This window comes from Methylomonas sp. Kb3 (assembly GCF_002834115.1).
GTDB lineage: Bacteria > Pseudomonadota > Gammaproteobacteria > Methylococcales > Methylomonadaceae > Methylomonas > Methylomonas defluvii.
In genome coordinates this window covers 56,429-114,099 of the sequence record NZ_PIZT01000069.1, presented here as the reverse complement: position 1 = coordinate 114,099, position 57,671 = coordinate 56,429, and the positions used below count along the sequence as shown (strand labels likewise).

Genomic DNA, 57,671 nt, shown 5'->3' with positions numbered 1-57,671 from the left:
ACGGCCAACCGTTGAATGTATGGATCGCTCAACAACAGGCTGTGAATCTGAGCGATTTTTTTACATTGGCCTGCTCCTTGGCCGACACCCTGCAATCGGTGCACGATGCCGGCATTACCCATGGCGGCATCAAACCGCACAATATTCTGGTGCAATCCGGCAGCTTGAGTCTGCGCCTGACCGACTTCATCACGCCGCTGGACATCCGCGATGTCAGTCACTTTATCTACGATCCGGAATTTGTCCGCAACACCCTAGCCTATACCTCGCCGGAGCAAACCGGGCGCATCAACTACCGGGTCGATTTCTCCACCGATTTGTATTCACTGGGTATCGTGTTTTACGAACTGCTGACGGGCCGACTGCCATTTTTTTCAGACGATCCGCTGGAACTGATTCACTCGCATCTAGCTGAGGAAGCCATCAAAATCCACGACAGCAGTCCGGGCATCCCCAACACCCTGAGCGAAATCATCGCCAAACTGATTTTGAAGCAACCGGAAAAACGCTATCAAAGTGCTTCCGGTTTGTTGGCCGATTTGCTGCGCTGCCAAAAAGAACACGAAACCACCGGCAGCGTATCGAATTTTGGCATAGGCCAACACGACCGCAGCCGCCGGGTGGTTTTCATTTCGAAAATGGTCGGCCGCCAAAGCGAAGCCGAGCTCATTCGCCAGGATTACAGCGAGGTGACCCAAGGCCGGTTTCGTTCGGTGCTTATTTCCGGCCTATCCGGCATCGGCAAAACCCGGCTGATTCAGGAACTCCAAAAACCACTGGTGAAAAATCGCGGTTATTTCAGCTCCGGCAAGTTCGATCAATACCAAAAAAATATTCCCTACAGCTCGCTGATTCAGGCCTTGCGCAATCTGATACGCACCTTTCTGACCGAAAGCGACGCCCAAGTGCATGATTGGTCCGCAAAAATTCTCGACGCGCTGGACAATGCCGGCGGAGCGATCATTGATGTGGTGCCGGAGCTGGAATTCATCATCGGCCCGCAAGCCGAAGTACAGCCCTTGCCGCCGGTGGAAGCGCGTAACCGTTTCAACAATTTGTTCGGCCGCTTCCTGGCTTGCCTGGCCAGCGAGGACAACCCCTTGGTGTTATTCATCGACGACCTGCAATGGTGCGACAGCGCCACCTTCGATTTTTTGCAAAACCTGTTCGCCAATCACCGCGAACACCCCTATCTATTTTTGCTGGGCGCGTATCGGCATAACGAGGTCGATAGTGGTCATCCTTTGACCAAATTGATCCGTAGCGTGCGAGAAAACGCCGGCCCACTGGCCGAGATCCATTTGACCGAACTCAGCGACGCCGATTGCCACGAAATGGTTGCTTACATTCTGGATTCGTCGCTGAACGCCACCGCCAATTTGGCCGACTTTATTGCCCACCTGACCGAAGGCAACCCCTTATTTGTCAGTGAAAGCCTGGCCTGGTTGTACAACGAAGGTTTACTCAGCATCGACGCCAATCAACACTGGCAATGGGATATGAACCGCATCCGCGACACACAAATGCCGGCCAGCGTGGTGGAACTGTTCAGCGCCAAAGTGCGTAAATTGCCCAGCCGGACTTTGGATATTCTTTATCATTGCGCCTGTATGGGTAATCGCTTTACAGCGGAGGATGTCGGGCTGGTGCTGGACAAGCCCATTGAGCGACTGTTCGAGGACTTAAAACCGGTATTAAGCATGGGCCTGATACTGGAAAATAAAGCCGACCTGCAATTTGTCCATGACCGGGTACAGGAAGCGGTATTGCAGCAAGTTGCCGCCGCGGCGCGCCCCGGCATCCATTGGCGGATCGGCAATCGCTTGCTGTCGGCGGTGCCACCGGGTGCCGAGTTGGTCAGCCTGGACAATTTATTCACCATCGCCGCTCATCTCAATCAAGGTTGCCCGAATGATCTGGACGAAGAAACCGCCTACTGGCTGGTGAATATCAACTTTAATGCCGGCAATAAAGCCCTGGATGCGCTCGCCGGCGATGCCGCCAACGAATTTTTCCTGAAGGCCCACCATTATTTGCCGCCCGATTGTTGGGAAACGGCTTACGCGCTGACGTTTCGGATTTATCAGCGCTTAGCAAAAACCGATTTGATGTGCGGCCGCTACGACAGCTCGGAAGCCTTGCTGAATCGGCTGATCGAGCATGCGGTCAGCGATCTGGACAAAGCCGAAGCGCTGGCAGATCAAACCACGTCGCTGTCTTCGTTCGGCAACTTCAAACAAGCCATCGCCACTGCCAATCGCGGCTTGACGTATTTCAACAAGTCCATTCCCGACGATCCCGAGCAAGCCCGACAACGCACGGAAAATCTGATGCTGATCATCGAACAGCAAGACGATGTCTGGCAAAAAATCCTGAACATGCCGTTTACCGAGCAGCGGCAAAGCAAAATCGAACTGGCTTTTTATAGCGAGTTGATTCCGGATTTGTACATGTGCGGTCTGGTGCCGCAGCTGTATTTATCCGCCGCCCAATCCACCCTGCACTGCCTGGAAGGCGGCATGGACGAATCGGTGATTTATTCGTTTTCCATCATGGGCCTCAATCTGGGCGAACAGGGCAAATTCGCGCAGGCGTTTCTCTATCAGGATTTGGCACACGATTTGTGCGCCAAATATCCCAATACCTTTGGCGCCACCCGCGGCATGAACGGCATCGTCTGGTGCAATATGCACTCGCGCAGCCACCCGGCCGATATTGTCGATTACGCGCACAAGGCCATTCAGTCCGGCAAGAACTGCGGCGATCTCTACAACGCCGGCCTGTCCTACGGCCCGCTGATGTGGAATCTATTGGCCCAGGGTAAAAACCTGCGCTGGGTCGAGGAAGCCGCCGATGAATGTCTGCAATTTTCCCGCAAAAACCAGTTGTCGTTTTCAATAGGTCTGGCCCAGGCGGTGCTGGCCGGCTGGGTATTACCGATGAAGCCCGATTACCGTCCGGTCGATATGCAAACCACGCTGGCGGAATGGCAGGCCAATAACTATGTGGCCGCTACCGGCAGTTACTTCGCATTACTGGGTTTTGCCCAATATTACCTGGGCGACTATGGTGCGGCGGCAGTATCGCTGAAAGCCGTGGAAAACTATTTGCACGGCTTAACCGACAATGTTTTGAAACGTCTTTGGTACGCCTTTCGGATCTTGAACTTGCTGCGCTCGGAAATGGATGCGGCGCGAATCGATGCCGAAATTGCGCCATTGCTTGCGCAACTGGAAGTGTGGGGGCAACTTGGTCCCTTGCTGAAACCCTACCTGATGTTTGTCCATGCCGAGCTTGCCAGACAGCAGGGCCAATACCGCGAAGCGCGCAATCTGTACATGGATGCCATTGCCTTGTCACTGGCGCAGAACTATGGCCTGCTGACCGGCCATATTTACGAAACGCTGGCTGATCTGTTGCTGAAGCAACACTTGGGCGACGCGGAACTGTATTTCGGCGAAGCGCGCCGCCATTACCGCTTATGCCGTGCCGATGCGAAAAGCAACCAGCTGCAGGAACGTCATCAATACGTCAGTCCGGAGACCGGCGCCAGAATAGCCAAACCTCAGCCCGCTCCCACCACCTTACCTAGTCTGGACATCAGCTATCTGATGAAATCGGCGCTGGCGTTATCGGCAGAAATCGATCTGACCCAATTGATGCAAAAAATCATGGCCGTGGTGTTGGAAAGCTCCGCAGCCCAGCACGGTTATCTGTTGATCAAACAACAAGACGAATTATTGGTGGCCGCCGAGCAGCACGTCGGCAAAAAACGCACGATACACAAACACTATTACAGCTTGAACAAGGTGCGCGGCATCTGCCACGCCATCGTCAATTACGTGCAACGTACCCACGAAAAAGTCGTGCTGAGCGACGCCTGCAGCGAAGGCGAGTTTCAAAATGCGCCCGAGGTTGTGGCGTTTGGCTTACGCTCGGTATTGTGTTTGCCGGTGATCAAGCAAAGCGAATTAATCGGCTTGCTTTACCTGGAAAACCGGCTATCCGAAGGCGTATTCACCCCGGAAAAAATCAGCATGACCGAGCTGTTGACCGCCCAAGCGGCCATTTCGTTGGAAAACGCCCGCTTGCTGGAACAAACCCGCCAAGCTTACAAACAATTACAAGAAAACCAGGATCATATGCTGCAAATGGAAAAGCTGTCGGCACTGGGCACGCTGGTCGGCGGCGTGGCCCATGAGATCAACAATCCGCTGATGGGCGTGATGAACTTCGTCGAATTTGTCTCGGACCGCACGGAAGATGCCAAATCCAAGCAAATACTGGCGCAAGCCTTACAGCAAATTCAACGCATCAAAAACATTGTGTCGAATATGCTGGTGTTCATGCATCAAAAGACCACGCCAACCGGCAGTTGCTCGCTAGAGGAAGTTTTAGGCCAAACCTTGTTGTTGCTGGAAGGCGAATTGCGCAAAACCGCTATCCAAGTCCGTACCGAGATACCGGAAAACTTGCCCAAACTCGCCTGCACGGCGGAAAGCATGCAACAGATTCTGATCAATCTATTGATCAACGCCCGCGATGCGCTAAGCGGTATTGCCCAACCCGAAATAGAAATCAGCGTCCGTTGTGCGGAAAAAATGCTAGAGTTGAATATAAAAGACAATGGTCCCGGCATCCCCGACGAAGTACAAGGCCGCATGTTCGACCCTTTCTTTACCACCAAACCGCCCGGCCAAGGCACCGGACTGGGTTTATCCGTCACCCGCCGCTTGATTCAAGATGCCGATGGCTCGATAGCCGTGGAAAGCCGCATTGGCGAAGGTTGCCGCATCCGGTTAAAATTTCCCCACATTTAGTATTTGTTAACGAATAGAGACACAGGCGATGGTAAACAACATTCTGGTGATTGACGACGACCCGGCGGTACGCGGCGCCTTCAAGCTGATTCTGGAAGAAGAAGGCTATCGTGTGCGCGAAGCCGAGAACGGTCTACAAGGTATCGCCATGGTGGAAGCCGATCGTCCCGACTTGATATTTCTGGACTTACGCATGCCCGGCATTGACGGCGTGGAGACCTTACGCCGCCTGAAGGCATTGGACACCAGCTTGAATGTCTATATCGTCACGGCCTTTGCCGCCGAATTTATGGACCAACTGAAAGACGCCCATGAAGAAGGCTTGCAATTCGAGCTGGCCAGCAAACCCTTGTCGGCGTCGCAAATCCGCAATATCGCCCAAGTGGTGCATATCGCCAAAGTTCACGAAGAACGCCGGGCCAACCACCATAAGCTGGTTTTGACCTTATACGTGGTGTCGCTGAATCCGGAAACCCGCAGGCTGGTGGAGCAAATCAGCGCGGTGCTGGCCGGCATATACGAGCCGGGCCATTGGGTATTCGACGTGGTCGAAGTATTGGGCATGCCGGAAAAGGCGCTGGAAAAAGAAATCTTTGCTACGCCGATGCTGGTGCGCGACCTGCCGGAACCGGTGTTGAAACTGCTGGGCGATCTTTCACGAATGTCGTCGGTGATGGCGGCCATCACTACCCAAAATGTTGGTACAGGTGTGCAGACAGTGATTGTTTGATGCCCGGTCGTAACCCCTAAATGCCACAAACACTCAAACAACTCAATCTGATCCTGGACACCATTACCGACGGCGTAATGGTGGTCGACCCGCAAGGCGTCGTTATTTATGCCAATCAAGCCGCAGAACAATTGCTGGAACGCGGCAGTCTGATCGGCCATTCCCTGGCAATTCCGATTTCCGCCGACAAAATTCAATTTCAAGACATCAACCTGATTCGCCCCAGCGGCATAGCCTGGGCGGAACTGCGCTCCACGCCGCTGGAATGGGAAGGCGCGCCGGCCTATGTCATCGGGCTGCGCGACATCACGGCCCGTAAGCAAGCGGAAATCGCGTTGCAGGAAAGCGAGCTACTTTTTCATACGCTATCGAAGATTGCCCCGGTCGGCATTTTTCGCACCAACGAAAAAGGTGAGTGCGATTACGTCAACCATCGCTGGTGCGAAATCACCGGCTTGCATTTTATTGATTCGCACGGTGACGGCTGGATAGCCGGTTTGCTTGCCGAAGACCGCGATGCGGTGATTGCCGAATGGCAGCGTTGCGTATCCGCCTTGCAGCCCTTCAATATGCAATACCGTTTTCAACTGGCGGACGGCAGTGTGCGCTGGGTGGTGGGGCGCGCCGAACCGGAACTGGACGAAACGGGCGGATTGTGCGGTTACGTCGGCACCATTACCGATATTTCCGACATCAAAGCCAACGAAGAGCGCTTGGGACAAGCCGCCGCCGTATTCGAAAGCACCCGAGAGGGAGTGATGATTACCGACGCCCAACGCCGAATTACGATGGTCAACAAGGCCTTTAGCAACATCACCGGTTACGATAATCGGGATGTGATCGGTCATAGCCCCAGCATCTTAAGTTCCGGCCGCCACAACGCCGATTTTTACCGGGAAATGTGGGCCAATATTGCCACTACGGATCATTGGCAAGGCGAAATCTGGAATCGCCGCAAGTCCGGCGAGGTGTATCCGGAATTGTTGAGCATCAGCACCGTGCGCGACGGCAAAGGCGAGATCAGCCACTACGTGGGTGTGTTTGCCGACATTTCCAAGCTGAAGGCTTCGGAAATGGAACTGGAATTCCTGGCCCACCACGACCCGCTGACCAAATTGCCCAACCGCATGCTGTTCCTGTCGCGCCTGCAACACAACATCGAAAAAGCCCGCCGTCAGGCCAACAACATGGCAGTGTTGATGCTGGACTTGGACCGCTTCAAGGACGTTAACGATAGCTTCGGCCATTTGGCCGGCGACGATTTGCTGCAAATGGTCGCCGAACGCCTGACTACCCGGCTGCGTACCAGCGACACCATTTGCCGACTGGGCGGCGACGAATTCGTGGTGTTGCTGGAAGAAGTCAGCCAACCTGAAACCGTCGCTCATGTCGCCACGCAAATCATCAATGCCTTGAACCAAACTTGGCAACTACCCAGCGGTCATGAGGTACGCATCGGCGTCAGCGTCGGCATCGCCATGTTTCCCGAACACGGCGCTTCGCCGGACGAGTTGATCCAACAAGCCGATACGGCCTTGTATCAAGCCAAAAATGAGGGCAGGAACCGCTTCAAATATTTCTCGGAAGATTTGACCCGCGCCGCGCGGGAACGTATCGATATAGAAATCCGCCTGCGGCAAGCTATCGAGCAAGGCGAATTGCGGGTGTTTTTCCAACCGCAAATTTGCATCGAGAATGGCGCGATTATCGGCGCCGAAGCCTTGGTCCGCTGGCAGACTGCCAGCGGCGAACTGATACCGCCGCTACGCTTCATCCCGATTGCCGAGGAAACCGGTCTGATTACCAGTATCGGCAATTGGGTGTTGAGAGAAACCTGTCACCACGGCCAGCGCTGGCGGCAAGCCGGTTTTCCAGCCTTGCGTCTGGCGGTTAACCTATCGCCGCAACAGTTTTTGCATAGTGATATTAGCGACGTGGTCGCCAGGATTTTGGCAGAGACCGGTTTTCCGGCCGAGTGCCTGGAACTCGAACTCACTGAAAGCGCGTTGATGAAACGGGAAAAAGAAGCCATCGAAATTTTACACAAGCTGCACGGGTTGGGCGTGCATCTGGCGATTGATGATTTCGGCACCGGTTATTCGTCGCTGGCTTATTTGAAACTCTTTCCGCTGGATGTCTTAAAGATCGATAAAAGTTTTATTGAAGACATCCCCAAACACACTGACGATATGGAAATCACCGCGACGATTATCGCCATGGCGAAGACGCTACGCATGCGCGTGGTAGCGGAAGGCGTGGAAACCGCCGAGCAACTGGCTTTTCTGAAAAGCCGGCAATGCGATCTTTACCAAGGTTATCTGGTCAGCAAACCGCTACCGATAGCGGAATTCGAAAAGTTTCTGACCGACTACGCTCTTAACAAAAATCTTGAGCCCGTGGTGTCGGCTTGAAACAAGCGCCGGCAGCCCTAAAGTGTGCAATCAATCCACTGTTTTAGCCAAACGCCGGAAAAAAGTTATAATGCCGGTTTTTTAACCTCACCAAAAGGATCAAAAGATGGCTGACAATCTGATTGCACCTTCCATACTCTCCGCAGACTTCGCACGCTTGGGCGAAGAAGTTGTTAATGTCTTAAATGCGGGCGCAGACATTGTGCATTTCGATGTGATGGACAACCATTTTGTGCCCAATCTGACTATCGGTCCCTTGGTTTGCGAAGCGCTACGCAAGCATGGCGTTACCGCCCCAATTGACGTCCATTTGATGGTGGAACCGGTCGACCGCATCATCCCGGATTTCGCTAAAGCCGGCGCCAGCTACATTACTTTCCACCCGGAAGCCTCCAGACACATTGACCGTTCACTGCAAATGATCAGAGACTTGGGTTGCAAATCCGGTCTGGTATTCAACCCAGGCACGCCGTTGCATTACCTGGAGCACGTACTCGACAAAGTCGATATGATTTTGCTGATGTCGGTCAACCCCGGATTCGGTGGTCAATCTTTCATTCCATCCGCGCTGGATAAATTGCGCCAAGCCAGAAAAATTATCGACGACAGCGGTTTGGATATCCGCCTGGAAATCGACGGCGGCGTAAACGTGGCTAATATTCGTGAAATCAAGGAAGCCGGTGCGGACACCTTCGTTGCAGGCTCGGCTATTTTCGGCAAACCGGATTATAAAAAAGTCATCGACGACATGCGCGCGGAATTAGCCGCAGCCAAATAAGTCTGAATTAAAGACGGCCGCTGCGGGATGTCCCGCAGCGGCCCCTTCCCCAAAGCATTCGCTAAATTCCTTAAAACGGAATTCTCGCTCCCAACTCGATAGTGTGATCGGTAATATAGGCCTGCCCTAAGCGGTATTCGTATCGTAAAAAGCCCGCCCGACCTTCCGGCAAACTCAATGCCAACGACGTACCGATATTAAAATAGTCGCGATCCGGCGTATCGGTTTTTACGCTGAATCTGCCGGCACCGGCAGCCGCCTGACTAAAGCGCGCCTGAATCAAACGGCTTTCGTCCAGATACTGATGCACCCATTCGAAACGCACGCCGGGTGACAACACACCCCAAGAGGTACTGATCGCGTTACTGGCTTGACCGCCGATAGTCGATGTCGCCGAATCGATAGATTGGCCGGCAAACTCCATGGCTAAACCGCCACCGCCGCTTTCCTGATAGCTATCCACTTCGGTTTTGCTGTAATCCAGCCTCACATAGGGATTAATCACAAAACTTTGCAGCGCAAAATCTTTACCAAACCCCAAACTAAAGCCGTACTGGTCGCCATTAGCGCTACTGGTAGCCGTATTATCGAATCCGGTATATTGGATGCGCCGATTGATATCGAAGGAATGCAGCGCATAGCTCATAATCCAGTCGATATAAAATGACTGCGGCAGGAAATAACTGCCATACGACGAAAACTCGTACGCATCGGTCGACATACTGCCGCTGTTTAAATTGTAATTGGTATCGGTAGAGCCGTAACCGAAGGCCGCACCCAACACCAATTCATCCATAAAACTGTAATCCAGACCGAAGGTAACCGCCTTTCTGTCGGCTTTGAAGCCCCGTTCGCTGCCGGTATTGGCTTTTTCGCCGACGTTGAATTGACCTTTCAGAAAGAAACCTAACGGGCTATCGCGAAACGGCTGTTCGTTTGGATCATCCCCAGCCGCCCCGCCCCGAGCCGCGCCTAGTGCTGTCATCAACGCCTTGCCGACCGGTATGGTTTCGCCGTTGACATTAATGGTGGAATAACCCAATAAGGAGGCGCTTTGCTGTTGGGAGTTGCGCAGATTAACGATGCGGCCATGCACCACGGAAAATTGCTTGTAACCAAAATCTACAGCCGCCGCACCTTGCGCCGCCACCGCATCCGGAATCACCGCATTCAGGTCGGCGTTGTTTATTTCATTGCAGCGGGCCAATAAATCACCACTCGCTCCCGAGCAAGCACTGGTTAAACCTTCGTAAATTGCTTGCTGATTAGGGGTAAAGGTCGGATCGGCGGTTAAGTTGGGCGTCGAGGTTATTGGCGTAGTGGGCGTGGTGGGGGGCGGAGCGACGTCGTTGTCCGCAATGCTGGCAACTGCTGACGCGCCCGCCGACACCGAATCACCAGTACAGCTTGGCGTTACATTCTGAAGAGATAAGGTCACAGTTTCAGTGCTTTCTACCAATGCATCGTCGATAATATTGATGGATACCGGCGCACTATCGGTATGAGACCCGCCAAACAAAAAGGGAACGCTGAAAGAAAAGGTGCCGCTCGAAATATTGTAGTCACTGCCTGCGGTTGCACTGCCGCCGGCAGCGACGACGTCGCCGCTTATGGTGCAGCCGCCATAATCGCCGGAGCTGCTAGCCAGACTAACGTTAGCCTGGACAACACCATCCGCTTCGTTAAAGTTATAGGACCTGGAAGAAAAATCCAGAGTCCAAGCTTGTACTGAAAATGGCGCGAAAGATAAAGCGGCCGCCGCTGCCAGCAATACTTCCTTGGAACTCAATGCAAGGGGTCGAATTGCCCGGTTTAAGCACTGGCGCGAAGACATCGGCGGCATTGCCGTTAGTCCGCATAAACCTGATAACTTTTCTGAATGTAATATAGGTAGGATCATGAGAATTTAGCAGGTTAGATACAGCGTAATTAAAGAATAAAAACCTTGTATGCTAATTATGGCACTGAATACTATCGATGATTCCAAATCATTAGCAAACAGTCTGAATTCTATTATTGACTGCCATCATGAACATAGATAAATGCTAGCGCATAAATTCTTAAACCAGTTGTTTCAACAAAAGTTATTGCTAAACGCTGTAGACAAACTCCAACTTCAACCTTTTGTAAAGCAAATCCACTGCCATGGCTAGAGTCCTGTATTGCTGGGAATTAGGGGCCGGCTACGGTCACACTGCCGCATTTCTGCCCATAGCCCGACAACTTAAAAGTCTCGGGCACGAGGTTATATTCGCGCTTAAAGATTTGGAATACGCCGACACTTGGTTAGCTGCCGATCATTTTTGTTACCTACAAGCCCCGATACGCTGGCCTGACAGTCGTCCGCAAGCGCCAGCCTCCAGTTATCCGGGAATTCTACAAAACGCCGGCTTTACCGATGAAACTGCTCTGCTAACCCGAGCAAAAGCCTGGCAATCCCTTTATCGCCATGTAAGTCCTGACTTGATCGTATGCGACCACGCACCGACCGCGTTACTGGCTGCCCGCAAATTTGACACGCCTCGAGCGGGGTTCGGCACCGGCTTTTTTTCGCCGCCGCGCATCAGTCCGATGCCCAATATTCGCCCCTGGTTGCGCGTTAGCGATAAGGCCTTAAACATTATCGAAAGCCAAGTGTTAAACACGACTAACTCGGTTTTAGAGCGTTTGAATACACCACCATTAAGGATTTTGGCGGACTTGTTAGAGTTTACGGAAGATTTTATCTGCACGTTTCCGGAGCTGGACCATTATCGGCAATACCGTAACGCAAATTATTGGGGGCCGACCATTTTGCAGACGGACGGCACGGGGCCGATCTGGCCGAGCGTCGGAGCCGAAAAAATATTCGTCTATTTGCACCCGGAATATCCCGGCCTGGAAGTGTTGCTAAAACAGTTGCGCGCGTCACCTTGGTCGATATTGGCGCACATACCCGGCACAACACCTGTATTTATAGAAAAAAACAGCAGCGCCAATCTACACATTACTCCGCAGCCGGTAATCATCTCGGCTGCTGCCAAACAATGCGATTTGGCTATTTGCCATGGCGGTATGGCGACATTGTCGGCATTTTTACTGTCCGGCAAACCCTTGCTGGCATTGCCATTTCAGCTGGAACAACTGATCAGCGCTCAAAACCTCGCCGCTCTGGGCGCGGGCACTTACATCACGGCGGAAAGCAAAAACCCTAACTACAAGGCAGCCCTAACTGAGTTATTGCGTCATTCGAAACACACGCAGGCCGCCCAGCAGTTTGCGGAAAAGTACGCCGATTTCTCGCCCGCCCAGCAAGCTATCGATGTTGCCAAGCGTTGCGAGATGTTGATGAAAAACGCTTACATCAACGGCAGCAACTGATCGAGAATCTTGCCGTTTGTTACAAAAACCTGCTTGGGAAACACGCCGGGATTACCTTTAAAATCGGTGACCGTCGCGCCCGCCTCTTTGGCGATCAACACACCCGCCGCGATGTCGTAAAGATTCAACTCCTGCTCCCAAAAAGCATCGACCTGGCCATCCGCAACCGTGCATAAATCCAATGCCGCCGAACCCAAGCGCCGTTGGCCGGTGGTAGCCTGGGCGATACGGTTGAAACGCGGCAGGTTGTTATCTTCCAAATACTGGCGCAGGCAGGCAAAACCTGTAGATACCATGCTGCTGGCCAGATTGGTTTCATCCGAGACCCGGATAGGCTTGCCGTTTTTCCAGGCGCCCTTGCCTTTTTCCGCGCAGTAATAATCGTCCAAGGCCGGGCCGTAAACCGCGCCCATCATCAATTCACCGTCGATTTCCAAGGCTACGCTGACGCCCCAAAAATATTGGCCTTTCGAAAATGAATGAGTGCCATCGATCGGATCGACGATCCAGCGGCTGGTTTGGTTGGCGGTTTGGCCGCTTTCCTCCCCCCAAAAACCGTACTCCGGACAATGCTCGCTGAGCGCTTGTTTCAGATAATTTTCCACTGCGACATCGGCATCGGTGACCAAGTCGCGAGCGCTTTTTTTGTTAATCGCCAGAGAGTCCAGATCGTTGAAATATCGCATCGCCACATCGCCGGCCGCGCGGACGATGGTTTCTAAAGCTTCAAGAGTGATGGGCATGATTTTCCTGATTTTGTAGGGATGCGGGCAAGGCGGCGATCGCCCTGCCCGCTATGAAAAGCGTAGATTCTAACCGCTAATGGTTACAGATTGTGATAGCCGGTTTCTTCGTGCAACACAATATCCAGACCTTGCTGCTCTTCGTCTTCGCTGACGCGCAAACCGATGAACACGCCGATGAGTTTCAATAAAACATAGCTGAATAAAGCGCTCCAGGCCGCCGTCACTAAAACCGCAAGCGTTTGCACGCCGACTTGCTCGGCGATGGTCACGCCGTTCAGTCCCAAGCCGCCGAAACTTTCAGCAGCAAACACGCCGGTTAAAATCGAACCGACGCAGCCGCCGACCCCGTGCACCGGAAACACGTCCAAGGAATCGTCGATTTTTAAACGGCGTTTGACAAATTGCGTGGCGTAAAAACACACGGCGCCAGCCACAATACCGATAACCAAACCACCCATGGGCCCGACAAAGCCAGAGGCCGGCGTAATGGTGCCCAAGCCGGCGACCATCCCGGTGACGATACCTAAAACACTGGGCTTACTAAAACGCAGCCATTCAATGGTCATCCAGGTTAGAGCACCGGCGGCCGCGGCGATATGCGTCACGGCAATCGCCATCCCGGCACTGCCGTCGGCTTTTAACGCGCTACCACCGTTGAAGCCGAACCAGCCGAACCAGAGCATCCCGGCACCTGTCACCACCATGGTCATATTGTGCGGCGGCATCGCCACCGTGGGAAAGCCTTTACGGCGCCCCAACACTAATGCCGCCACCAGAGATGCCACCCCGGCGTTGACGTGAATCACAATCCCACCGGCAAAATCCTTCGCACCCATCGCCGCCAGCCAGCCGTTGCCCCATATCCAATGGCAAATCGGCATATACACCACAATCAGCCAAAGTCCGCTAAACCACAGCATGGCTGAAAACTTCATCCGTTCGGCAAACGCGCCAACGATCAAGGCCGGGGTAATAATCGCAAAAGTCATTTGAAACATGAAAAACACGGTTTCCGGAATATCGCCGATCAAAGTTTGCGTGTTCATGTCCGGCAGAAAGATCTTGCTGCCGCTCCCCAAAAACGGCTGCCAACTGCCGCCATCGGCAAATACGAAGCTGTATACACCGGCCAGCCACAGTAGCGATACCAGACAGGTAATCGCAAAACATTGCATCAATACCGACAGCACGTTCTTGCTTCTGACCAAACCGCCATAAAACAGCGACAAGCCAGGAATGGTCATGAATAAAACCAGCGCGGTGGAGGTTAAAACCCAAGCGGTGTTGGCTTGGTTAATGCCTTCGGCCCAAGCCTGCTGCGGCAACATCAAGCTGTATGCCATTAGCATCAGCGTTCTTTTTATTGTTGTCATTGTCTTTCACTAGATGATGGTGTGTTGTTATTTTTAAGCTGTCTATAAACAACAAAATCGCCCTGGTCTGCGAATTTCGCGCAGACCAGGGCGATTTTTGATGTTCTACTGCTTTTTATTTTTTGTCGAAGACTTAGATAGCGTCTTCTCCGGTCTCGCCGGTTCTGATACGGATAATCTGTTCCAGGTTGGTCACAAAAATTTTACCGTCGCCAATTTTGCCGGTGTTTGCGGCTTTGACGATGGTTTCCACGGCTTGGTCGACAACGTGTTCCGCAACTGCAATTTCCAGCTTGACCTTAGGCAGAAAATCCACCACGTACTCAGCGCCGCGATATAACTCGGTATGACCTTTTTGCCTGCCAAAGCCTTTTACTTCGGTTGCCGTTACACCCGCCACCCCGATCTCGGACAAGGCTTCCCTGACGTCGTCCAGCTTGAATGGTTTGATAATCGCTGTAATTAATTTCATGCTATCCCCAAATTCGAATGATTAAAAAGCTGTTTCGTCACTGTTGCCACCATAATAAATAATTCCGGTAGAACCTACAATTTACCCGAGCAAAAGCACCAAAGTAGTGCTTCATGATAACAAAAACGGGCAGCCATCGCCGACCACCCGTTTCTTTTCGCGTTAACCGCAGCTTTCAACCCTAAACGTGATAAGCGGTTTCGCCATGCTCGGTGACATCCAGACCTTCGCGCTCGGTCGCTTCGCTAACCCGCAGACCAAGAGCCACATCGGCAATTTTGAAGGCAATGAAGGACACCACGCCGGACCAAACGATGGCGATGCCTACACCCCAAGCTTGGCTGGCAAGCTGGGTAAGCACGCTGTAGTCAGGCAAGGTTGCGTTGGTGACGTAATCCCAGACGCCGGTACCACCCAAATCAGGGCTGGCAACCACAGCAGTACCCAAGGCGCCGATAATACCGCCCACCCCGTGCACACCAAACGCATCCAGCGAATCGTCGTAACTCATCGCGTGTTTCAAAAAGGTTACCGACCAGAAGCATACTGCACCGACTACTAAGCCCAAACCGATAGCTCCCATCGGGCCTGACCAGCCGCAAGCAGGCGTAATCGCAACTAACCCGGCCACCGCACCTGACGTAGCGCCCAACATGCTGGGTTTACCACGCACAGCCCATTCCGCGCCCATCCAGGCCAGAGTTGCCGCGGCCGCCGCCAACAATGTGTTAACGAAAACCAATGCTGCCAGACCGTTGGCTTCCAGGTTGGAACCTGCATTAAAGCCAAACCAGCCTATCCATAACAAGGATGCGCCTATCATGTTCATCGTCACGCTGTGCGGCGCGATAAATTCTTTACCATAACCAATACGCTTGCCTATCATTAAACAACCGACCAAGCCGGCGATACCTGCGTTGATATGTACCACCGTGCCGCCGGCAAAATCCAAGGCGCCTTTTTGGAATAAAAAGCCCGCAGTCGCACCGGCAGTTTCCGCAGCGGCCGCATCGGTATAGGCATCAGGGCCTGCCCAGTACCAAACCATATGCGCCATCGGTAAGTAGCAGAAACTAAACCAGATCACGGTAAACAACAGCACCGCTGAAAATTTAACCCGCTCGGCAAATGCGCCGATGATCAACGCGGGCGTGATGGCCGAGAAAGTCAGCTGGAACGCTACATAAATAAATTCAGGTACATAAGCCCCTTTGCTGAAAGTGGCCGCCATCGAATCCGGGGTAATACCCTTCAAAAATGCCTTGCTGAAACCGCCGAAGAAAGCGTTACCCTCGGTAAACGCGACGCTGTAGCCGAACGTCGCCCACATAATCGCCGTCAACGAAAAGATCACAAAGACCTGCATCAAGATAGACAGCATGTTTTTAGCACGCACCATACCACCGTAGAACAAGGCCAAGCCAGGTATTACCATTAACGCAACCAGTACGGTGGCAACTATCATCCAGGCGGTATCGCCTTTGTTAACGGTGGCTTGTACGGCCGGTGCCGCCACTTCTTCCGCAAACGCCATGCCCGAGAGTCCAAACAGCGCGAACAGCGCCATGCCTGTTAAATATTTCATTGTTGGTTTCCCCATCTTCATATTAAAGAGCTTCTTCGCCGGATTCGCCGGTTCTAATCCGAACCACCTGCTCCAGATCGGTTACAAAAATTTTGCCATCGCCGATCTTTCCGGTATTGGCTACTTTCACAATCGCTTCGACGGCTTGCTCAAGCAAAGCATCCGCAACCGCTACCTCGATTTTTGCTTTGGGTAAAAAATCCACCACATATTCGGCACCACGATACAGTTCCGTATGGCCCTTTTGCCGACCAAAGCCTTTTACTTCAGTAACCGTCACGCCAGATACACCGATATCCGACAACGCCTCACGCACGTCGTCTAGCTTAAACGGCTTAACCACCGCTGTTATCAGTTTCATAGTTCAACACCTCTTTGCTTGAGTTAATAAATTCCCGAAACAAGCAAAGCATGATGCATGCCACTATTTATTCCCATGATTTTTAAAGCTTTATTAAACACATCCATTAAAAGAACAACAGAATCGCACCAAATCAGTGCAACGCTTTTTGGATTGCACCATTGCAACTCAATACCACCCTACAGGCCTTGATCTGCCAGTTTCAGTGGTTTGCTTTAAGAATAAACGGGGCGTTGTCGCAACATAGCAACACTGCATTACTTTGGTGCAACAAAAAGAATTTGCACCATTGCGAATCATGAACTAGTCTACATATGCCGCCTATCTTATTGATTTTTAATAAATCGAATATGGCCTAAAAACTGCTACAGAATCTTCAGTAGTCACTGAACCAAGGGGATAACCACCATGAGAAACAACACAACGTTAACAAAATCACACAGCCGCGCTTGCTTAGCCGGATTAATGGTGATTTGCAGTGCCTCCGCTAGCGCGGACAGCTGGACAGAAGCATCCGGACTACTGGGTGCAGCTGGCATTGATCCGAACACATCTAAATTCATGACCGATCACAATCTGAAGGTTGGCGGCTGGCTGAACAGTAGTGTCGGCGCCAACATGAATAGCAACGGTGACGGTTTTAACGGCCCAGTGACATTCAACGACCGTAGCGGTGAATTGCAACTCAACCAGTTGTATCTGTATTTGCAAAAAGCTATCAATGTGAACGGCGACTCTTTCGACATCGGCGGTCGCGTCGATGTGATGTACGGTACCGATGCCGCGTTTACACAAGCTTACGGTTCATTCGGATTCGACCCCGGCACCCTAGCGGACAGTGACCGTGGCAACTGGGATCTGAATTTGAGCGGACACGGGGAACGCTTCTACGGCTTGGCATTACCACAAGCATACGCCGAGTTTAACCTCCCATTCGGTAATGGTATCACAGTCAAAGCCGGACACTTTTATACTCCAATCGGTTACGAAGTAGTTACCGCTCCCGATAACTTCTTCATCACCAAACCCTACACTATGCAATATGGCGAACCATTTACCCATACTGGCATACTCGCAACCTACGCATTCAATCCGAATTGGACAGTAATGGGCGGTGCAGTTACCGGAAGCAACTCGGGCGGCTGGGACGGCAACTGGGACAGAGACCTGGGCAACTGGGCTTGGTTGGGCGGGGTAACCTGGACAAGCGACGACGCCGGCACATCTCTGGCTATTACATCAACGGCTGGCGAACGCTCCGAAAACAGCAAAGACACATGGGCCATGTACAGCATCGTCGGCAAGCACAATTTCACCGACAAGTTGCATTACATCATTCAACACGATCACGGTTTTGCCAATAATATCTGGACCGGGAACGCAAGCCTTGCAGGGCTTCCAGACGGCAGGGAAGACGCCGAATGGTATGGCGTCAACCAATATTTGATTTATGACGTCAACGACAAAGTCTCAGCCGGTCTGCGCGCAGAATGGTTCCGTGATCATAACGGCATCCGTGTACTCGGCCCTGGCCGTTGCTATGCTGCGGCAGGCACAGTCGGCGACAACTTCGCTTGTGGCAGCAACTACGGCGCTAACTATGTCCCGTTTCAAGAAGCCAGCGGATATTACGCCGTTACAGCCGGCTTGAGCTACAAACCGGCAAAATGGTTGAACTTGCGTCCAAACTTGCGTTACGACTTTACCGATAATGCTAAAGCGTTCGACAACGGTACACGCCACAACCAATTCTTGGTTACTGCGGACGTAGTCATCACTTTCTAAGTTGGTAGCCTAAGTAAATCATCGTTATAAAGCTGTACGCCTCCATTGCGTTGAAAGCCCTTTGGAGGCTCTGTTTGTTATAGCTCTTTACTACGTTTGATGATATTGTTAAATCGTTTAAGCTTCTCAACCAAAACAACTACAACCTACGGAGACCCTCACTAATGTCTGTTGATCACGTTCTGAAATTAATTCAAGAAAACGACGTTAAATTTGTCGACTTCCGCTTCTGCGACACTCGCGGTAAAGAACAACACGTTACTTTCCCAGCGCACACCATCGACGAAGACACCTTTGAAGAAGGTAACATGTTTGACGGTTCGTCCATCGCCGGCTGGAAACACATCAACGAATCGGACATGATTCTGATGCCGGACCCCAGCACCGCGGTTATCGATCCTTTCTTCGACGACAAAACCCTGATCTTGCGTTGCGATATTATCGAACCGAAAGACATGCAAGGTTACGCTCGTGACCCACGCTCTATCGCCAAACGCGCTGAAGCCTATTTGCAATCTACCGGTATCGCCGACACCGCGTTCTTCGGTCCTGAAAACGAATTCTTCATTTTTGACGACGTCCGCTGGAACACCAGCATGGGTGGCTGCTCCTACCAAATCGACTCAGAAGAAGCCGGCTGGAACTCAGAAAAAGTTTACGAAAACGGCAACATCGGTCACCGTCCAGGCGTTAAAGGTGGTTACTTCCCCGTACCGCCAGTCGATTCATTCCAAGACATGCGCTCTGCAATGTGCCTGGTTCTGGAAGAAATCGGCCAAACCGTTGAAGTACACCACCACGAAGTGGCAACTGCCGGTCAGTGCGAAATCGGTGTTAAATTCAATACTTTGGTTAAAAAAGCCGACGAAGTACTGGGCTTGAAATACGTGATTGCCAACATCGCGCACGCTTACGGCAAAACCGCAACCTTCATGCCTAAACCACTGGTTGGCGACAACGGCAGCGGCATGCACGTTCACCAATCTTTGGCTAAAGGCGGCGTCAACCTGTTCACCGGCAACCTGTATGGCGGTTTGTCAGAAACCGCGCTGTACTACATTGGCGGCATCATCAAACACGCCAAGGCATTGAACGCAATTACCAACCCTTCAACCAACAGCTACAAACGCCTGGTTCCTGGTTTTGAAGCGCCTGTGATGCTGGCTTACTCAGCACGTAACCGCTCTGCGTCTATCCGTATTCCTTACGTCACTAACCCTAAAGGCCGCCGTATCGAAGTACGTTTCCCAGACTCCACTGCTAACCCATACTTGGCGTTTTCTGCCATGTTGATGGCCGGTCTTGACGGTATCCAAAACAAAATTCACCCAGGTGAAGCGATGGATAAAGACTTGTACGACTTGCCGCCAGAAGAAGAAAAAGCGATTCCACAAGTGGCGTTCTCTTTGGACGAAGCCTTGGCAGCTCTGGATGCGGACCGCGAATTCTTGACTCGTGGCGGCGTATTCACCGACGACGTAATCGATGGCTACATCGCATTGAAACAAGAAGATGTGACTCGTCTGCGTATGAGCACTCACCCTGTTGAGCTGGATATGTACTACAGCCTATAAATAGTTAAGCCCGTTCTTAACGGGCCCGCACTATCCCAAAGCCCCGCAAGTCATCGGCTTCGCGGGGTTTTTTATGCCCTGGCGCGTACCTCACACACCTGCGCCGCTTTTTAGCTGCGTCGAAGAACAAGCTATTTGTCATCCTCCGGCAATTCAGGCGCCTTCCATGATCCGCGCTTATGGGCTTCCATCACGGTTTGCCACCCATTCTCCAGCTCCTTTTCCGTGATACCAAATTGCTGAAGAATGCCATTAAGGCCGGACGGCACGTCAAACGCTGGCTTGGCAATATTATTGGCACGCGGCACGCTCGTTGGAGAAGATGAAATTATTACGCTGCCATTAATAGGTTTGATGTCTCCTTTAGCACACCGCGCCTGATCGTCGGTATACAAGGTTTTTCCATCGACCACACATTTCATGGGTTCGGCCAACGCCTGACAAACCGGTAAAAATGCGAATATGCTAAAGCCCATTAAAAATAGTATTTTCACGGCCTAATTCCATTGGTTTAAAAGAAAGACATTCGCAGCTCGAACGCAAAGTGCGCCGGAAAAACCGACAGCCAATTTGTTTTCGCTCACAACCTTTACCGATAAGTCTAGCTTGGAATGCCCCTGCCCATTCGATTCGAGATGCTGTTTATAATCTCACAGCGGAGGCACATTAATTGCTTTTCAACTGAAGGGGGCATAGCTCCTTTATTCCCGACACCCTTACCTCAGCACTATTTAGGCGACAATTATGGCTATCAGCGTCTTCGATATTTTTAAAATCGGCATCGGACCTTCCAGTTCTCATACTGTGGGGCCGATGCGGGCAGCAATGACGTTTGTCAATAATCTGGAACAGCGAGGTTTTATTGATGAGGTACAACGCCTGCGCATCGAATTATTCGGTTCGCTTGGTGCGACAGGTAAAGGCCATGGCACCGACAAAGCGGTATTACTTGGCCTGGAAGGCGAAGCACCCGATTTGATTGACCCCGCCATCATTACACAACGGCTATCCGCAATCCGCGAATCCGGAGCAGTTAGGCTATTGCAGCGTTACCCGGTAGCGTTCAACGAGAAAGCCGATTTACTGTTTCAACGTAAAGTACTTCCTTATCACTCCAACGGCATGCGCTTTAGTGTATTCGGCGCAAACGGCTCCGAACTGCTGCAAAGCGATTACTATTCGGTAGGCGGCGGATTTGTCGTGACCGACGCTGCGGCTGCTGCGGACAGGCTGAGCAATGACGACACCTGCCTACCCTATCCTTTCAAAACTGGTGCAGCGATACTAAAACTGTGCGCGACACATAACAAATCAATCAGCGATTTGATGCTGAGCAATGAAAAAGCCTGGCTGGGTGAAGAGGAAATCCGCCAGAAATTATTGAACATTTGGCAGGTAATGCAAGCTTGCGTCGAACGCGGCTTGCACGAAGAAGGGGTTATGCCGGGCGGCATGAAAGTCAGGCGCAGAGCGGCCAATCTCTACCGGCAGTTGAGCGGCGAAATTCCTCGGCAAACTCCCAGCATGCCGGTGGGAACCATGGAATGGGTAAACTTATTTGCACTTGCCGTCAGCGAGGAAAATGCTTCCGGCGGACGGGTCGTAACTGCACCCACCAACGGCGCTGCCGGCATCATCCCGGCGGTATTACATTATTACTGGCGCTTTTGCGATGGTGCGAATGAAGAAGGGGTGATTCGCTTCTTGTTGACAGCCGCCGCAATAGCGATTCTGTATAAAGAAAACGCCTCGCTATCCGGCGCCGAAGTCGGCTGTCAGGGCGAAGTCGGGGTCGCTTGCTCTATGGCTGCCGGCGCACTGGCCGAAGTATTGGGCGGCACGCCCGAGCAGGTGGAAAATGCCGCCGAAATTGGCATGGAGCATAACTTGGGCTTGACCTGCGACCCTGTTGGCGGTTTGGTGCAGGTGCCCTGCATCGAGCGTAACGCGATGGGGTCGGTAAAAGCAATCAACGCGGCGCGCATTGCCCTGCGCGGCGACGGCAAACATTTTGTATCGCTGGACAAGGTAATCAAAACCATGCGCGAAACCGGCGCCGACATGAAAACCAAATACAAGGAAACCTCACGCGGCGGTTTGGCGGTGAATCTGATTGAATGCTGACAACGGCTTAAACGCAATCTCAAGCTGTTTTATATGACCTCTTTCGCAAGAATCTCCAGCGGAGCGTCGCCCCTGCATGGTAAGGGGTAGCCAATCACATAAATGGTACGCTGCGAATAAAATTTTCTGCACGGATCGGCTTTGAGAACCTCCTGCATGAGGGAATCACGAGCTTTTAGGCGCCCGTTTTAAACGCTATTCACGCTATCCTTACAAATTACAGTTCGCCTTAATGCCTTTAGTCTATTGAAGGCCACACAAGCCCCGGCGTCGACGAGCACAGCCTGAACGGCATAAGCGTAATAAACAAGACCGGGTAAACAATAAAACTAGCCATGCGTCCGGAAGTCGGTCGTTTTTTCACCATCATCATAAATAGCTTGGCCCCTGCCCAGAATACCGTCCCGGCCGGAAGCCGCGAATGCCATGATCTGCTCAGCCGTTTCCTGCGGAACTTGCAATTGATTGAGGCTGTTTTGCAACAGTTCCAACACCACATCGTAGTTATCGTCAATGGGCTGTAATCTTAAAAAATGGGAATGTCCGGGGCAGAGCAGGGTCAGATGGGGTTTCTCGTCGCTACCGACTAGATCGCCCGTAACGAACATCTCCAAAAACGCAAAGTCTCGATTATTGACCAAACTGGGCTTGGCGTTCCCTCTGGCAAAAGCCGCCGCAAAATAATCATCAGCCAACTCGGCAAGTTTTTTAGGCTTGACCGGCTCTGCGCTGAGCAAAGCATTAACAAGTTGCTTCAGCGGTTTGGTTTGTTCTTCTATGGGCCTGGAGTAAAAATACCGGTTGATACGATAGTCATCGAGCATGTCGGCATAAAAAATGTCCACGATTTTGGACACCAGGTTCTCGTCAATTTTTGGCAATAGTTTATCTTTCATCGTTTTATCCCCCGTTTTTGTAGTTAACCAGCTTATTTGCTTAAGTCAAATACCGCATGAGTAGGTCCCTTTTGCGTCTATTAACCGCAGCACCAGAGTATAAGTCCGATCCGATAATATCCGCTTAAACGTTTTTCAAAAATCAGCGTCCGCCAGCTAGAGTCATAGCCTCTGAAAAAAAATTTTTAGCAAACAACATTAAGGTCCAATGTTAAGTCTCTGAAGATACGTAACATTGAAAAATCGCGCGACAGATGTCGTTTAAAAACCACTTGAAATCCTTGTTTAACATAGGAAAATCGCGCCCGAAGCGGGATTTTTTTAGACGCTGTTCACACTTTATTCGATCAAATGAGGAGGCATTATGAAAATTGCACTTGTCGCTATGGCCGGAGTCACTATCGGGGCGCTGATAGCTATTTCAGCTTTTCAATTATTGAAAGTCATTTTTCAAGAAATGTACAAAATGGCAGCTGAAGCTTGGTATAGCCCCGAACAACATTAAAGCGGCCCGTATACATCCTTGCGGACGGGTTAAGTAACAGGCGGAAACCAGCCCTTCGCTCGCCCCCCAGCTTTAGCCCATACTCAAAAAAAATGCCCCGCCGGTTTCCCGACGGGGCATTTTCTTTATCAACGTTGCTCTAACAGCCCGCTTTGTCTAGCACGCAAAGTGATAAGGTATTTGACCGAATTATCAGTCGTTACCACCAAATACGCCCAACAGTTGCAGTAAGCTGGTGAACAGGTTGTAGATGGACACGTACAATGACACGGTAGCTAAAATGTAGTTGGTTTCGCCGCCGTGGATGATTTCACTGGTTTGATACAAAATCATACCGGACATCAACAATACGAACATCGCGGAAACCGCCAACGACAGCGCGGGTACCGAGAACAGTAACGCAGCCAAACCCGCGAAGAACGCTACCAGAACGCCCACCATCAGGAAGCCGGCCATAAAACTAAAATCCTTGCGGGTGGTCAAGGCATAGCCTGACAAGCCAAGGAAAATCCCGCCGGTACCGCCCAGTGCGGTTAAAATCAGTTCATGGCCGTTGCTGAACGCATGTATATACATGTTTAAAATCGGCCCCAAGGTCATCCCCATGAAACCGGTCAATGCAAACACAAACACCAAGCCCAAAGCACTGTTACTGAAACGGGTGGTTAAAAACAGCAGGCCGAAATAGCCTACCATGGTGATAATCAAGCCCGGATGCGGCAAATCCAGCGTCATGGCTACCGCAGCCATAGCGGCGCTGAACAGCAAAGTCATCGATAGCAATAAATAAGTATTCTTTAAAACCTTATTGGTCGCCAGTATGCCGGCTTCCGAACGAGCAGTTGCAGTATTTAAACGCATGATCAGTTATCCTCTCAAAGTTACAAGTAATGCTATGACCGCGCAACGGCCCTGGAGTTTCAAGGCATTGTCGGTACCGTCTGCTAGTATACCTAAAGAAATTGCACATACGAGGTTAAATAGGACATGAGCCCCACCCCCTACGAGTTAATCGGCGGCGAGAATGCGTTGCGCAGCCTGGTCGACAGATTCTACTTTTACATGGATATTCTGCCGGAAGCCCAGGGCATCCGGGCCATGCATGCCCCCAGCTTGGCAAGCGCCAAAGACAAATTATTTAAGTTCTTCTCCGGCTGGCTGGGCGGCCCCAATTTGTTTATCGAAGAATTCGGCCATCCCATGCTGCGCGCCAGACACTTTCCGTTTCAAATTGGCGAATCGGAGCGCGATCAATGGATGCTATGCATGAACAAAGCCTTGGATGAAATTGAGACAGACCCACGCCTGCGCGAAAACATCCGTACCGCCTTACAACAACTCGCGACGCATATGATCAATCAAGAAGCCACGGGAAGCTGAGCCAAATGTCATTATCCAAGCAATTGTTAATCCTGATATCCGCGCTGTTTTTGATGATTTTCAGCGTCAATTTCGCATTGAGCGTCAACAACATCAAGGACTATCTGGAAGGCGAATCAAAAAACCACGCCCAAGATACGGCCACCTCGCTGGGTCTATCGCTTAGCCCTTACATGGTTGATAACCGCGACCCGGTGATTAAAACCATGATGAGCGCCATTTTTGATATGGGTTATTACAAGGAGATCAGACTGGTCGACGCCGACAACAAAGAACTGGTAGCCCTCAGCAGCGACAAACGCATAGAAGGCGTGCCGGACTGGTTTACCGAACTGCTGCCCATGACATCGGCCACCGCCGAAAGCGAAATCAGCTCGGGCTGGAACATGAGCGGCGTGATCTACGTGACCGTCAACTCCGGCTATGCCTATTTAAAACTGTATGAACAAGCCAAATCCGGGTTTTATTATTCGCTGGCGGCATTTTTACTATCCATTGCCTTGTTAGCCTTGTTATTGCGCGTCACGCTGGCATCGCTAAGTAGAATCGATTTACTGGCTCAGCAGATCAGCGACGGCCATTTCGAAAGCATCGAAGCCTTGCCCTGGACCCGCGAAGTGCGCAACGTGGCGGCATCAATGAACACCATGTCGCATAAGATCAAAACTACGATAGCAGCGTTGCATGGCAAGCTGGATCAAATGGGCGCCAGCCTGTTACGCGATGACTTGACCGGGCTGTATAAAAAGTCCGTGTTCGAAACCGACATGAAGAATTTGGCATTGGAAGACGCCGATGCTTTTGTAGTTTTGATTAAAATCGATAGCTTGGTCGATCTGGTCAAAGAGCGCGACAGCGACGTGATCGATCAATTCTTACAAGCGTTTGCCGCCATCCTGGGAAAAATCGCCGATCTGGCTGGAGCACAAGCCGGCAAAGCTTATCGATTCTACGGCGCCGAATTTGCACTCGTGCTGAAGCTTGGGAATTCGGAACAATTGGAAGGGTTGATGAAAACCTTGAGCAACGAAGTAAGCGAATTAGGCGAACGTTACCAAAAAACCGATTTGGCCCACATTGGCGTGGTTGCTTTCAATCCGCTGCTGACCACCGAAATTTTATTGGAAGCCGCCCACGAAGCTTATGAACAAGCGCATCTGATCGGCACTAACAGTTATTTCATCCGCACCGGCGATAATTTTGCGCGTGATATTGCCACCTGGAAGGACTTGGTCTTCGATTGCGTCGATAACGACGGTTACTCGGTTTGGTATATTGGCCAGATCGCCGCATTCAGTAGCGGCGAACTGTTGATGGAAGAGGCTTTCATTCAGGTACACGATAAACAAGGCGGCCTGGTGGCCATCGGTCCATTCATCTCGATTGCCGAAAAATTCGCCAAAATCGTCGACCTGGATAAAGGTGTGATACGCATCGCGCTAGATCATATTCAACACAATCACATCGAGCACGCCATCGCCGTCAACGTATCGACCCGTACCATCAAAAACAGCGATTTCCGGCTCTGGTTGGAAAAACTGATCAAACAAAATCCGGCGGAAGCCAAAAAACTGGTGTTCAGTTTGTCGGCTTATGCCGTCGTCAAGGATATAGACGCCTATCAGGCCTTCATCGAAACCGTGCATGCTTGGGGCGCCCGGGTGATGATAAAGCGCTTCGAAACCCAATCCATGTCGGCGGAATTGGTCAAACGCCTGAAACCGGACTTTATCCGCCTGGCCCGCGACATCGGCAACGGCATCGACAGTTCCTCGCAAAAACACGCTTTTGTGCAAACCATGCAAGAAATTTCCACATTGCTGGATATTTCCATCTTGGCGGAAAACGTGCAATCGGATCAGGATTATCGCCGCTTAAAGGCGATAGGAATCGTCGGTGCCAGCCGTTAACAAGGGCGCACTCAACGCTGCCAAAATCGCTATTATCGCCTTCAGCCTGTGTTTCGGCATTGCGCTGGCAGCCGGCCTGTTAATCGATCAGAGTCTGCTGGATAGAGTCGAAAAAAAATACGGTGCGGCCGCCAAGCAACGTTTTGTGGACTGGCAAAGTTTGATCGAGAACGGCAAGAGCTGGCCTGAAGCAGAGAAATTGGAGCGGGTGAATAATTTTTTCAACGGTAACGTCGAGTTTGTTGACGATATTATCCTGTGGCAAAAAACCGATTACTGGGCGGCACCTACCGAGTTTCTGGCTAAAGGCGCCGGCGATTGCGAAGATTACTCCATCGCCAAATATTTTACTTTGGTAGAAATGGGCGTCGATGAAAGTAAACTGCGGATTACCTACGTCAAGGCTTTGGCACTGAATCAGGCGCACATGGTATTAACCTATTTCGACTCGCCGCGCGCGGTACCCTTGGTGCTGGATAATCTGAAGCCGAGCATAGTCCCGGCTACGCAGCGCAGCGACTTGCAGCCCGTGTACAGCTTCAACGGTACCGGCTTATGGCTTGCCAAAAGCAAAGGCTCCGGGCAACATGTCGGCGGATCGGACCGCTTAAGCATGTGGACCGAGCTTAAATTAAGAATGTTGGAATCACCTTTTTGAACAAGCAAACCGCCCCCTTATCTTACAAACTGCGCCGCAGCAGCCGGGCTAAAAACACCCGCATCGTGGTCACCGCCGACAAAATAGAAGTGGTAGCCCCGCTCAAAGTGTCCGAACGGCGCATTCAGGATTTTGTACAAGCCCAAAAAGACTGGATAGAAGCCGCACTAAAGCGCGTCGCCGGCAGAGTGCAAACCGCCTCCCCCAAGCTAGCACCAAGCGAGTATCGGGATGGCGCGCATATACCCTACCAAGGCCGCCGCTTACCGCTAAAAATCACCACCGGCAAAGCCAAAACGGTCCGCATCGAGTTGCTGAACGACGAGATGTTTTGGGTGAAATTACCGGTTGGGATTGCCGATGAACAATACTCCGCACTGATCCAGCAAGCGTTGATCCGCTGGATGAAAAACCAGGCTAAGCAGCATGTCCAGCAATGGGTCGATCTGCACGCGCCGCGCTTTGCCCTGTTTCCGCGCAACATCCGCATCAAAACCCAAAAAAGCCGCTGGGGCAGCTGCGGTCCGCAAAACGACATCAATATGAATTGGCTACTGCTGCTGGCTCCGGCCGCCGTTTTGGAATACGTGGTAGTCCACGAACTTTGCCACATCAAACACAAAAATCACTCTCCGGCTTTTTGGCAATTGGTTGGCAAACACCTACCCGACTTTAAACAACGCCGGCTCTGGCTAAAACAGCACGGCGCCAGCGTGATGCAAGGTCTGTAATTTTGAAAAAATTGGGATTTTATATATTTGCGGCACTGTTTATCTTTGCGGGGCAATTTTTAGTCCATCAGGATTTGGTCAGCGGCACCCCGCCGCCCATAGTGCAAACCACGCTGACCGGCGAAAACCCTATGCCACGCATAAGTAAAGGGCCGGCTGTGTTGTATTTCTGGGCGGAATGGTGCGGGATATGCCGAAGTATGCAGGGCAGCGTCAGCAATGTATTGCGGGATTATCCGGGAGTGACTATAGCGGTGCGCTCGGGCGACGACGGCACCTTACAGAACTATCTGAACGACAAACAACTGAACTGGCCGGTTGTGAACGACAACAGCGGCAATCTCGGTCAACGCTATGGGATTAGAGGCGTGCCGGCTGTATTTTTTATTAACGCCACCGGCGAGATTGTCTTTACGACAGTAGGCTATACGTCGGAATGGGGTATGCGTTTTAGACTTTGGCTGGCAGGATTGAGCTGACTATATCGAGGTAACCATCCGGATTAATGATCGGCTTGTTCAGCCAAATCACCCAGGGCCGCCAATTCCCGCTCCAGCAACTCGCTATCGCCCAGGTTGAGTTCCACCAATCGGCGTAAGTTGGAAATGCTGTCTATGTCGATATGCACGCATTTAAAACCCACCCTGTTGGCATCGGCATGGGTTGCTGCCACTTCCATGCTGATACTGATTTCTTCGGATAAATCGAATTTCAAGTTATATAAAGTATCGGCCTGACCGGCTAAGGGCTGCTCACAATCCAACAGGCAACCGCGCAAGGACAGATCAATAATTTTGCAAGGATAGGTTTGACCCGAACCGGTTAACACAGCGCCCGTATGGTAAAAAATCCTATGAAAACGGCGTTTATCATCGCTTTTTTCAAATGTCATACGCTTAATCCAAGAAAAATTGCATTGAGGTACTATCAACGACAATCACATCGTTGCGTTGCAACTGTACGGTGCGGTCACCCAGGGGCTCGTCGTTAATCGCCAGACCCTCATGTCCTTGCAAGGCGGAAAGGAAATAGCCGTCCTTGCGTCTGGCTATCACAATAACCCCTGCACCTTCGTGGCCCAGGCGGGTCATGGCTTTCTTCAAGCGCAGAATTCGACCGATATGCATGCCGTTCAACACTTGCAAATTGGCTTCGGGAGATTTGACTGCATCTTCCAGCTTTTCATTTAAGGCTCGCACGTCCGCATCGCCAAAGTCGGCTGGCGTCGATACCAGGACTTTTTCCGAAAATTCATCGGTCGTGTTGTAGACGATATAGTGCTTGCCGATATTGATGATGTCGTTGTTTTGCAGACTCCATTCTTTGGTGTGCTGATCGTTGACCAACAGCGGAAATTTTTCGTTCAATTGCTTGAGAACGCAAGTGCCGTCTTTAATCACGGCAACGGCATGCGCGGGCGCGACGGCAAGACTATCAACCACTAGGTCATTGGTTTCATCACGACCAATATGCACTACACCAGAATCAAAAACACCTGTATGGATTGCATTGTCTTTAAAATAAACGGTAAATTTCGCCATCTCTGTTGTTCAAGTAATCCCTGCGCCCGGCTAGTAGTATAGCCATTAAAGCCAAGCTTGCAGATTAATCAATAATTATTTTGATATTACATTATTTTTTAAATCCAAACCTATGATAGCCAAAGACTATTTGCATGCGCCTAACCTCTGCGCGGTGCCCGAATAAATAAAATATACAGTCGCCAAGCGGCGCGCCATGTGGCAACATCCTCGGTTAGACTTTCCCATTAATACATAAGTCATCGATCATGAATCCGACTCAGTCCCATCCGCAAAGCGAACCCGTTATTTCGCAAGACATCTATATTGCCGGCGTCGACGAGGGTAACGGTAAATCCTTGATCATGCTGGCGATCATCGAAATGTTATCCGGCTACGCGGACAATATCGGTTTTTTTCGGCCCATTATTCAAAGCGATACCGACAAAGACGATTTGATTCAATTCATTAGCCACCGCTATCAGCTCTCCATGCCGTACGACGCCATGTATGGATGTACCAGCGCGGAAGCCAGGCAGCTCTTGGCAAACGAACAGTACGACGAACTGCTGAAAACCATTCTGGCTAAATACCGGGCCTTAAAGGCCCGTTGCGATCATGTGCTCTGCGTCGGCAGCGACTATCGACACGGCAACGCCATTTCCGAATTCGATTTCAACGCCGATGTCGCGAACAATTTGGGCTGCCTGATGATGCCGGTTATGCAGGGCGAAAACCGCAGCGACGAACAAATTTTAAACGGTTTGGCCAGCCTGAAACATTCCATGCACGAGCACGATTGCGAATCGCTGGCCACAGTCATCATCGGTGTCGCGCAAAATCAAATTGCCAGCCTACGCCACAGCTTGAATCATTCCAACGAATTTCCGGTGTACGTGGTGCCTGCCGAATCGTCCCTGGAAAAACCCACCATCGGCAACATTGCCAAGGTCATCGGCGCGAAAGTATTTTCCGGCGAAAACGCCACCATGAGCCGCGAGGTGTACCACTACAAAGTGGCGGCCATGTTGGTGCCGGACTTTCTGGACTATGTTGAAACCGGCGACTTGATCATCACGCCTGGCGATAGATCGGACATCATCATGGCCAGCCTGATGGCCTACAACTCCAGTAACTATCCGCAAATCGCCGGCTTGATATTAACCGGCCACCAACAGCCTGCCCCGCAAGTGCAAAAATTGATCGACGGTCTGGGCGGCACACCGTTTGCGGTACTCGGCGTCGATTCCGACACCTTCACCACGGCTATGCAGGTCAGCCAGGTCACCGCCCGCCTGCATTCGCAAGATGACCGGAAGATTGCCACCGCGCTGGGACTAATCGAAAGTAACATGAATATGGTGGAACTGCGGCTGCGGCTGTGCAGCAAGGTTTCGCATAAAACCACGCCGCTGATGTTCGAGTACGATTTGCTGCAGCGCGCCAAGGCCAAGAAGCAACATATCGTGCTACCGGAAGGTAATGAAGAACGGATTCTGCGGGCGGCGGAGATTTTGCTGCTACGCGATGTCGTGAAAATCACCCTGCTGGGTAACGAAGCTGAGATCCGCCAGAAAATTCAGGCGATGGCTTTGAAGATGGACAATGTCAACATCATCGACCCGATTAAATCGGATCTGCGGCCCTTATTCGCGGAAACCTATTACCAAGCCCGCAAGCATCGATGCATTGTTTACGATACTGCCTTCGACCTAATGGCCGATCCCAGCTATTTCGGCACCTTGATGATTCATCTTTCTTATGCCGACGGCATGGTCTCCGGCGCGGTGCATTCGACGCAACATACCATTCGTCCGGCCTTCGAAATCATCAAAACCAAACCGGGCGCGTCCATTGTTTCCAGCGTGTTTTTCATGTGCCTGGAAGATCGCGTATTGGTCTATGGCGATTGTGCGGTGATTCCCAACCCCAACGCTGCGCAATTGGCCGACATCGCGATCAACGCCGCCGAAACGGCACGCATGTTCAACATCGAGCCGCGCGTTGCCATGCTGTCCTACTCCACCGGTGAATCCGGCAAGGGCGAAGCGGTGGACAAAGTCAGAGACGCCGTCAAAATCGCTCAAAGTCTGCGTCCGGACCTACAGCTGGAAGGCCCGATGCAATACGATGCCGCCGTGGACGCCAGCGTTGCTAAAACCAAACTACCCGACAGCCAAGTTGCCGGCCGGGCCACAGTATTGATTTTTCCGGACCTGAATACCGGCAACAACACTTATAAAGCGGTACAGCGTTCCTCCGGCGCAATCGCTGTCGGCCCCATCCTGCAAGGCTTGAACAAACCGGTCAATGATTTGAGCCGCGGCTGCACCGTGACAGACATCGTCAACACCGTCGTCATCACCGCGATTCAAGCCCAAGAAGCCGACAAAACATGATATATAAAACGCTATCAAGCAGTTTGCTGTTTTGCCTTCTAAGCTTTAATTTACAGGCACAGACCCGCATCGCCATCCTGGATTTTGAATTGAAAGACCTGACACTGGCTCCCGGCGTCCCCGCCGAATTGCAAAGAACCGCGTCGATCAAACCGCTGCTGGAACAAGAATTAGCCCGCGCCGGCTATCTAACCGTAGCCATACCGCACCAGGCACAGCAAGCCGCCAATAGCGGCGTTGGCTATTTGTTCGACCATGCCGACGCCGCCGCGCAACTTGGCAAGCTATACCACGCCGACTACATTTTGGTGGGGCGGCTACACAAACCCAGCTTTTTATTCGCATATCTAATGGGGCGTTTGGTCAAGGTAGACAATGGTAGATTGGTCGGCGATTACATTGCCGAATCCAAAGGCCCCAACGCCAGCCTGACCATCAAAGCCGTGGAAAGCCTGACCACGAAAATCGACCATGATCTGGAGCGCCGCTACAGCCCACCGCCACCGGCGAAGCTTGTACATTAATCACCCCACCCTTTTACGATATTCATGAAAATCCTGGTGCTCAACGCCGGCAGTTCATCGGTTAAATACAGCTTATTCGAGATGTCTGATCGCTCGGTGCTGATCGCCGGTATCATCGAACGTATCGGCGAAGATGCCGCTAGCCATAGTTATGCGCTGGCGAATAATGACCGGACACGTGACGAAATCAATTGCCGCAACCATCAACAAGCCTTGCAATTGTTGTTCGAAACACTGGCTGCCTGCCGCGTTTTGACCGACCGCCGCGAACTGGCCGGCATTGGTCATCGGGTGGTGCATGGCGGCGAACATTTTCGTGAACCGGCCTTAATCGATGCGCAAGTGATGCAGCGCATTGCCGAAGTGATCCCATTGGCGCCGCTGCATAACCCTGCCAATCTTTTGGGCATTGAGGAAGCCATCCGGCAAATGGACGATACGCCGCAAGTGGCGGTATTCGACACGGCGTTTCATCAAACCCTGCCCGATTATGCCTATCGCTATGCCGTGCCCAACCATCTTTATACCGATCATGGCGTCAGACGTTACGGCTTCCACGGTACCTCGCACCGCTATGTTGCCGAGCAAGCCGCGCAGTATCTTAGCAAACCGTTGTCTGACACCAATCTGATCACTTTGCACCTTGGCAACGGTGCCAGCGTCACCGCCATCCAAAACGGTCGGAGTATCGATACCTCGATGGGTATGACGCCGCTGGAAGGTTTGATGATGGGCAGCCGCTGCGGCGACATCGATCCGGCCATCCATTTTTATCTAAGTCGCACGCTGAATTTGTCCAATGAGGCCATAGAAACCTTGTTAAACAAAGAAAGCGGCTGCAAAGGCGTTTGCGGCGAAAACGATATGCGGGCGATACACCGGATGGCGGAAGCCGGCGACGATCATGCCCGGCTGGCATTAGCGATGTACGCCTATCGCATCAAAAAATACATCGGCGCTTATTTTGCGGTGCTGGGCCGGGTCGATGCCTTGGTATTTACCGGCGGCATCGGCGAGAACGACGCTTGGCTGCGCGAACACGTCTGTCTGGAAATGCAAATCTTCGGTATTGCCTTGGACCCGGAAAGAAACCAAAAACCGGTGAAACCATGCGACAACATCAGCCCAGCCAACGCCGGCGTGGCGATATTGGTGATTGCCACGAACGAGGAACTGGAAATTGCCATCCAGGCCCAGCAATGCCTGGAACAAAAGCACGCCCTAAATTAGCCGGCCGTAGGCACAAACTACTAGGCGTTACCAACTCAGCCGGGAATAAGTATTTCATCCCGTAGCTCAAAGAAACATTTCCCTAACATTTCAACCCTATGATCTCGAAAGCGGTCCGCGCCGCCCTTCGGGATTGTTACTGTCAGCTTGTTGTTTTCACCACGCTTCGAACGCAAATCTTCAAATAGGCCGCAAAAAAACCAATGTGATAATATTGCATTCATGTGCGTTACAATATAACATCTTTGCCCATCTTTACTGACAGCTTGTCTTACTCATGAAAAAAACCGCTGCCCTAATTTTAATGTTGCCATCGCCGGTTTTGCTGGCCGAAGAACTTGCGATTCAAGCACTAGACGAAATCATCGTCACGGCACCGCTGCAAGATAAAAAATCGGACAGTCCGGTACCGGTCACCGTGTTGAGCGACGACGATTTACGTATGAAGACCGGCCACAGCATCGGCGATACCTTAAAAAACGAATTGGGTATCAGCAGCCAATCTTTCGGCCCCGGCGTCGGCACCCCGGTGATACGCGGCCAGGCCGGCCCGAGGGTGAGAGTCTTGAGCAACGGTATCGGCAGCAATGATGTCTCGGCGATCAGCCCTGACCACGCCACCAGCGTCGAACCGCTGCTGGCGGAGCGCATCGAAGTCCTGCGCGGCCCGGCCACCCTACTCTACGGTAGCGGCGCGATGGGCGGCGTGGTTAACGTCATCGACAACCGTATCCCCGGTCGCCAGTTCGACAAGCTGGTAGGTGCGGCGCTCGAACAACGCTTCGATTCCACTTCCGATGAAACCAGCACCACGATGAAAGTCGAGGGCGGCAAGGACAACATTGCCTACCACCTGGACGGTTTTTACCGCCACCGCAACAATCTGGACATTGGCGGCAGCGGCATAGACACCGCTAAAGTGGCCATCACCGATCCCAGCTTGGCGATTGTCGACAACCCCAAAGGCTATCTAAACAACACCGGCGCCGAAGCGATCAGCGGCTCGGCCGGTTTATCTTGGATCGGCGCGCCCGGCTTTGCCGGCGTATCCATCAATAATATAAATAACAACTACGCCATCGCTCCGGACGGCACCGGCGACGAAACCGTCAGCATCGCGATGCGGCAAACCAAATACGACTTTAAGAGCGAATTGAACAACCCGTTCCGCTTCGCGAAAAGTCTACGCACCCGGCTGGGTTACACCGATTACCAACACACCGAAATTGCCAACGGCGAGCCCGGCGCCTATTACACCAACCAGTCTTACGAAGGCCGCATGGAAATGGCTCACCAGGACCTGGGACCGTTGCGCGGCGTGGTGGGTTTTCAAGCCCAAGCCAGCGACTTTAATGCGATCGAAAAACTCACCGGCGCCAGCATCGTCCCGCGTTCGGACATCAGCAGTTACGGTGTATTCGCCGTGGAATCGTTCGATATTGGCGCGGTGACCTATCAACTAGGCACCCGCGTCGAACAAACCGATATTCGCCCGGACGGTTTCGCCAATCTCAGCTACACCCCGGTCAGTGCTTCGGCATCCGCGGTATGGAAACTGGATAATCGCAACAGCCTGAATCTGGCAGTCACGCGCTCCTCGCGCGCCCCGCAAGTCCAGGAACTACTATCCGACGGCTACCATGATGCCACTCGCAGTTACGACAGAGGCGATCTGGGTTTAAGAGAAGAAACCTCCTACAACCTGGATCTGGGTTACCGCTTCAAAACCGACTGGTTGCGTGCCGAATTTGACTTATTCCACAACTGGGCCAGCGATTATATTTTTCAGCAACGCAGCGGCGAATTCGTCGATCAAGACGGCAATCCCTGCGTGGCGGATTGCGTGCCTTTGGTTACCAGCGGACAACACGACGCCATCTTCAAAGGCTATGAAGCCAAACTGATTATGCCCATGATGGAAAACCAGGTCGGCTTATTAGAGATGACCTTATTCAGCGACTACACCCGCGGCGAATTTCTAAACGGCAGCGACGTACCGCGCATGCCGCCTTTGCGCTACGGCCTACAACTGGATTTCAACCGGGACAAATTATCCACCTATTTGCGCTTTACCCGAGCCGAATCTCAGCCCCATGCCGGCGATTTCGAAACTTCCACCGCGGGCTATTTCTTGCTGAATGTCGGCGCCAACTATCAGGTCCGGGCCTATAAAGACGCCAAACTGATGGTGTTCGCCAAAGGTAACAACTTGCTGGATCAAAACATCCGCAACTCGACATCTTACTTGCGAAACTTTGCCCCGGAAGCCGGACGCGGCGCGGAAGTCGGCTTTAGAGTCAGTTATTAAAACGCTGAAACCGGCGCTGTTTTTTTCGACAGCGCCTTTTTTTGGCCAAGCAAAAGCTACAATATATCATCCAAAACACCATGACCCTCGCATCCGCACCAGCCAAACAACTCCCTGTCACCGTACTGTCCGGCTTCCTGGGTGCGGGTAAAACCACCTTGTTGAACCACATCCTCAACAATCGGGAGAATTTAAGAGTGGCCGTAATTGTCAACGACATGAGCGAGGTGAATATCGATGCGGCAACGGTCAAAAACCAAGTACAACTGAATCATGGCCAGGAAAAACTGGTCGAAATGAGCAACGGGTGCATTTGCTGCACGCTACGCGAGGACTTGCTGATCGAGGTCGGCAACTTGGCCAAGGATGGCCGCTTTGATTACTTGGTAATCGAATCCACCGGCATTGCCGAGCCTTTGCCGATTGCGGAAACCTTCACGTTTCGCGACGAACAGGGATTGAGTTTATCGGACATTGCCCGCCTGGATACGTTGGTGACCGTGGTGGACGCGGTCAACTTTATGCGCAATTACCTGGAAGCCTTGAGTTTAAAAGAAACCGGCGAATCACTCGGCGAAGACGACGCACGTAACGTCGCCGATTTGCTGGTCGATCAAATTGAATTTGCCAACGTCATTCTGATTTCCAAAATTGATCTGATCGCCAGCGACGAGCTTATCAACCTAAAAGCGGTGTTACACAGCCTCAACCCCGATGCGGAAATCCTCCCTATCGTGATGGGTCAGGTCGATTTAAGCAAAGTACTCGACACCGGCTTGTTCGATTTCGAAAAAGCCGAGCAAGCCCCAGGCTGGTTAAAAGAATTGCGTGGCGAACATAAACCGGAGACCGAGGAATACGGCATAAGCAGCTTCGTTTACACCGCCCGGCGCCCCTTTCATCCGCAGCGTTTCTATGATCATCTGCACCACGGCGATTGGGATAACGGCACCTTGTTGCGTTCCAAAGGTTTTTTTTGGTTGGCATCGCGCCCTGATCACGCCGGCAGCTGGTCACAAGCGGGCGGCGTGATGCACCATGGTTTGGCGGGTCGCTGGTGGGCGACAGTACCGCGCCAGGAATGGCCGCAAGACTATCTGCCGGATATCCAGTCGCAATGGGCCGAACCCTACGGCGACTGCCGCCAAGAACTGGTGTTTATCGGTCAAAACCTCAATGCCGACCAATTGCGCCGCGAATTGGACGAGTGCCTGTTAACCGACGCCGAACTGGCAGCCGGCCCGGCAGTTTGGCGACACTATCAAGATGAATTTCCGCAGTGGTTTGCCGATGGCTAGCATCGACAGCTATCTGCATATCATCGGCATTGCATTGTTGCTTATTCTGGCCATTGTCTTGCCCTTGATTGACAGACCGCCCACCAAACGCGTGCTATCAAAACTCTTTTTAAGTGTGTTGGGGTTCATGCTGGCGCATTTCGCCACCCATGCCTTGCCGAACAAATTAGCCGGATTTATTTACAGTTCTCAGCACGAATACCACTCGCTCAAAGCCAAAACACCCCATCGCACATGACTATCGCTATCAGCACTATGGCCGGCGCCATCGCGGCCTGTCTCGCCGTCAGCCTTTGCTCGTTGTCCAGCTTATTTGCATTGTGGTTGAAACCCGACGTCTTGAATCGGGTAGTGCCCTATCTGGTCGCACTAGCAGTCGGAGTACTCTTAGGTGACGCTTTCATTCATTTGATACCCGATGCCATAGACCGCCACGGCAGCGTCAGCGACGTCTGCCTGACGGTGTTGATTGGTGTATTCGGCTTCTTTGTGTTGGAAAAACTGGTGCGCTGGCGGCACGATCATAACGTCGACACCACGCCAACGGGCGGAGAGATTATGCCATTGGCTAAAATGAATCTGATCGGCGATGCCATGCACAACTTTGTTGACGGCATCTTGATCGCCGGCAGTTTTCTGGCCGATCCGGCACTGGGATTGACCACCACCTTGGCCATTATCGCCCACGAAGTCCCGCAGGAACTCGGAGATGTTGGCGCCCTGCTGCGCGGCGGCTATGCACCCAAGCAAGCCGTACTCTACAACTTTTATTGCTCGCTAACCGTTTTGCCGGGAGCGATTTTTACCTTTTTACTCAGCCAGTTAGCCGAATCTTCCTTGTCGCTACTGTTACCCATCGCTGCCGGCGGTTTTATTTATATCGCCGCCTCCGATCTGATTCCGGTATTACACGAACCTTGCAGTTTTCCCAGCCTGAGCGGACAAACCGCCGCGTTTGGTTTCGGCATCGTGTTTATGCAATTCATCGTATTTTTCGAACAGTTCCTGATCGCTAGTTAAGGAGTTTTTGTGTTTGCCCGCATACCCTTTCGTCAATCATCCCTGTCGCCGTTAGCCGGCCCCACATCCTTCCAGCCCGTTTCGTATCGGCCATCGACCCGCACCGTCGTCTCCACAAACTTTGTGGATTTGACGCGCATCTACGAGGACGAGGTGAACTTTTGCTTAATAGAACGACCATTGCCGGCCACCATTGAAGGCTTTATCTATCAAGCCTTGAAGCTATTCGGCCCCTTGGAACTCAGTCAGCCCGTCAATCCATCTGATTTTAACTATACAAACCTGTGGCCGCAAGCCAGCCAACTCGATGGCTATGACACATGGCTGGCAGACATCGAACTATTGACGACGGCGTTCTGCGAGCTATTCGAACTCAAGCAAGCCGGCTTGCGCCTAAGGACCTTGAAAATCGCCATGTGTCCGCGATTTCACGTGGATAGAGTGCCTGCGCGGATGATTTGTAGTTACGGCGGCATCGGCACCGAATGGCTACCGGAATATGCGCTGGATCGACGAAAACTGGGGATGGGCAGTGGCGGCCTGGATGATGCGCAGTCCGGTTTGATCGCCGACCAAACGGCGATTCGGCGGATGCCCGCCTATGCCGTGGGCCTGATGAAAGGCGAAGCCTGGGAAGGTAACGAAGGCCAGGGTTTTGTGCATCGATCACCTACGCCAACGGCGGTGCAGCCGCGGCGCTTGGTACTGACGTTGGATATGCTGTGAGGGCGCGGCATTGCTGATCAAATTAGCAGGCGGACACCTCTACGATCCCGCACAAAACCGGCAAGGTGAATCGCACGATCTATTTATCCGTGATGGCGTAATCACAGCCGACCCGGGCCCCGACGCCAAGTTCGATCAGGTATACGACGTATCCGGCCAGATTGTCATGGCCGGCGCGGTGGATATTCACAGCCATATTGCCGGCGGCAACGTCAACACCGCACGCCTGTTGTTGCCTGAACAACACCGTAATCACATGGAACGGCGCTTGCGTCATCCCTTCAGCACGGCGAAATGGTCGACCACCGACACCGGCTACCGCTACGCGCGCATGGGCTACACCACGGTGGTCGAACCGGCCATGTTACCGGTCAATGCCTTGGACGTGCATTTGCAGATGGCCGATATTCCCATTATGGATACGGCCGCCCTGGCTATTCTGGGTAACGACGACTTGTTGTTGCGACTGATACGAGCCAAAGCCAGCCAAAACCAAATCAACGACTACGTAGCCTGGACTTTAAACGCTACCCGCGCGCTGGGCTTGAAAGTCATCAACGCCGGTGGTGCCAACGCCTTTAAAAGCAATGCCCGCCAATTCGCTTTGGATGACATTGTCCCCGACTACGGCGTCAGCTCCCGGCAAATTCTGCAAACCTTGCAAACTGCCGTATGCCAACTAGGCGTGCCACACCCGGTACATGTGCATTGCAACAACTTGGGTATTCCAGGAAATATCGAAACCATCATAGACACCATGGCAGCCGCGCAAGGACTGCCTATGCATCTAGCCCACGTCCAGTTCTACGCCTACGGCAAGGACGGCAGCAAGGGCTTTTCCTCTGCAGCCGCGCAACTTCTGGAAGCGTTCAACCGCCATCCGAATATCACCATGGATGTCGGCCAGGTGCTGTTCGGCCAGACCGTGACCATTTCCGGCGATGTCATCGCTCAATACAGCCGCCACGCGGATGCCAGCCCCAATAAATGGGTAATGTGGGACGCCGAGTGTGAAGGTTCCGGCGGCGTGGTGCCTTACCGATACCGGGAAGCCAGTTTCGTCAACACCTTGCAATGGGCCATCGGCTTGGAGCTGTTTTTGCTTGCAGAAGCCCCGGAGCGTTTATTCTTTACCACCGACCACCCGAACGGCGCACCGTTTACCGCCTACCCAGAATTGATTCGACTGTTGATGGACGCCGATTACCGCCAGGCCTATATGGCAGGCTTAAATCAAGAAGCGCTGGCGATGACCTTATTGCCCAACCTCAAGCGCGAATTTACCTTAAACGAAATTGCAACCATGACCCGCAGTGCTGCCGCAAAGCTATTGGGCTTGCATGATCGCGGTCATCTGGCGCCGGGGGCAATAGCCGACATTGCCGTCTACGACCCGGCGGGTATTGGCAGGTGCGATCCGATCACCGGTGCATTTACTACCCATCCCCAAGCAAATATCGCTGCCATGTTCGCCAATGCTGCTCTAATGTTTAAACACGGTGAACTAGTGGTGCAAAACGGCGTGGTCGTGGCGCGGCCAAGCGGCCGAGCTCAAATGCTGCAACCCAATTACGATGCCCGCATCACGCGGACGGTGCAAGATCATTTCAACCGGTTCTACAGTTTGAAACTTAACAATTTCGCCATCAACGATGCCGACTTCGCAGAACGCCCCCGGTTTAGGGTGCACCGCTGATAAGCGGACGAACACAAAAATCCTGAATAATTCACGTAAACTCATGCTCCCTATCGAAGACATTCAAGGCCGCCCTGACACACGGCGCATTGCCATCGACAAAGTCGGCATCAAAGACATTCTGCACCCGATCCGGGTCAAAGAGAAAAGTGGCGGCGAACAGCGCACCGTTGCGCACTTTGCGATGTACGTCAATTTGCCGCACGACTTCAAAGGCACCCATATGTCCCGTTTTGTGGAAATCTTGAACGATCACGACCGGGAAATCAGCATTGCCTCATTTCCGGCGATGCTGCAGGACATGCTCGCCAAATTGGAGGCCGAATCCGGGTATATCGAGATGCGTTTTCCCTACTTCATCGATAAAGCAGCGCCGGTCAGTGGCGTCCGCAGCTTAATGGACTATCAAGTCAGTTTTATTGGCGAAATCGATAACGCCGGCTGTCGCATCAAAGTGAAGGTGATTGTGCCGGTCACCAGTCTGTGCCCGTGCTCCAAGGAAATTTCCGAACGCGGCGCGCATAATCAACGCTCCCACGTCAGCGTGACGGTGGAGGCCCAGGCCTTTATCTGGCTGGAAGAACTCATCACCTTGGTCGAAGCGGAAGCCTCCTCGCAAATCTATGGCCTGTTGAAGCGCCCGGACGAAAAATACGTCACCGAATACGCCTACGACCACCCCAAATTTGTCGAAGACATGGTGCGCGATGTAGCCGCCCGCTTGAACGCAGAGCCACGGATCATCAGTTACAGCGTCGAATCGGAAAACTTCGAGTCTATCCATAATCACTCAGCTTATGCACTGATACAGCGTGTCAATTCCCCATCCTGACGGAGGCCCTATGAACGCCAACCTCAAAACTAACAGCGCCGTGCCCGTGACCATTCTCACCGGCTTTCTCGGCGCCGGCAAAACCACTTTGTTGAACCGGATTCTCAGTGAAGACCACGGCAAACGGATTGCGGTGATCGAAAACGAATTCGGCGAAGCCGGTATCGACAACGAACTTTTAGTGCAAGCCGACGAACAAATCGTCACCATGAATAACGGCTGTATTTGTTGCACCGTGCGCGGCGACTTGGTGCGTATTCTCGGCGAACTCAGCGACGGCCGCGAATCCGGAGAACTCCAATTTGAACGAGTGATCATCGAAACCACCGGTTTGGCCGACCCGGCTCCGGTTGCCCAAACCTTTTTCGTCGACGAAAACATTGCCGAAAACTACCAGCTGGACGCCATCATCACCGTCGTCGATGCCGTGCACGCCCACCACCAGCTAGCCGAACACCACGAAGCGCAAGAGCAAGTCGGCTTTGCTGATCGGATTCTCCTATCGAAAACCGACCTCCAAGAACCGGAAATTGTTTTAGACCTGGAAACCCGCCTCCGAGCTATGAACCCCAGAGCGCCAATCAAACACGTGCATTTCGGCCAAACCGAACTGCGCGATATTCTGGATATTGACGGTTTTAACCTGGATGACATTTTGAAAATCGAACCGGATTTTCTGGAAGACGTCAGCCATGAGCACGAAGACGACATCCGTGCCTTGGTCTACCAAACCGACCAGCCTCTGGATGCCGCGCGGATTCTGGCATTCCTGAACATCATGATCCGCGACTACGGCAACGACTTGCTCCGCTACAAGGGCATTCTTAACATCGCCGGCTGCGAACAAAAAGTGATTTATCAAGGTGTGCATATGCTGATGACCGAGACTTTCGGCAACCCTTGGCAAGCCGATGAAGCACGGGAATCGAGTATGGTGTTTATCGGTCGCAACTTACCCAAGGAGGATATGCTGGAGGCCTTGGCTTCTTGCCGGGTAGGCGTTTAGACAAAATCGCTGAATGGGTTTTTGGGCACTGGACAGCAGGCCAGTCACCAGTTGTCGTTGACGTTCCGGTTCAAAAAACAGGCATAATTCGCCTTTACAGATAACCGGTCCGAATAGGTAAATTAAATTTGTATTCGCTTGGACCTCGTAATCACAGCTTTTCATGAAGAAAGCGGCGACCACTTGAAAATGCCCCATCCAGACAAAATCCCTGTTTTTGTGCTCACCGGCTTCCTCGGCAGCGGCAAAACCACCTTGTTGAATCGATTTTTGGCTGACGGGGTAAAGACCGCTGTGGTGATAAACGAGTTCGGCGAAATACCGGTCGATCAGGATTTGTTGGCAAACCAAAATCTGCCGCTGACCGTGCTGTCCGGCGGGTGTCTATGCTGCAAGGTCAAAGGCGCGCTGGCGCCCACGTTAAAAAACCTGTGGATGGCCTGGGAGCAAGCGGCAAGCAAGCCTTTCGCACGCATGATTATAGAAGCCAGCGGCGTCGCCAGCCCGGAACCGATTCTGGATACTCTGTTGCGCGAGCGCTGGCTGGCTGGCCGTTATCATTTGCAAAACGTCATCACCACCTTGGCTATACCCTCTGCTGCAGCACAGCTGGACAGTTTTGCCGAAGCGCGGGCGCAGGTGGCTTGGGCCGATACCTTATTGCTGACCCACGCCGACGTAAGCAATGCCGACCAGCAAGCCGCGTTGGTAACCCGCTTGCAAGTTTTGGCGCCGGCCACACCCAGACTGACGACAGGAGACTTTCACGCGCTTAGCCTGCTGACTAAAGCCGGCCCAAGCTTGCGCCGCTTGCCTCCTGCCGGCCCGTTACCGGTACATAACTTTCGCAGTATCTCGCTGCATCTGGAACAAATTCTGCCCTGGCAGCACCTGCAACCCCTCCTCCAAGAGCTGCTTAACCGCCACCCACAAGACTTATTGCGCATCAAAGGCGTGGTTTATCTTGCCGAACAAACCGAACCGATGGTGATTCAGGCAGCCGGCACTCGACTGTACCTGCCTACCCCATTAACCGCCAGAACAAGCGACGACGGCCGCAGCCGGCTGGTATTCATCGTTAATGGCGAGCCAACGGCACTTGCTGCCGATCTAAACAAGGCTTTTGTTCCACTGCTTAGCAGGAACGCTATCAAACTGCATTAACTTATTAAGCCGAAGGGTGTTTTTAAGTATCGGGGTGATAATGGCCCAGCGGGAATCCACGCAAACCCAGTATCCAGCAGCATTTTGTATTACCATAGCAAAGGGCATTAGCAAATTTATCCGGGAGGCGGCATATGCAAGGCGACAAACAAGTCATAGCTCACTTAAACGAATTGCTGGCAGGCGAACTGACCGCAATAGACCAGTATTTTATTCATTCCAGGATGTATGAAAACTGGGGCTTCAGCAAATTATACGAACGCATCAATCACGAGGTTCAAGACGAAACCAACCATGCGGATGCCTTGATCAAGCGAATTTTGTTTCTGGAAGGCACGCCGGATTTATCCAAACGCGAACCGCTGGCAGTCGGCACCAACGTGCCGGAGATGCTGAAAAACGATCTGGCGGTGGAATACAAAGTGGTTGCGGATTTGCGCAAAGTCATCGCCTATTGCGAAACCGTGCGCGATTACCAAACCCGAGAAATTCTGGAAGTGATGCTGGACGACACCGAGGAAGATCATGCACACTGGCTGGAAAAACAATTGAGCTTGATCGACATGATTGGTTTGCCAAATTATCTGCAATCGCAAATATCCTGACTCGGCACTTTGCACAGCAATAGCCGCGGTCGCTTTTAGTGACTGCGGCTTTTTTATGCCAGCCGCTACCGATTGACAGCCCATAGTTTTAAAACCTCACTCAGCTTACAGCCTTACAAATCCGCAGCTTGTAAAAGCAATAAAGCGGCTTGATAGTCGAACGCTTCGATTTTTCTGGCAAAATCCGGATATGCAACCCCCAATTTTGACCGCAGCAACACGGCGTATTCCCGCGCCAAACGGCTGGCTTGCGCATCGCCAATTGCCAAAAGACTTGCCAGCGCGGCTACGACTTGGCGCATATTTTCCGCGTCGATAATTTCCTCATCCGCGTCGCTGCTTGCCGGTTGAGAAGGTAAATCCAGAATAGCGCGAACCAAATGCGTCAATTCGCTATCGCACAACGCCGCCAACTCCATGCAGACCGCCAAATCGCTGCTTTCGGTTATCGCCCGGTCCAATTTAGCCGCCAAATCGGCAACCTGTTTGGCACCCAGCGTGCCGGCAACGCCTTTTAAGCAGTGACTGATGCGTTTTGCTTCGGCGGATTTGCCATCAACCAAGTAGGCCTGAACTTGTTTCAAGTCTTCATTGTGGGCATCGGCAAACATACTCAACAATCGTTGATATTTATCCACGTCGCCCTTCACTACAGCCAGGCCTTGCTTGGTGTCCAAGCCGCTGATGGCCAGCAAAGCCGGCGGCAGCGTATCGTCCGATGCCCCTGTTTTTGCCGAAAAGCGCCCTGCCTCCGCTTTATCGGGCCTCAGGGGACGCGGATCAGAACGCGGTGCCAACCAGCGCAACAAGGCCGCGTAAAGATCTTCCGGAATCACCGGTTTAGCGACAAAATCGTTCATACCCGCAGCGAGCGAAACATGCCGGTCTTCCTCGAACGCAGCGGCGGTCATGGCCAAAATCGGCAAGCCGGCAAAACTCGGCTGCGCACGTATCGCCCGCGTCGCCTCCAGACCGTCCATTTCCGGCATCTGTACATCCATCAACACCAGATCGTAGGCGTTCTCGCCGATTTTTTCGAGAGCGATTCGCCCGTTCTCGGCGGTATCCACTGCCAAACCCACGCCATGCAACAACTCCAGCGCCACTTCCCGATTGATCGGATTATCTTCCACTAAAAGCAAACGCGCGCCGGCGTAATCTCGGCGTAACGCCATTTCCGCGTCGACGGGCTTTTCACTGGGGTGTAAAGGCATGACGCCGTGCCCGCGTTGAACCAGGGCGGTAAACCAAAAGCAACTGCCTTCACCCAATACGCTATCGACGCCGGCATCGCCGCCCATCATATTCGCCAGGCGGCGGGTAATCGCCAATCCCAAGCCTGTCCCGCCATATTTGCGGGTGGTCGACACATCGGCCTGGGTGAAAGCCTGAAATAAACCGGCTTGTTGCTCCGCTTCGATACCGATTCCGGAATCGTTCACCTCGAAGCGCAGCAGCAAGCCCGCGGCGGTTTCCTCCTGCACCATCGCCCGCAACCGGATCGAACCGCGTTCGGTAAACTTCACGGCATTGGTGGCGTAGTTGAGCATGGCTTGGCGCAGACGCATCGGATCCCCGCGCAGCCATTGCGGAACGCCCTGCCCATCCACCTCTATGCTCAAGGCTTTGGCCCGCGCCTGATCGGCGATAATGGAACGAATGTGGTCCAATACCGCCGCCAGGGAAAAATCGGTTTGCTCCAGCTCCAGCCGGCCGGCTTCGATCTTCGATAAATCCAGCACGTCGTTAATAATCGACAATAGATGTTGGGCGGCGCTATCGATTTTGTCCAAACGCTCGCTTTGTTCCGGATTGGGACTGCTTTGCCGCAGCAAATAAGTCAAGCCGATGATGGCATTCATGGGGGTACGAATCTCGTGACTCATATTGGCCAAAAAGGCGCTCTTGGCTTGATTGGCGGCATCGGCCAACAGTTTCGCCGCTTCCAGTTCAGCCGTGCGGCTGGTCACTAAATCTTCCAGGTGGTGCCGATACTGATCAAGCTCCAGCGCCACACGTTTCTTCTCGGTGATGTCTTCCTGTACCGCAACAAAATGGGTTACGCTGCCGTCGGCCTGACGGATTGGCACGATAATGGCAAATTCCACATACTCGCTACCGTCCTTGCGTTTATTGATAAATTCGCCTTTCCAGGTCTGACCACAGCCCAGTGCGGTCCACAACGCCCGATAATTTTCCGGCGGGGTTTTTTTCGATTGCAATATACGCGGATTACGGCCGATGACCTCGTCGCGCCGGTAGCCGCTCACCTGCAAAAACGCCTCATTAACGTATTCGATATCGCCATTCAGGTTGGTGATGATAATACTGGCCGGGCTTTGTTCCACCGCCTGCGCCAACTTACGCAGTTGCTGTTCGGTTTGTTTGCGCTCACTAATATCCAGATTGACCCCAAACAGCATGATCGGTTTACCTGCAGCATCGTATTGCGCCCGGCCCTTGCTGCTCAGCCATCGCGTTTCGCCGGTTGGCAAAATATAGCGAAACTCCACCTCGAACGCCTCGCCACGCAAAATGCGGCTTTCCCACTGCGCATCAATCAAATGCTGGTCGTCCGGATGCACTCTTGCGCGCCAGTCGGCGTTAAACCGCACACTGCCGGGTTCCAAGCCATATAGCCGCTCGCATTCCGGCGACCAATAACCGCGATCATTGACAATATCCCAATCCCAAATCCCGACATGCGCCCCCTCCTGCGCCAGCATTAAACGCCGTTCGCTCGCGCGCAAGGCTTCCGCGGCATCTTCCGCGCGCTGGCGGGCCGCGATGGCATCTTCCATCAAATTTAAGGCCGCCAGTTGCGCCTGATGCTGCTCTAACAGCGCTTGCTCCTGGCTTTGCCGCAAGGCCTGCTCCGCGTCACGTCTTATCCTGCGTTGATCGCGTTCCTCGACAGCCCGGCGTATGGAGGGCACCAAGCGGACCGGATTGTCCTTGTACACGAAATCGACCATCCCCAGCCGTAACAACTCCATCGCGACTTCTTCGCCGACGCTGGCGGAGACCAGAATAACCGGCAAATCTTTACTGTGCGTTTGAATGAATTGCAAGGTATCGCGAATATCCATTCCCGGTACCGCGTAATCCGACAGCACCAAATCCCAGTCGTCTTGCAAAGCCAGCGCCAGCGCCGCACGGCTATCTATCCGCCGGCATGCCACGCTTAGGCCGTTCTGCTGCAGGTGGTGCACCAGGGCCAGATAATCAGCCTGTAATTCTTCGATAATCAGCAATTTCAATTCAGGATTCATAGACCCATCACGATCATCATGGCGGCTAAGTAATACGCAAACCGGGCGCGTTTCATCCCGGAACATTCCCAACCGGGTTTGTGCCGGCTTGCTCTATAAACGCCAGCGGATAGGGGCGTTCCTGTCCCAACTGCCCGGACAGCTCGTTGATGGTTTGTTTCAATGCGATCATGTCCATTTCCCTGCCGACCATGGCTCGGTTGAAACGCTGCAGGGCCTCAGTTTGCTCGCGCAGAGCAACCTCGGCGGCTTTGCGCTCGCTAATATCTAAGGCATAGGCCACACGGCTCAGTGATTTGCCGTCGCCGGATTTGATGACGGTAACATCCATCATCACCGGAAAACGGCTGCCGTCTTTGCGTTGATGTTCCGCCTCAAATACCCCATGACAGGTCGAATCCAGAATATTGATCTGCTGTTTGATCTGTTCGACCCAATCGGCCGGATACACCGTCATGACCGGTTTACCGATCAATTCTTCTCGGGCGTAACCACGCTCCTTAGCAAATACCGGATTCACGGCCAAGAACAAATTGCTCTGCGCGTCGGCAATCGCCAATCCGAATTCGGCGTTTTCGAATGCTTGCGCCCAGAGCTTGAGTTCGTTTTCAGTATTTTTACGTTCGGTAATATCGATACAAACCCCAAATACCCTTTGCGCCCGGCCCATATCATCGTAACTGGCTCCGCCCTTGCAATTTAGCCATCTGAAACGCCCCGGCTCCGCTTGCACCCGAAAATCAAAATCAAAAGTCCGATGCGCGGCAACCGCTGAATCTCGAAAATGCTTCAACTCGGCCAAATCGTCGGGATGCACGCGCTGGGAAAAAGCCGAGTAGTCCCCGGAAAAAGCGCCTGGCGCATAACCGAACATCCTCTCAAGTTCCGGAGTCCATTGCACTTTGTCGTTATCAATATGCCAATCCCAGATGCCGATATTGGCAGTACTTTGAGCCAGACGTAAGCGCTCCTCGCTTTCGACCAAGGCCATTTCCGCCAATTTGCGCTCGGTGATATTGGCGTGAGAAACCACCGCGCCGCCTTCCCCAAATCCCAGAGGCGTGACAACCATGGCAAACCAACGTTGCTTCTGCGCGGAATGGCAGGCATATTCATACCTGAAGCGGGGAAGCCGGCCTTCCAGCACCGCCGACAATCCGTTGAATACGGCCTGAGACCCCTGCCGATAAGGACCCGATGCCTGCCGGCAAATCTGCAAATAATTGGTGCCTATGCTGCAAATATCAGCGGATTGCCCGCATGCCAGAGCATCATCCTCGGCAAACTGCTGCCAGGGTCGATTGACGGAGACAATCACACCATCGCGGTTCAGCACGGCGATGTTGGCGCTCACCGAATCCAAAATAGCCCGCTTAAATTCTTCGCTTTCGCGCAGCGACGCATTCGCCGCTTCAAGCGCTTTGCGGGCCGCCAGCGCATCTTCCATCAAATTGAGTGCGGCTAGCCTGGCCTCGCGTTGTTTTTCCAGGGCCGCCCGCTGCGCCTCTTGCAGCGCAAGTTCGGCTTGTTTACGTGGGGTAACATCCTGCACGGTACCATGCAAAGCCACGATATTAGCCTGCTCATCGCGGACCGCCTCGCCGCGGGCCACTAACCAGCGATGCAGTTCGCCATCGTTCTGCAATTCCACCTCGCATTCATAAGGCAAGCCGTCGCTACAAGCCTGAGCTACGGCTGCTTGCAAGCGCTGCCAGCTCTCGGGCTTAAAATACCGCCCAACCTCGTCATAGCCGGCTGGCGGTAAATGAGGGGCTCGGCCGAATAAACTGTATATCTGCTCCGACCACTTCGATTCGCCGGTGCGCAAGTCCCATTCCCAACTGCCCAAGGCGGCCAAACGCTGAGCGACTTTCAAAGCCATCTCGCTTTCATGTAGCGCCAGTAACGCTTGTTCACGCTGCTCTATGTTTTCCATGAGCAAGATAAAACACGCAGGGCTACCATCCGGCTTACGCGCCACGGAAGCGCTTAATCTAATCCAGACAACACTGCCGTTCTTATGAATGAAACGCTTGTCTCCGGAAAAACTATCTATTTCACCTTCACCTGTCGGCATCTGCGACAAATCGCCAAAATCCTCCCAATAAGTAATGTCCGAAAAATTGCTGCTTAGCAATTCTTCCAGGCTATAACCCACAATCTCACAAAACTGGCGGTTAGCCTTCAGCCAACGCCCGTCCGGTGCCAATAAACAAATGCCTATCGCCGCTTGTTCGAACGTAGTCTGAAATAGGGTTTGGCTAACCCGCAGCTGGTCGCGCGCGTCCAGCAATTGTTGCCAGTGCGCATTCTCGCGTTGCCGAGTCCGCAGCAGGAATTCGCTGAGCAGGCTGATTAAAACACCATTGGCAATCAACAACGTCCATTGCACGACATCGTAAGGGCCGGCAATTGCCAAGCTGCGATAGGGAGGCAGCAATTGGAAATCGCTGACCATCGCCGCCATCAATGTCGCCAATAATCCAGGCCCCAAGCCGCCGAACAAGGCGCTCACGATCACCGGAAACAAAAATAACAGCAACATCGGGCGCTCGCCAATGGATGCCGGCAAACACAGGCGAATTGCCAGCGCGGCCAATACCAGGACCACCGCCGACACGTAGGCGAGTCTATGGCTACTCCGGTAACGGGAAGGCACCAACGCGGAAAAATCGCCCAATGGCAACTCGGGGATACTCATAAACGGTCTTCTTCCGCAACCGATGTATCGCCGCCCATTAATCCGTCCGCATTGCTTACTGATATACCGTCCGGTTTGAGAGGGTCCAAGCCGGATTCGGTGTGAACTTCAGCAAAATCATGACCAACAGCACTTTCGGGTTGGGTTGAGAGAAACGCCAATGTATAGGGGGGCTGGCGACCAAGCTGCGCAGACAGCTCATTGACCTGCTGCTTTAAATTAACCATGTCCAGCTCGCGGCCAACCATGGCCCGATTAAATCGCTCCAATTCATCATTCCGCGCTTTTAATTCCGCGGCCTGGAGATTAAGTTGATCTTCGGCGGCTTTGCGGGCGCTGACATCCAGAATAAAACCAATTACCGCCGGCCGGTTTTTATAATCGAAACTGCGGCCATGGACTTCAACATGAATGCAGTGGCCGTTGTGGTGCAAGCCTTCGAAACGGTAGTTAAGGTCTTCAATCTCGCCATCAATCCGTCGGCGCAAATTTTCCAACACCATCTGCCTGTCCTGCGGACAGACCAGATCGGCCACTGTTTTGCCGTCGATAATATCCTCGGTCCGCTGATAGCCGAAGATCCTGGCAAACCCTGGATTCACGTAAACAAAGCGTGCATCTTGAATAATATAAATGCCGGCCAGTGACTGTTCCACCAAACCGCGAAAGCGCGCCTCGCTCTCGCGCAGCTTCAGCTCGGCCTGTTTACGTTCGGTAATGTCCCGCGAGATACCGAACACCCCGATGGTTTTACCGTTTGCATCGCACAGCGGGCCTTTGGTGGTCAAGAAAGTTCTTGATCCGAATTGGGTGTCCAGGGTTTCTTCTTCCGTCAGCGTGATATTTTCCGCCATTACCCGGCGGCTAAACTCTTTCAAGTGCTCGGCCTGATGCGGCGGAAATAGCGCGCCATCGTCCTGGCCGATGACTTCCTCGACCGGCTTGCCGACAAAATTAGCGGCGGCGGTATTAAACAAAATATACCGGCCGTCTAGGTCTTTGGCATAGATCGCGTCCACGGACAAATCGGAGATTGCGGCTAATAAATCAAGCGCCCGCAATCGCTCCGCTTGCGCCTTCTGCACCGCCGTGGCCAAGGCCAGTCTCTGACTTTGCCGCAACAGATAAAAACCGGCGCAGACGATAAAAATGGTCAAACTACCGACACAAACAATCCAGACGACTTTGCTTCTGGCTTTGCTGTAGATTTCGACCTTATCCAACTTAGTCAGTAACAGCCAGTCGGTACCGCTAATCGCCTGTACCAGACCGATGACGGAGACATTACGGTAATCCTTAGCTTCCAGGATGTTGTCGAGACTAACCGGACTTTGCAACGCCTTGCCGGCCAGCAAGTTAGGCGTGTTGAGCGGCAGACGCAGCGAAGCAGCCGCATCCGGGCGAAAACGCAGCGGATTCAGATAGAGAATCTCATCGCCGGCACGCCGAAACAACAAGGTTTCGCCGCTGCCGCTCGCCACAGGCCAACTCTCCAGAACCGGAAACAGCCACTCGCTGAGATCGATATGTAAAATAATCAGCGGCGCCGCTACCGGCTGCGCTGTCAGCGGCACCACCAAATCCAGCAGGACGCGCCCGCTATCATCTCTGTAGGGATTAACTAATTGGATTTGCCGCGATTTGGTCGACAACTCTGTAAGTTTTAGCAGCTCAGGCAACAGCGTGGCGGGAGCTTTCGCGGAACGCCATAAGCATTCGCCATCGGGTCTAAGCAGACTGATAGCCGTGACTCCCCAGCTTTTACGAAATTGCTCCAAACGGCTTTGCAGGCGCTCGGCGCTTTGCAGATCCCCACCAATCTGCCAACGGTGATACAAGTCGACGATAAATTCGCTGGTTTGGATAAAATCCGCGTCGCCGCGCCGTTCAGTCAGCCAGTCGCTGATTTGCCTGGACTTGAAGCCGGCGACCGCCTGAAGCCTGCCGAACTCTTCTTGGGCGTGTTGCTCAATCGTCAGCGCCGCGCTGGCAGCCATCAAAGCCAGGATGGCGACTATCAATAAGCTCAGCGGCAACCAATGGCTACGCGGTACCTGGGGAACGGTTTGCGGTTCGCTGTTTCGACCAAACCAGCGCCGCATCAAACCGTAGAGCAATAAAGAAGTCACCAACACATAAAACCAGCCTTTCAGCATGCTGGCTAGCGTCAGCTGGTCCGGATCTTTGAATACGTGGTGTACCAATTGATCCGATACCAAAATCCAGCTGGCGGCGAAGATGGCGTATACCAGTACGACGGCTAAGACGCTTTTGCGGCTGACCTGCGCTGAGTTTGATGGATCGTTATTCGACTGCATGGGCTTGCAAAGTCTAATTAATGGTCGAAGCCGTACAAAAAGGACACGCCGTTGACCACAGCAGTTACCGTGTTGCCGTTACCTTGATATTCCAGACGATCAAAGCTCATCAATCTGGCCATCGCGATACCGCGGCCATGCAAATCGAACACCCGTTCCGGGGAAAAATCCAGGAAGTCTTGCCAATCGAAACCATCTCCCTGGTCTTGAATGGTGAACACCAGCTTATCCGGCAAACGCTGGAAATGCACAGTAACAAAACGCCGGCTGAATTTCGGGAGTGTCAAACGTCTTTGAATTTCCTCCAGCCAGACTCCCGCCAGCATCAGTTCGCCTTTTTCCGCATAAGAAACCCCCAGATTACCGTGCTCGACCGCATTGACCATCAACTCCTGCAAACCCTGGACGACGCGCTCCGGCTCCGGACAGGATTGGGCTAAACAATGACTCAACACCTTGGCTTCATCGAGATCGCGAAAACGAAATACGGCGGATTGCACTAGTGCCAAAGGGCGCCCGGCGCGATTGGCTGTTTCGGACATTTCCTGCAACTCACGGCGTTGTTGCAGTGCGGCATTGATCACGGCGATCAAGATTTCCGGTTGAATCGGTTTGGTCAGATAGTAATAAGCCCCCTGACTAAGCCCTTCCTGGATGCTTCGTTTGTCGCTGCGGGCGGTCTGCAGAATCACTGGTATGGCAGCCAAGACCCGATCTCCCTTGATCAATCGCAGTAATTCCATACCGTTCATCCCCGGCAAGCCCCGGTCCAACAGCACCAGGTCGTAGCCCATCCGGTCGTGCTGCAATGTTTCCCAGGCAATGCAGCCATTTGCGCAAACCGTCACCTGAAAGCCCTCGGCAGCGAGTAAATCCCGAATGATGATGGCGATGATTTCCTCGTCTTCAACCAACAATATACGAGCGTGTTGCGTCATGACTCATTTACTCCGGAATTGAATCGAGATGGCGTTGGGCAATAGCGCAGAATGAATCGAAATCGGCTAAAAATGCATCGGCTATGTCCGGATCAAAGTGGCGACCACGTCCCTCAGCAATAATAGTCTTGACTTCAGCAAAAGCCATGGGCTCTTTGTAAACGCGCCGGGAAATTAAAGCGTCGAATACATCCGCCAGCGCCATAATCCGCGCGGAAACCGGAATGGCATCGCCGGCCAACGCCTCCGGATAGCCGCTGCCATCCCATTTCTCATGGTGCCAATGCGCGATTTCCTTCGCCAAAATCAGAAACTCCACCGAGCGCGTCGCATCGCGTTCGGCCATTTCTATCGCATCGCTGCCCAATTTGGCATGGGTCTTCATCACCGCCCATTCTTCGGGAGTGAGTTTACCCGGCTTTTGCAGGATCGCGTCCGGTATCCCGACTTTGCCAATATCGTGTAGCGGCGCAGAGCGTGTCAGCAATTCGATGTAATGATCGGTCAATGTCGCGAAAAAACGCGGATGGCTCTGCAATGCAAGCGCCAAATGCTGTACGTAACCTTGGGTGCGCAAGATGTGGTTGCCGGTTTCCGGATCGCGAATTTCCGCCAGATGCGCCAAGGCGCGAATGCTGACTTTTTGAATCAACTCGTTTTCGCTCATCCGTTTCGCTATTTCCATTTCCAAGTAGGTGTTTTCGTCGCGCAACCAATCTCTGGCCTGCTTTAACTCCAACTGGGTGCGGATCCGCGCTAAAACGATGGGCGGCAGAATGGGTTTGGTAATGTAATCGACCGCGCCGACATCCAATCCATGCAGCTCGGACTCCATGCTGTCCATCGCCGTGACGAATATCACCGGAATCGTGCGCGTAATAGGATCGGCGCGCAGATGCTCAAAGACTTGGTAACCGTCCATGCCCGGCATCATCACGTCAAGCAAAATCAAGTCCGGATAAGGCTGATTGGCGGCCATCTGCAAGGCTCTTTGCCCGGAGGTAGCGACGCGCACGCGGTATTGCGGTTGCAGTAATTCGCTGATGACGGTGAGATTTTCCGGGGAATCATCGACTACCAAAATGGTTTTGCTTTTAGTATCCAACATACTTCCCCCGAGAACGGCCGATTATTGTTGTTATGGCCTGAAGAAAATTCATCAATTTTGCTAGTTTACATAGTGAAATGAACAATATCCGGATAATAAACGGAATTACCAAACCTGAGGTATTTCGATAGAAAAGCTGCGGCAAGTGCCTCAAATTTATAACACAATCCGACACCAACAAGTTTTCTCAGGGGACAAAAGCCGCCACGCTCGCCTGTTGAACTCAAAACGACAACTCCACTGGCTTGCGGAACGAAAAGGACCGATAATTCCGCCTTTTTTCATTTGCCGGATTTGCATGGAATTCAAACTCAAAGCCACCGATGGTCACGCCCGCCGCGGTCAACTGACTTTTGCCCGCGGCGTGGTGGAAACCCCCATCTTCATGCCGGTCGGCACCTACGGCGCGGTAAAATCGCTAACCCCGGAAGATTTAAACGCACTAGGTGCACAAATCATTCTCGGCAATACCTTTCATTTGCTGCTGCGACCCGGTATGGAGGTGATGAAAGCCCACGGCGACCTGCACGACTTCATGCGCTGGCAAAAGCCTATTCTGACCGACTCGGGCGGTTTTCAGGTATTCAGCCTGGGCGCGTTGCGAAAAATCAGCGAACAAGGCGTGACATTCAAATCGCCGGTCAACGGCAGCAAAATCTTCATGGGCCCGGAAGAATCGATGCAGGTGCAGCGCGATCTAGGGTCGGATATCGTGATGATTTTTGATGAATGTACCCCATACCCGGCCACCTATCAAGAAGCCGCTGACTCCATGCGCTTGTCCTTGCGTTGGGCTGAACGCAGCAAGCGTGCGCATGAAGGTAACTCGTCTGCATTGTTTGGTATTGTGCAAGGCGGCATGTATCCGCAATTGCGCGAAGAATCGATAGCCGGGTTGACCGACATCGGCTTTGACGGCTATGCCATCGGCGGCTTGTCGGTCGGCGAGCCCAAGCACGAAATGCTGGCGACACTGGATGCGATCCACCAGAAAATGCCGGTGGACAAACCCCGTTACTTGATGGGCGTCGGCACCCCGGAAGATCTGGTGGAAGGTGTTAGGCGCGGTATCGATATGTTCGATTGCGTGATGCCGACCCGCAACGCCCGCAACGGCCATTTATTCACCCGCCACGGCGTGATCAAAATCCGCAACCAGCAATACCAATTTGATACCCGACCCTTGGACGAAGATTGCAGTTGCTACACCTGCCGAAACTACTCGCGCTCTTATCTAAAACACTTGGACAAGTGCAAAGAAATGCTGGGCTCCAGGCTCAACACCATCCACAATCTGCACTATTACCTGGAGTTGATGCAAGGTTTGCGGGACGCGATTGACGGGCAGACTTTCGATGAATTTGTTGCGGCGTTTTACGACCAACGCGGCAGCCGCGGATCGGTTTAAAAGCCGCCGTTACGTTTCAAAATACGGTGGTTTGCCGGCAAGCCGCCGGATGCTTTACCCGTGTTGAGCGGCTAAGCACCGCCCAACATCTCTAAGGCCAGTTGCGCCATATTTTTTGAGCCGCCGCCATCGCCGAGTTGGTGTTTGACGGCCTGCAACGCCGCTAGACAATTTTGCCGATAATCCCCGTCGTCCAACAGTTGCAGAATCTCGGCCGCCAAATTTTCCGGCGTCAGTTGTTCCTGGATCAATTCCTTGACGATGGTCTTGCCGGCAATGATATTCGGCAGCCCGATAAATGGAATTTTTACCAAGCGCTTACCCAGCCAATAGCTAAACGCCGCCAGCCGATACACAATCACCATCGGCACGCCGAGTAAGGCAATTTCCAGCGAGGCGGTGCCGGAAGTAGTCATCACCGCATCGCAGCATTGGATGACATCATAAGGCTGCTGTTTGATTACCTTAACGGCTAGCGAAGTGTTTACGAAATGCGCAGCCAATGCCGCATCGCTGATCGAATCGGCTTGCGGTAAGACAAACTGCAATTCCGGCCGCTGCGCGGCCAAACTAGCCGCCGCTGCCAACATCACCGGCAGGATACGTTTGATCTCGTTGCCGCGGCTGCCAGGGAGTATGCCGACGACAGGCCGATGGGGGTCCAGGCCGAACAACTCGAAATCCTCGGAGCGACTGCCCTGCGGATGGACTTTATCTACCGAGGGATGGCCCACATAACGGACCGGGACATTTTCGGCTTCGTAATAGCGGGTCTCGAACGGAAAAATCACCGCCATCATGTCGATGGCCTTGCCGTAGGTCACCACCCTGCCCGGCCGCCAAGCCCAAACTTGCGGACTGACGTAAAACAACACCTTCACGCCTTGGCTTTTTGCAAAGCGCGCCAGCTTGAGGTTGAACTCTTTGTAATCGACGCAAACCAGCAAATCCGGTTTTTCATCGCGAATGATCTGTTTCAGTAAATTCAATGCGCGGCGGATCTCGCCGTAGTGCTTCAAAATTTCCACCAAACCGATCACGCCGATGCCGGCCGAGTCGTAGCGCACGTCGATACCGGCCTGGCGCATTTTGCTGCCGCCCATGCCGATGCCGCGAATCGACGGACAACGCTGTTTCAGTTCCAGGAACATATTGGCGGCGTGTTGATCGCCGGAGGATTCGCCGGCGCTAAACAGCACCGTGTAGGCAGATTGATTGGTCATTTGGGAATAGTTGGTGGGCTGCGCGGTGCTTAGCCCACCCTACATTAATGCGTTTTGGAATTTACGCTTGGAAAACGCCGCGAATCACTTCGACAATTTGCTTGACGGTATCGTCGCTCAGATTGGAACAAATCGGTAAAGAGAAGCAACGCGCCGCAACCGACTCGGTAACTGGC

At 52.7% G+C, this 57,671-nt stretch carries 46 protein-coding genes (2 of these 46 running past the window's edge); 28 read left to right on the top strand and 18 right to left on the bottom strand.

From position 1 onward, the window contains the following. The 4 genes from CWO84_RS21700 to rpe all read left to right on the top strand — a co-directional run. A protein-coding gene (locus CWO84_RS21700) for an AAA family ATPase (protein WP_101055179.1) crosses the window boundary here: on the top strand, nt 1–4,820 show its 3' portion. Its footprint begins 301 nt before the window's first position; 4,820 of the gene's 5,121 nt are visible here — the last part of the coding sequence; its start codon lies beyond the left edge, outside the window; it ends in the stop codon at nt 4,818–4,820. Between the two features lie 28 nt (nt 4,821–4,848). Then, on the top strand, nt 4,849–5,550 hold the full coding sequence (locus CWO84_RS21695; protein WP_033155367.1) for a response regulator: 702 nt from the start codon (nt 4,849–4,851) through the stop codon (nt 5,548–5,550). A gap of 20 nt (nt 5,551–5,570) precedes the next feature. Next, nucleotides 5,571–7,961, top strand: coding sequence for an EAL domain-containing protein (locus CWO84_RS21690; protein ID WP_033155368.1), 2,391 nt, complete (start codon nt 5,571–5,573; stop codon nt 7,959–7,961). 106 nt (nt 7,962–8,067) lie between these two features. Continuing rightward, nucleotides 8,068–8,739: a ribulose-phosphate 3-epimerase gene (gene rpe / locus CWO84_RS21685; RefSeq protein WP_033155369.1), complete on the top strand. Its 672-nt coding sequence runs from the start codon at nt 8,068–8,070 to the stop codon at nt 8,737–8,739. Nucleotides 8,740–8,809: 70 nt separating this feature from the next. Here rpe and CWO84_RS21680 read toward each other — a convergent pair whose 3' ends face one another. Further along, entirely contained in the window at nt 8,810–10,528 is a 1,719-nt protein-coding gene (locus CWO84_RS21680; RefSeq protein ID WP_165786404.1) for an autotransporter domain-containing protein, read from the bottom strand. Between the two features lie 356 nt (nt 10,529–10,884). Between CWO84_RS21680 and CWO84_RS21675 the strand changes: the two genes are divergently transcribed. Beyond that, complete coding sequence (locus CWO84_RS21675) at nt 10,885–12,099, top strand: nucleotide disphospho-sugar-binding domain-containing protein (protein WP_101055175.1); 1,215 nt, start codon at nt 10,885–10,887, stop codon at nt 12,097–12,099. On the opposite strand, the gene CWO84_RS21670 is transcribed toward CWO84_RS21675, so the two are convergent. The 5 genes from CWO84_RS21670 to CWO84_RS21650 all read right to left on the bottom strand — a co-directional run bounded on the left by CWO84_RS21670 (nt 12,078) and on the right by CWO84_RS21650 (nt 16,636). Beyond that, nucleotides 12,078–12,842, bottom strand: coding sequence for an inositol monophosphatase family protein (locus CWO84_RS21670; protein WP_101055173.1), 765 nt, complete (start codon nt 12,840–12,842; stop codon nt 12,078–12,080). The two genes, CWO84_RS21675 and CWO84_RS21670, sit on opposite strands and share 22 nt — an antisense overlap. Nucleotides 12,843–12,925: 83 nt before the next feature. Next, a complete protein-coding gene (locus CWO84_RS21665; protein ID WP_101055171.1) occupies nt 12,926–14,194 on the bottom strand; it encodes an ammonium transporter in 1,269 nt (422 codons plus the stop codon). Between the two features lie 157 nt (nt 14,195–14,351). Further along, the gene (locus CWO84_RS21660) at nt 14,352–14,690 is read right to left on the bottom strand and encodes a P-II family nitrogen regulator (protein WP_020485493.1); all 339 of its coding nucleotides are present in this window, start codon (nt 14,688–14,690) and stop codon (nt 14,352–14,354) included. A 181-nt stretch (nt 14,691–14,871) separates the two neighbouring features. Continuing rightward, nucleotides 14,872–16,224 (bottom strand): ammonium transporter, encoded by a 1,353-nt coding sequence (gene amt, locus CWO84_RS21655; RefSeq protein WP_225587861.1) that lies wholly within the window; start codon nt 16,222–16,224, stop codon nt 14,872–14,874. Nucleotides 16,225–16,297: 73 nt separating this feature from the next. Then, nucleotides 16,298–16,636 carry a P-II family nitrogen regulator gene (locus CWO84_RS21650; protein ID WP_020485491.1) on the bottom strand — a complete coding sequence of 113 codons (339 nt, stop codon included), beginning with the start codon at nt 16,634–16,636 and terminating at the stop codon, nt 16,298–16,300. 408 nt (nt 16,637–17,044) lie between these two features. On the opposite strand from CWO84_RS21650, the gene CWO84_RS21645 reads away from it, so the two are divergent. Beyond that, nucleotides 17,045–18,421 carry a porin gene (locus CWO84_RS21645; protein WP_240618118.1) on the top strand — a complete coding sequence of 459 codons (1,377 nt, stop codon included), beginning with the start codon at nt 17,045–17,047 and terminating at the stop codon, nt 18,419–18,421. Between the two features lie 164 nt (nt 18,422–18,585). After that, nucleotides 18,586–19,995 carry a glutamate--ammonia ligase gene (gene glnA, locus CWO84_RS21640; RefSeq protein ID WP_020485489.1) on the top strand — a complete coding sequence of 470 codons (1,410 nt, stop codon included), beginning with the start codon at nt 18,586–18,588 and terminating at the stop codon, nt 19,993–19,995. A 131-nt stretch (nt 19,996–20,126) separates the two neighbouring features. On the opposite strand, the gene CWO84_RS21635 is transcribed toward glnA, so the two are convergent. After that, the gene (locus CWO84_RS21635; RefSeq protein WP_129871426.1) at nt 20,127–20,489 is read right to left on the bottom strand and encodes a hypothetical protein; all 363 of its coding nucleotides are present in this window, start codon (nt 20,487–20,489) and stop codon (nt 20,127–20,129) included. A 250-nt stretch (nt 20,490–20,739) separates the two neighbouring features. Here CWO84_RS21635 and CWO84_RS21630 point away from each other — a divergent pair, with 250 nt between their 5' ends. Next, entirely contained in the window at nt 20,740–22,119 is a 1,380-nt protein-coding gene (locus CWO84_RS21630) for an L-serine ammonia-lyase (protein ID WP_033155376.1), read from the top strand. A 329-nt stretch (nt 22,120–22,448) separates the two neighbouring features. Here CWO84_RS21630 and CWO84_RS21625 read toward each other — a convergent pair whose 3' ends face one another. After that, nucleotides 22,449–23,015, bottom strand: coding sequence for a hypothetical protein (locus CWO84_RS21625; protein ID WP_033155377.1), 567 nt, complete (start codon nt 23,013–23,015; stop codon nt 22,449–22,451). Nucleotides 23,016–23,379: 364 nt separating this feature from the next. Between CWO84_RS21625 and CWO84_RS24560 the strand changes: the two genes are divergently transcribed. Beyond that, entirely contained in the window at nt 23,380–23,520 is a 141-nt protein-coding gene (locus CWO84_RS24560; protein WP_155931185.1) for a hypothetical protein, read from the top strand. A 192-nt stretch (nt 23,521–23,712) separates the two neighbouring features. On the opposite strand, the gene CWO84_RS21620 is transcribed toward CWO84_RS24560, so the two are convergent. Next, nucleotides 23,713–24,381, bottom strand: coding sequence for a Bax inhibitor-1/YccA family protein (locus tag CWO84_RS21620; protein ID WP_205800441.1), 669 nt, complete (start codon nt 24,379–24,381; stop codon nt 23,713–23,715). Between the two features lie 126 nt (nt 24,382–24,507). Between CWO84_RS21620 and CWO84_RS21615 the strand changes: the two genes are divergently transcribed. From CWO84_RS21615 to CWO84_RS21595, 5 genes are read left to right on the top strand one after another with little or no spacing between them, the layout of a single operon-like run. Beyond that, entirely contained in the window at nt 24,508–24,900 is a 393-nt protein-coding gene (locus CWO84_RS21615) for a group II truncated hemoglobin (protein WP_033155379.1), read from the top strand. A 5-nt stretch (nt 24,901–24,905) separates the two neighbouring features. Then, on the top strand, nt 24,906–26,810 hold the full coding sequence (locus tag CWO84_RS21610; RefSeq protein ID WP_101055163.1) for a LapD/MoxY N-terminal periplasmic domain-containing protein: 1,905 nt from the start codon (nt 24,906–24,908) through the stop codon (nt 26,808–26,810). Further along, nucleotides 26,797–27,468, top strand: coding sequence for a transglutaminase-like cysteine peptidase (locus CWO84_RS21605; protein ID WP_033155381.1), 672 nt, complete (start codon nt 26,797–26,799; stop codon nt 27,466–27,468). The genes CWO84_RS21610 and CWO84_RS21605 overlap by 14 nt, the downstream gene beginning before the upstream one ends. After that, nucleotides 27,465–28,199, top strand: coding sequence for a SprT family zinc-dependent metalloprotease (locus tag CWO84_RS21600; RefSeq protein ID WP_033155382.1), 735 nt, complete (start codon nt 27,465–27,467; stop codon nt 28,197–28,199). Before CWO84_RS21605 ends, CWO84_RS21600 begins: the two co-directional genes overlap by 4 nt. Nucleotides 28,200–28,201: 2 nt before the next feature. After that, nucleotides 28,202–28,678 carry a protein disulfide oxidoreductase gene (locus tag CWO84_RS21595; RefSeq protein ID WP_225892876.1) on the top strand — a complete coding sequence of 159 codons (477 nt, stop codon included), beginning with the start codon at nt 28,202–28,204 and terminating at the stop codon, nt 28,676–28,678. 23 nt (nt 28,679–28,701) lie between these two features. Here the strand turns inward: CWO84_RS21595 and CWO84_RS21590 are convergent, their stop codons facing one another. Then, nucleotides 28,702–29,091: a PilZ domain-containing protein gene (locus tag CWO84_RS21590; protein ID WP_033155384.1), complete on the bottom strand. Its 390-nt coding sequence runs from the start codon at nt 29,089–29,091 to the stop codon at nt 28,702–28,704. A 4-nt stretch (nt 29,092–29,095) separates the two neighbouring features. After that, nucleotides 29,096–29,740, bottom strand: coding sequence for an FHA domain-containing protein (locus tag CWO84_RS21585; protein WP_033155385.1), 645 nt, complete (start codon nt 29,738–29,740; stop codon nt 29,096–29,098). Between the two features lie 248 nt (nt 29,741–29,988). Here CWO84_RS21585 and pta point away from each other — a divergent pair, with 248 nt between their 5' ends. The 13 genes from pta (at nt 29,989) to bfr (ending at nt 44,527) form a co-directional block, all read left to right on the top strand. After that, nucleotides 29,989–32,118 (top strand): phosphate acetyltransferase, encoded by a 2,130-nt coding sequence (gene pta / locus CWO84_RS21580; RefSeq protein WP_051669641.1) that lies wholly within the window; start codon nt 29,989–29,991, stop codon nt 32,116–32,118. Then, nucleotides 32,115–32,642: a DUF2380 domain-containing protein gene (locus tag CWO84_RS21575; RefSeq protein WP_101055161.1), complete on the top strand. Its 528-nt coding sequence runs from the start codon at nt 32,115–32,117 to the stop codon at nt 32,640–32,642. The genes pta and CWO84_RS21575 overlap by 4 nt, the downstream gene beginning before the upstream one ends. Nucleotides 32,643–32,666: 24 nt before the next feature. Beyond that, on the top strand, nt 32,667–33,872 hold the full coding sequence (locus tag CWO84_RS21570; protein WP_101055159.1) for an acetate kinase: 1,206 nt from the start codon (nt 32,667–32,669) through the stop codon (nt 33,870–33,872). 277 nt (nt 33,873–34,149) lie between these two features. After that, entirely contained in the window at nt 34,150–36,180 is a 2,031-nt protein-coding gene (locus CWO84_RS21565; RefSeq protein ID WP_101055157.1) for a TonB-dependent receptor, read from the top strand. A gap of 80 nt (nt 36,181–36,260) precedes the next feature. Continuing rightward, nucleotides 36,261–37,478: a zinc metallochaperone GTPase ZigA gene (zigA, locus tag CWO84_RS21560; protein ID WP_101055731.1), complete on the top strand. Its 1,218-nt coding sequence runs from the start codon at nt 36,261–36,263 to the stop codon at nt 37,476–37,478. Continuing rightward, entirely contained in the window at nt 37,471–37,716 is a 246-nt protein-coding gene (locus CWO84_RS21555) for a hypothetical protein (RefSeq protein ID WP_101055155.1), read from the top strand. The genes zigA and CWO84_RS21555 overlap by 8 nt, the downstream gene beginning before the upstream one ends. Continuing rightward, the gene (locus tag CWO84_RS21550) at nt 37,713–38,498 is read left to right on the top strand and encodes a ZIP family metal transporter (protein ID WP_101055153.1); all 786 of its coding nucleotides are present in this window, start codon (nt 37,713–37,715) and stop codon (nt 38,496–38,498) included. The genes CWO84_RS21555 and CWO84_RS21550 overlap by 4 nt, the downstream gene beginning before the upstream one ends. A 9-nt stretch (nt 38,499–38,507) precedes the next feature. Next, nucleotides 38,508–39,224, top strand: coding sequence for a DUF1826 domain-containing protein (locus tag CWO84_RS21545; RefSeq protein WP_205800439.1), 717 nt, complete (start codon nt 38,508–38,510; stop codon nt 39,222–39,224). 10 nt (nt 39,225–39,234) lie between these two features. Beyond that, on the top strand, nt 39,235–40,920 hold the full coding sequence (locus CWO84_RS21540) for a formylmethanofuran dehydrogenase subunit A (protein WP_101055151.1): 1,686 nt from the start codon (nt 39,235–39,237) through the stop codon (nt 40,918–40,920). Nucleotides 40,921–40,963: 43 nt separating this feature from the next. Beyond that, nucleotides 40,964–41,752: a GTP cyclohydrolase FolE2 gene (gene folE2 / locus CWO84_RS21535; RefSeq protein WP_051669645.1), complete on the top strand. Its 789-nt coding sequence runs from the start codon at nt 40,964–40,966 to the stop codon at nt 41,750–41,752. Between the two features lie 10 nt (nt 41,753–41,762). Then, a complete protein-coding gene (locus tag CWO84_RS21530) occupies nt 41,763–42,758 on the top strand; it encodes a GTP-binding protein (RefSeq protein WP_101055149.1) in 996 nt (331 codons plus the stop codon). Between the two features lie 189 nt (nt 42,759–42,947). Beyond that, nucleotides 42,948–43,922 (top strand): GTP-binding protein, encoded by a 975-nt coding sequence (locus tag CWO84_RS21525; protein WP_165786402.1) that lies wholly within the window; start codon nt 42,948–42,950, stop codon nt 43,920–43,922. 134 nt (nt 43,923–44,056) lie between these two features. After that, nucleotides 44,057–44,527, top strand: coding sequence for a bacterioferritin (gene bfr / locus CWO84_RS21520; protein ID WP_101055145.1), 471 nt, complete (start codon nt 44,057–44,059; stop codon nt 44,525–44,527). A gap of 113 nt (nt 44,528–44,640) precedes the next feature. Here the strand turns inward: bfr and CWO84_RS21515 are convergent, their stop codons facing one another. From CWO84_RS21515 to CWO84_RS21495, 5 genes are read right to left on the bottom strand one after another with little or no spacing between them, the layout of a single operon-like run. Beyond that, nucleotides 44,641–47,799 carry a response regulator gene (locus CWO84_RS21515; RefSeq protein WP_101055143.1) on the bottom strand — a complete coding sequence of 1,053 codons (3,159 nt, stop codon included), beginning with the start codon at nt 47,797–47,799 and terminating at the stop codon, nt 44,641–44,643. Between the two features lie 52 nt (nt 47,800–47,851). Next, on the bottom strand, nt 47,852–50,500 hold the full coding sequence (locus CWO84_RS21510; protein ID WP_101055141.1) for a PAS domain S-box protein: 2,649 nt from the start codon (nt 50,498–50,500) through the stop codon (nt 47,852–47,854). Beyond that, entirely contained in the window at nt 50,497–52,818 is a 2,322-nt protein-coding gene (locus CWO84_RS21505; protein WP_101055139.1) for a PAS domain S-box protein, read from the bottom strand. The genes CWO84_RS21510 and CWO84_RS21505 overlap by 4 nt, the downstream gene beginning before the upstream one ends. 17 nt (nt 52,819–52,835) lie before the next feature. Then, nucleotides 52,836–53,756, bottom strand: a complete 921-nt coding sequence (locus CWO84_RS21500; RefSeq protein WP_101055137.1) for a response regulator — start codon at nt 53,754–53,756, stop codon at nt 52,836–52,838. 7 nt (nt 53,757–53,763) lie between these two features. After that, the gene (locus CWO84_RS21495) at nt 53,764–54,864 is read right to left on the bottom strand and encodes a two-component system response regulator (RefSeq protein ID WP_033155397.1); all 1,101 of its coding nucleotides are present in this window, start codon (nt 54,862–54,864) and stop codon (nt 53,764–53,766) included. Between the two features lie 283 nt (nt 54,865–55,147). On the opposite strand from CWO84_RS21495, the gene tgt reads away from it, so the two are divergent. Next, nucleotides 55,148–56,272 (top strand): tRNA guanosine(34) transglycosylase Tgt, encoded by a 1,125-nt coding sequence (tgt, locus tag CWO84_RS21490; protein WP_225893118.1) that lies wholly within the window; start codon nt 55,148–55,150, stop codon nt 56,270–56,272. Nucleotides 56,273–56,343: 71 nt separating this feature from the next. On the opposite strand, the gene lpxB is transcribed toward tgt, so the two are convergent. Both lpxB and CWO84_RS21480 read right to left on the bottom strand, forming a co-directional pair. Beyond that, entirely contained in the window at nt 56,344–57,495 is a 1,152-nt protein-coding gene (lpxB, locus tag CWO84_RS21485; RefSeq protein WP_101055136.1) for a lipid-A-disaccharide synthase, read from the bottom strand. 61 nt (nt 57,496–57,556) lie between these two features. After that, a protein-coding gene (locus CWO84_RS21480) for a DegT/DnrJ/EryC1/StrS family aminotransferase (RefSeq protein ID WP_101055134.1) crosses the window boundary here: on the bottom strand, nt 57,557–57,671 show its 3' portion. 983 nt of this gene lie beyond the right edge of the window; 115 of the gene's 1,098 nt are visible here — the last part of the coding sequence; the start codon falls outside the window, past its right edge; it ends in the stop codon at nt 57,557–57,559.

Bases quoted from the DNA above. Each gene is read 5' to 3' on its own strand.
- pta (WP_051669641.1), top strand. From the start codon at position 29,989: ATGAATCCGACTCAGTCCCATCCGCAAAGCGAACCCGTTATTTCGCAA.
- CWO84_RS21495 (WP_033155397.1), bottom strand. From the start codon at position 54,864: ATGTTGGATACTAAAAGCAAAACCATTTTGGTAGTCGATGATTCCCCG.
- bfr (WP_101055145.1), top strand. From the start codon at position 44,057: ATGCAAGGCGACAAACAAGTCATAGCTCACTTAAACGAATTGCTGGCA.
- CWO84_RS21515 (WP_101055143.1), bottom strand. From the start codon at position 47,799: ATGAATCCTGAATTGAAATTGCTGATTATCGAAGAATTACAGGCTGAT.
- CWO84_RS21575 (WP_101055161.1), top strand. From the start codon at position 32,115: ATGATATATAAAACGCTATCAAGCAGTTTGCTGTTTTGCCTTCTAAGC.
- folE2 (WP_051669645.1), top strand. From the start codon at position 40,964: ATGCTCCCTATCGAAGACATTCAAGGCCGCCCTGACACACGGCGCATT.
- CWO84_RS21565 (WP_101055157.1), top strand. From the start codon at position 34,150: ATGAAAAAAACCGCTGCCCTAATTTTAATGTTGCCATCGCCGGTTTTG.
- amt (WP_225587861.1), bottom strand. From the start codon at position 16,224: ATGGCGTTTGCGGAAGAAGTGGCGGCACCGGCCGTACAAGCCACCGTT.
- CWO84_RS21665 (WP_101055171.1), bottom strand. From the start codon at position 14,194: ATGCTAATGGCATACAGCTTGATGTTGCCGCAGCAGGCTTGGGCCGAA.
- rpe (WP_033155369.1), top strand. From the start codon at position 8,068: ATGGCTGACAATCTGATTGCACCTTCCATACTCTCCGCAGACTTCGCA.
- CWO84_RS21550 (WP_101055153.1), top strand. From the start codon at position 37,713: ATGACTATCGCTATCAGCACTATGGCCGGCGCCATCGCGGCCTGTCTC.
- CWO84_RS21615 (WP_033155379.1), top strand. From the start codon at position 24,508: ATGAGCCCCACCCCCTACGAGTTAATCGGCGGCGAGAATGCGTTGCGC.
- CWO84_RS21505 (WP_101055139.1), bottom strand. From the start codon at position 52,818: ATGCAGTCGAATAACGATCCATCAAACTCAGCGCAGGTCAGCCGCAAA.
- CWO84_RS21590 (WP_033155384.1), bottom strand. From the start codon at position 29,091: ATGACATTTGAAAAAAGCGATGATAAACGCCGTTTTCATAGGATTTTT.
- CWO84_RS21695 (WP_033155367.1), top strand. From the start codon at position 4,849: ATGGTAAACAACATTCTGGTGATTGACGACGACCCGGCGGTACGCGGC.
- CWO84_RS21645 (WP_240618118.1), top strand. From the start codon at position 17,045: ATGAGAAACAACACAACGTTAACAAAATCACACAGCCGCGCTTGCTTA.
- CWO84_RS21585 (WP_033155385.1), bottom strand. From the start codon at position 29,740: ATGGCGAAATTTACCGTTTATTTTAAAGACAATGCAATCCATACAGGT.
- CWO84_RS21670 (WP_101055173.1), bottom strand. From the start codon at position 12,842: ATGCCCATCACTCTTGAAGCTTTAGAAACCATCGTCCGCGCGGCCGGC.
- lpxB (WP_101055136.1), bottom strand. From the start codon at position 57,495: ATGACCAATCAATCTGCCTACACGGTGCTGTTTAGCGCCGGCGAATCC.
- CWO84_RS21510 (WP_101055141.1), bottom strand. From the start codon at position 50,500: ATGAGTATCCCCGAGTTGCCATTGGGCGATTTTTCCGCGTTGGTGCCT.
- CWO84_RS21555 (WP_101055155.1), top strand. From the start codon at position 37,471: ATGGCTAGCATCGACAGCTATCTGCATATCATCGGCATTGCATTGTTG.
- CWO84_RS24560 (WP_155931185.1), top strand. From the start codon at position 23,380: ATGAAAATTGCACTTGTCGCTATGGCCGGAGTCACTATCGGGGCGCTG.
- CWO84_RS21570 (WP_101055159.1), top strand. From the start codon at position 32,667: ATGAAAATCCTGGTGCTCAACGCCGGCAGTTCATCGGTTAAATACAGC.
- CWO84_RS21530 (WP_101055149.1), top strand. From the start codon at position 41,763: ATGAACGCCAACCTCAAAACTAACAGCGCCGTGCCCGTGACCATTCTC.
- CWO84_RS21630 (WP_033155376.1), top strand. From the start codon at position 20,740: ATGGCTATCAGCGTCTTCGATATTTTTAAAATCGGCATCGGACCTTCC.
- CWO84_RS21525 (WP_165786402.1), top strand. From the start codon at position 42,948: ATGCCCCATCCAGACAAAATCCCTGTTTTTGTGCTCACCGGCTTCCTC.
- CWO84_RS21675 (WP_101055175.1), top strand. From the start codon at position 10,885: ATGGCTAGAGTCCTGTATTGCTGGGAATTAGGGGCCGGCTACGGTCAC.
- CWO84_RS21620 (WP_205800441.1), bottom strand. From the start codon at position 24,381: ATGCGTTTAAATACTGCAACTGCTCGTTCGGAAGCCGGCATACTGGCG.
- glnA (WP_020485489.1), top strand. From the start codon at position 18,586: ATGTCTGTTGATCACGTTCTGAAATTAATTCAAGAAAACGACGTTAAA.
- CWO84_RS21610 (WP_101055163.1), top strand. From the start codon at position 24,906: ATGTCATTATCCAAGCAATTGTTAATCCTGATATCCGCGCTGTTTTTG.
- zigA (WP_101055731.1), top strand. From the start codon at position 36,261: ATGACCCTCGCATCCGCACCAGCCAAACAACTCCCTGTCACCGTACTG.
- CWO84_RS21690 (WP_033155368.1), top strand. From the start codon at position 5,571: ATGCCACAAACACTCAAACAACTCAATCTGATCCTGGACACCATTACC.
- CWO84_RS21625 (WP_033155377.1), bottom strand. From the start codon at position 23,015: ATGAAAGATAAACTATTGCCAAAAATTGACGAGAACCTGGTGTCCAAA.
- CWO84_RS21650 (WP_020485491.1), bottom strand. From the start codon at position 16,636: ATGAAACTGATAACAGCGGTGGTTAAGCCGTTTAAGCTAGACGACGTG.
- CWO84_RS21660 (WP_020485493.1), bottom strand. From the start codon at position 14,690: ATGAAATTAATTACAGCGATTATCAAACCATTCAAGCTGGACGACGTC.
- CWO84_RS21500 (WP_101055137.1), bottom strand. From the start codon at position 53,756: ATGACGCAACACGCTCGTATATTGTTGGTTGAAGACGAGGAAATCATC.